Here is a 56,189-nt window from a genome sequence, read left to right on the forward strand (position 1 = left end):
TTTTGTTTTGGGCGGTCGGAAAATTTGGGCGGTCGAATTTCAAGCATCTTCAATGCTAACGTCCTGCCTTTCTATGCAATGGCCTAATGCATGGCTATCATGCGTGCCTCATTGTGAGGCGAGACCTGCATGCTGACGTTGTTGAAACTTCTAAAAGATGGCCGATTCCACTCCGGGGAGGCGCTCGGTGCTGCCTTGGGTGTCAGTCGCAGTGCTGTATGGAAGCAGCTTCAGCATCTCGAGGCGGAATTGGGTCTACCTATCCATAAAGTGCGCGGCAGGGGGTATCAGTTGGCTGCGCCCCTGATACTGTTAAGTGCCGATGAAATAGCTCGGCATGTACCTGTTCCTGCATGGCCTGTTCATATCTCTGACTCCATTGACTCTACCAATGCCGAGGCATTGCGGCTGATTGAATCGGGTCGCACTGCGCCATTTCTTGTGCTTTCAGAACAGCAAACTGCAGGCAGGGGAAGGCGCGGACGAAAGTGGGTCAGTCCTTTCGCTCAAAACGTCTACTACAGCCTTGTGATGCGGATCGAAGGCGGCATGCGTCAGTTGGAAGGGCTAAGCCTGGTGGTCGGACTTGCAGTTATGCAGGCGCTGCGCGACGCGGGTGTTCGTGGTGCAGGGTTGAAGTGGCCAAATGACGTTTTGGTCGGGCAGAAAAAGATCGCCGGAATTCTCCTGGAACTGGTCGGGGATCCCGCTGACGTCTGTCACGTCGTTATTGGTATCGGCATCAACGTGAACATGCAGAAGGCGGAAGAGGTCGATCAGCAATGGAGCTCCGTACAGTTGGAGAGCGGCAGTGCTGTTGATCGCAACTACCTGGTAGCGCGTCTTGGAGTGCAGCTGCAGGCTTATCTTGAGCGTCACCAGGCATCTGGCTTTTCGGCAATCCAGGGTGAGTGGGAGCAAAGCCATTTATGGCAGGGCCGGCCTGTATCGCTCATCGCGGGCGTGAACCGGATTGACGGCGTGGTGCTGGGGGTCGATGGGCAAGGTGCATTGCGGTTGAGCGTGGATGGTGTTGAGAAAGTATATAGCGGTGGTGAGCTAAGCCTGAGGTTGCGTGATGATTCTTGAGCTCGACTGTGGGAATAGCTTTATCAAATGGCGGGTACTTGAGTCGGATAAGGCTCGTATCTTTGCCGAAGGTGTCGTTGGGTCGGATGCCTCGCTGATCGACAGCCTGTTCGCGCTCACGGGGCTCGCGTTAAAAGACTGCCGGCTGGTGAGTGTTCGCGCTTCGGATGAGACGAGTCAACTGGTCGCTACCCTGGTCGAGGCATTTGGCGTCAAGGTGCTGTGTGCTGCTTCGGCGAGACAGATGGGTGGGGTGCGGAACGGGTACGAAGATTTCGAGCGCCTGGGACTGGATCGTTGGCTCGCGATGCTGGGTGGGTTTCAGCTGGCGTCGGGCGCGTGCCTGGTGCTCGATTTTGGCACCGCCGCAACAGCAGACTTCATTTCCGCAGACGGTGAGCATCTCGGCGGTTTCATTTGTCCGGGGATGCCGCTGATGCGTAATCAGCTTCGAACACATACCCGCAAAATACGCTATGACGATATCGCCGCTGAACGGGCTCTTGAGGCGCTGTCTCCAGGGCGCACAACTGTGGAGGCGGTAGAGCGCGGCTGTACGCTCATGCTGAGGGGTTTTGTGTTGACCCAGCTGGAGTTGGCTCGAAGCTATTGGGGGAGCGATTTTACCGTCTTCCTTACCGGTGGGGACGCTGAGCTCGTGGCTGACGCTGTGCCTCACGGTAGGCTTGTCCCTGATCTGGTTTTTGTTGGCTTGGCGATGGCGTGCCCTTTGTCCTGAGGTTTTTATGCGTTGGCTGTTTCTGCTTTTGCTGGTCCTCAATGTCTTCTATTACATCTGGCATCAGCAGGAGGCCCCTCTGCGCGCTAAAGATGTCACGCCTTTGGCTCTCTATCGTGGTTCTCAGCAAGATATCCGCCTGTTGAGCGAATCGGCTGATGCGATGGTTCGGCGAGACAGGGCAAAAGCGCCTGATGCGCAGGCGACGTGCTTGTATATCGGCGGTTTGCCTGATCAGAAAGAGGCTCAGTCCGTTGAGCAGCGCCTCACCAGCCTGGATATCAAGGTCAGGCTGCTGTCTCTGAACCTGCCTGATGCGTCGGGATACTGGCTGCGAGTGGCCCCTGAAAGCAGGCGTCTGGCCGATGATCTGCCCTTTGAAAACCTTGCTAATGAATTCAATGAGTTAAAACATAAAATAATGCCGTGCGAAGGCATTGCAACCTTCGAATAGTTTGCATAGAATGGCGCCCGCTTCGCAGTGAAGACCTTCTAGGTCGACAGGGTGAAGCGAAGGTCAATGCAGCTAACCTCATATTTTTTAATGAGAAAATGCTTGACAGAAGGCTGGCATGATGTAGAATGCCGGCTCGCTTAGGAGGGGTTCCCGAGCGGCCAAAGGGATCAGACTGTAAATCTGACGTCTACGACTTCGAAGGTTCGAATCCTTCCCCCTCCACCATTTTAGCGTGAGCTGCAAGCTCCGCGGGTATAGTTTAGTGGTAGAACCTCAGCCTTCCAAGCTGATGATGCGGGTTCGATTCCCGCTACCCGCTCCAAGTTTGCAGGTTGTGCAAGTTGTTTCGCTCTTGTAGCTCAGTTGGTAGAGCACACCCTTGGTAAGGGTGAGGTCAGCGGTTCAAATCCGCTCAAGAGCTCCATATAACAAGGCAGATATGAAAATATCTGCCTTTGTTTTAACAGCTACCTCCGGTTGAATATGCCCTCTCTCGCTGTTTTGTTTGGGTGGGTTTCAGGTCTGCAGGGGTTTGTTGTTGTAAAGTCTTTTTCAGATCGGCATAATTGTCGGCCTGATTTTGTTTTAGGTCAGTAGCTCAATTGGCAGAGCGACGGTCTCCAAAACCGTAGGTTGGGGGTTCGATTCCCTCCTGACCTGCCAGATTCACTTGGTGTGTCTGGCTTTCTTTTCACAGGATCTTCATAGATGACTCCTAAGGCTGAAGCTCAAGGCTCTCGCTTCGATCTGCTCAAGTGGCTTGTAGTAGTCGCTGTTGTGGTTGTAGGCGTTGTTGGCAACCAGTACTACTCTGGGTCGCCAATCCTGTACCGTGTCCTCGCATTGCTCGCCCTTGCTGCTGTTGCTGCCTTTGTTGGCCTGCAGACTGCAAAAGGCAAGTCGTTTGCGGTCCTGGTGAAGGAAGCTCGTACCGAGATCCGTAAAGTCGTTTGGCCGACTCGCCAAGAAACCACGCAGACCACGTTGATCGTGGTAGCTGTTGTTCTGGTTATGGCGTTGCTGTTGTGGGGGCTTGATTCCCTGCTCGGCTGGCTTGTTTCCTTGATTGTTGGCTAAGGGTGTCCCGTGGCTAAGCGTTGGTACGTTGTGCATGCTTACTCGGGTTACGAGAAGCATGTCATGCGCTCTTTGCTAGAGCGCGTAAAGCTGGCAGGCATGGAAGATGGCTTCGGCGAAATTCTGGTTCCCACTGAAGAAGTGGTTGAAATGCGTAATGGCCAGAAACGCAAAAGCGAACGTAAGTTCTTCCCTGGCTACGTGCTGGTTCAAATGGACATGAATGAGGGTACTTGGCACTTGGTCAAGGACACTCCTCGCGTCATGGGTTTCATCGGCGGTACCGCTGATAAGCCTGCTCCGATCACTGACAAAGAAGCAGAAGCAATTCTGCGTCGCGTTGCTGATGGTAGCGACAAGCCCAAGCCGAAGACGTTGTTCGAGCCGGGTGAGGTTGTTCGTGTCACAGATGGTCCGTTCGCTGATTTTAACGGCACCGTCGAAGAAGTTAACTACGAAAAGAGCCGGATCCAAGTGGCAGTGCTCATTTTCGGTCGCTCTACTCCGGTAGAGCTAGAGTTCAGCCAGGTCGAAAAAGTCTAGCTGAGCAAGCATCCCAACCCCGCAGCCTTAGGCTGTGGGGTTTTGTCGTCACTGGGATAAACGCGCAAGTAACCGGGGAGCCTTTCGAGGCGTTCGAACCCGTAATTGGAGTGCCTCATGGCCAAGAAGATTACCGCTTACATCAAGCTGCAAGTGAAGGCCGCTCAGGCCAACCCAAGCCCACCTGTTGGTCCAGCTCTGGGTCAGCACGGCGTGAACATCATGGAATTCTGCAAGGCCTTCAACGCCCGTACTCAGGGTATTGAGCCAGGTCTGCCGACTCCAGTGATCATCACTGTATACAGCGACCGTAGCTTCACCTTCGAAACCAAGTCGACCCCGGCTTCGGTTCTGTTGAAGAAAGCTGCTGGTCTGACTAGCGGTTCCGCTCGTCCTAACACCGTTAAGGTTGGCACCGTGACCCGTGCTCAGCTGGAAGAAATCGCGAAAACCAAAAACGCGGATCTGACTGCAGCTGATATGGATGCAGCCGTGCGTACCATCGCCGGTTCTGCTCGTAGCATGGGCCTTAACGTGGAGGGTGTGTAATGGCTAAGCTGACCAAGCGCCAAAAGGCTATCGCCGGCAAAATCGAAGCGGGCAAGTCCTACAATTTTGTAGACGCTGCTGCTCTGCTGACCGAGCTGTCGACTGTCAAGTTCAGCGAGTCTGTTGACGTTGCTGTAAACCTGGGCGTTGACCCACGTAAATCCGACCAGGTCGTTCGTAGCGCTACTGTGCTGCCACACGGTACTGGCAAGACTGTACGTGTAGCTGTCTTCACCCAAGGCCCAGCAGCTGAAGCTGCTCTGGCCGCCGGCGCCGATCGCGTTGGCATGGACGACCTGGCTGCCGAAATGAAAGGCGGCGACCTGAACTATGACGTCGTAATTGCTTCCCCGGATGCAATGCGCGTTGTAGGTCAGTTGGGTCAGATCCTCGGTCCACGTGGCCTGATGCCTAACCCTAAAGTCGGCACCGTGACTCCAGACGTAGCTACCGCGGTTAAAAACGCCAAGGCTGGTCAGGTTCGTTATCGCACCGACAAAAACGGCATCATTCACACCTCCGTTGGCAAAGTCGGCTTTGATGCCGTCAAGCTGAAGGAAAACGTTGAAGCCCTGATCGCTGACCTGAAGCGTATCAAGCCAGCTTCCTCGAAAGGTATCTACGTCAAGCGCGTTACCCTGAGCACCACTATGGGCCCAGGTCTGGTCATCGACCAAGGCTCGCTGGACGTATAAGACACAAATTGGCGCAAGTAATTGCGCCAATTGAAAGATTGGGGTCCCTGCCTGGCGGGGGCTATCCAAGACCGTAGGCGACGCAAGTCTTAAACCACAAGCCTACGCAGATGGTGCTCCCGGTTCCTTACCGAATCAGACACCAAAACGACATCCGGCCCAGGCCAGATGAAACGGTAACAAGCAGGAGTTAAACCCGTGGCAATTAATCTCGAAGACAAGAAGGCCATCGTCGCTGAAGTCAACGAGGCTGCCAAAGCTGCTCTGTCCGCTGTCGTGGCTGATGCCCGTGGTGTGACAGTAAGCGCTATGACCGGACTCCGTAAAGAGGCTCGTGAAGCTGGCGTATACGTACGTGTTGTACGTAACACCCTGCTCAAGCGCGCTGTTGCTGACACTGAATACAGTGTCCTCAACGACGTGTTCACCGGCCCGACCCTGATTGCGTTCTCCAAGGAACATCCTGGCGCTGCTGCCCGTTTGTTCAAGGAATTCGCCAAGGGTCAGGATAAGTTCGAGATCAAGGCAGCTGCGTTCGAGGGCAAGTTCCTCGCAGCTAACCAAATCGACGTACTGGCAACACTGCCGACCCGTAACGAAGCTATTTCTCAGCTGATGAGCGTGATTCAAGGCGCTACCAGCAAGTTGGCTCGTACTCTGGCCGCAGTTCGCGAGCAAAAAGAAGCTGCCGCAGCCTAAGGCTGAGCATCTCCTCTCGCGTATTTTTGTTTATTTCGATGGCCGCGTAGGCCGTCCCCCAATTCAGGAATTACAGCAATGTCTATCTCCCAAGACGATATCCTCAACGCCGTAGCTGAAATGTCGGTTCTGCAGGTTGTTGAGCTGATCAAAGCTTTCGAAGAAAAATTCGGTGTTTCCGCTGCCGCTGCTTCGGCTGGCCCAGCTGTTGCCGCTGTTGCTGCTGAAGAGCAAACCGAATTCAACGTCATGCTGCTGGAAGCTGGCGAGAAGAAAGTAAACGTGATCAAGGCAGTACGTGAACTGACCGGTCTGGGCCTGAAAGAAGCCAAGGCAGTAGTTGACGGCGCCCCTGCCCAGGTTCTGGAAGCAGTGTCGAAAGACGCAGCTGACAAAGCTAAAGCAGTGCTGGAAGAAGCAGGCGCTAAAGTCGAGCTGAAGTAAGCATCGACCTTGCGTCTCCAGCCCAAGCGTTAAGCTGAAGGCTGATGGCTGGTGGCTCTTGCCACCGGCCTTTTTCCGTTATTGGCAATCGACTCGGTCGTCGCCTATAACGCGCTGTAACCACCCGATGCGGTGGCGCAAACCATGGGGTTTGCAAGATTTTCTGGCTGCTCCCGTCGGGAGGGGCCAAACAAGCAGGTGACCAAGCTGGGGAACGCTGATGGCTTACTCATATACTGAGAAAAAACGTATCCGCAAGGACTTTAGCAAGTTGCCGGACGTCATGGATGTCCCGTACCTTCTGGCTATCCAGCTGGATTCGTATCGTGAATTCTTGCAGGCGGGAGCGACCAAAGATCAGTTCCGCGACGTGGGCCTGCATGCGGCCTTCAAATCCGTTTTCCCGATCATCAGCTACTCCGGCAATGCTGCGCTGGAGTACGTCGGTTATCGCCTGGGCGAACCGGCATTTGATGTCAAAGAATGCGTGTTGCGCGGTGTTACGTACGCCGTACCTTTGCGGGTAAAAGTCCGTCTGATCATCTTCGACAAAGAGTCGTCGAACAAAGCGATCAAGGACATCAAAGAGCAAGAAGTCTACATGGGTGAAATCCCCCTGATGACTGAGAACGGTACCTTCGTTATCAACGGTACCGAGCGCGTTATCGTTTCCCAGCTGCACCGTTCCCCGGGCGTGTTCTTTGACCACGACCGCGGCAAGACGCACAGCTCCGGCAAGCTCCTGTACTCCGCGCGGATCATTCCGTACCGCGGTTCGTGGTTGGACTTCGAGTTCGACCCGAAAGACTGCGTGTTCGTGCGTATCGACCGTCGTCGCAAGCTGCCGGCCTCGGTACTGCTGCGCGCGCTCGGCTATACCACTGAGCAAGTGCTGGACGCTTTCTACACCACTAACGTATTCCACCTGAGCGGCGAAACCCTCAGCCTGGAACTGGTGCCTCAGCGCCTGCGTGGTGAGATTGCCGTTCTGGACATCCAGGACGAAAAAGGCAAGGTCATCGTTGAAGCCGGCCGCCGTATTACCGCGCGCCACATCAACCAGATCGAAAAAGCCGGTATCAAGACGCTGGAAGTGCCTCTGGACTACGTCCTGGGTCGCACCACCGCCAAGGTCATCGTGCACCCGGCCACCGGCGAAATCCTGGCTGAATGCAACACCGAGCTGAACACCGAGATCCTGGCGAAAATCGCCAAGTCCCAGGTTGTTCGCATCGAGACCCTGTACACCAACGACATCGACTGCGGCCCGTTCGTCTCCGACACCCTGAAGATCGACTCCACCAGCAACCAATTGGAAGCGCTGGTCGAGATCTATCGCATGATGCGTCCTGGCGAGCCACCAACCAAAGACGCTGCCGAGACCCTGTTCAACAACCTGTTCTTCAGCCCTGAGCGCTATGACCTGTCTGCGGTCGGCCGGATGAAGTTCAACCGTCGTATCGGTCGTACCGAGATCGAAGGTTCGGGCGTGCTGTGCAAGGAAGACATCGTCGCGGTACTGAAGACCCTGGTCGACATCCGTAACGGCAAAGGCATCGTCGATGACATCGACCACCTGGGTAACCGTCGTGTTCGCTGCGTAGGCGAAATGGCCGAGAACCAGTTCCGCGTTGGCCTGGTACGTGTTGAGCGTGCGGTCAAAGAGCGTCTGTCGATGGCCGAAAGCGAAGGCCTGATGCCGCAAGACCTGATCAACGCCAAGCCAGTGGCTGCGGCGGTGAAAGAGTTCTTCGGTTCCAGCCAGCTCTCGCAGTTCATGGACCAGAACAACCCGCTCTCCGAGATCACCCACAAGCGCCGTGTTTCCGCACTGGGCCCGGGCGGTCTGACTCGTGAGCGTGCAGGCTTTGAAGTCCGTGACGTACACCCGACTCACTACGGTCGTGTATGCCCGATTGAAACGCCGGAAGGTCCGAACATCGGCCTGATCAACTCCCTGGCTGCCTATGCGCGCACCAACCAGTACGGCTTCCTCGAGAGCCCGTACCGCGTGGTGAAAGACGCACTGGTCACCGACGAGATCGTGTTCCTGTCCGCCATCGAAGAAGCTGATCACGTGATCGCTCAGGCTTCGGCCACGATGAACGACAAGAAAATGCTGATCGACGAGCTGGTAGCTGTTCGTCACTTGAACGAGTTCACCGTCAAGGCGCCGGAAGACGTCACCTTGATGGACGTATCGCCGAAGCAGGTAGTTTCGGTTGCAGCGTCGCTGATCCCGTTCCTGGAACACGATGACGCCAACCGTGCGTTGATGGGTTCCAACATGCAGCGTCAAGCTGTACCGACCCTGCGCGCTGACAAGCCGCTGGTAGGTACCGGCATGGAGCGTAACGTAGCCCGTGACTCCGGCGTTTGCGTCGTGGCTCGTCGTGGCGGCGTGATCGACTCCGTTGATGCCAGCCGTATCGTGGTTCGTGTTGCCGATGACGAAGTTGAAACTGGCGAAGCCGGTGTCGACATCTACAACTTGACCAAATACACCCGCTCCAACCAGAACACCTGCATCAACCAGCGTCCGCTGGTCAGCAAGGGTGATCGGGTTCAGCGCAGCGACATCATGGCAGACGGTCCGTCCACCGATATGGGTGAGCTGGCACTGGGTCAGAACATGCGCATCGCGTTCATGGCCTGGAACGGTTACAACTTCGAAGACTCCATCTGCCTGTCCGAGCGTGTGGTTCAGGAAGATCGCTTCACCACGATCCACATTCAGGAACTGACCTGTGTGGCGCGTGACACCAAGCTTGGGCCAGAGGAAATCACTGCAGACATCCCGAACGTGGGTGAAGCTGCACTGAACAAGCTGGACGAAGCCGGTATCGTTTACGTAGGTGCTGAAGTTGGCGCAGGCGACATTCTGGTAGGCAAGGTCACTCCGAAAGGCGAGACCCAACTGACTCCGGAAGAGAAGCTGTTGCGTGCCATCTTCGGTGAAAAAGCCAGCGACGTTAAAGACACTTCCCTGCGTGTACCTACCGGTACCAAGGGCACTGTCATCGACGTACAGGTCTTCACCCGTGACGGCGTTGAGCGTGATGCTCGTGCGCTGTCCATCGAGAAGACCCAACTCGACGAGATCCGCAAGGATCTGAACGAAGAGTTCCGTATCGTTGAAGGCGCGACCTTCGAACGTCTGCGTTCCGCCCTGGTAGGCCACAAGGCTGAAGGCGGCGCAGGTCTGAAGAAAGGTCAGGACATCACCGACGAAGTACTCGACGGTCTTGAGCACGGGCAGTGGTTCAAACTGCGCATGGCTGAAGATGCTCTGAACGAGCAGCTCGAGAAGGCCCAGGCCTACATCGTCGATCGTCGCCGTCTGCTGGACGACAAGTTCGAAGACAAGAAGCGCAAACTGCAGCAGGGCGATGACCTGGCTCCAGGCGTGCTGAAAATCGTCAAGGTTTACCTGGCAATCCGTCGCCGCATCCAGCCGGGCGACAAGATGGCCGGTCGTCACGGTAACAAAGGTGTGGTCTCCGTGATCATGCCGGTTGAAGACATGCCGCACGATGCCAATGGCACCCCGGTCGATGTCGTCCTCAACCCGTTGGGCGTACCTTCGCGTATGAACGTTGGTCAGATCCTTGAAACCCACCTGGGCCTCGCGGCCAAAGGTCTGGGCGAGAAGATCAACCGTATGATCGAAGAGCAGCGCAAGGTCGCAGACCTGCGCAAGTTCCTGCACGAGATCTACAACGAGATCGGCGGTCGCAACGAAGAGCTGGACACCTTCTCCGACCAGGAAATCCTGGATCTGGCGAAGAACCTGCGCGGCGGCGTTCCAATGGCTACCCCGGTGTTCGACGGTGCCAAGGAAAGCGAAATCAAGGCCATGCTGAAACTGGCAGACCTGCCAGAAAGCGGCCAGATGCAGCTGTTCGACGGCCGTACCGGCAACAAGTTTGAGCGCCCGGTTACTGTTGGCTACATGTACATGCTGAAGCTGAACCACTTGGTAGACGACAAGATGCACGCTCGTTCTACCGGTTCGTACAGCCTGGTTACCCAGCAGCCGCTGGGTGGTAAGGCTCAGTTCGGTGGTCAGCGTTTCGGGGAGATGGAGGTCTGGGCACTGGAAGCATACGGTGCTGCTTACACTCTGCAAGAAATGCTCACAGTGAAGTCGGACGATGTGAACGGTCGGACCAAGATGTACAAAAACATCGTGGACGGCGATCACCGTATGGAGCCGGGCATGCCCGAGTCTTTCAACGTGTTGATCAAAGAAATTCGTTCCCTCGGCATCGATATCGATCTGGAAACCGAATAACACGTGACGCGAATCGAGAGCGGGGCTGTTTAGCCCGCTCTCTGCTCCGCCAGGAGGAAAGGCCTTGAAAGACCTACTGAATTTGCTGAAAAACCAGGGTCAAGTCGAAGAGTTCGACGCCATCCGTATTGGGTTGGCATCGCCTGAGATGATCCGTTCGTGGTCGTTCGGTGAAGTTAAAAAGCCGGAAACCATCAACTACCGTACGTTCAAACCAGAGCGTGACGGCCTGTTCTGCGCCAAGATCTTTGGCCCGGTAAAGGATTACGAGTGCCTGTGCGGTAAGTACAAGCGCTTGAAGCACCGTGGTGTGATCTGCGAGAAGTGCGGCGTTGAAGTTGCACTGGCCAAGGTTCGTCGTGAGCGCATGGCGCACATCGAGCTGGCTTCGCCGGTTGCCCACATCTGGTTCCTGAAATCACTGCCGTCCCGTATCGGCTTGCTGATGGACATGACCCTGCGTGATATCGAGCGCGTTCTCTACTTCGAGAGCTATGTCGTTATCGATCCAGGCATGACCACCCTTGAAAAGGGTCAGCTGCTGAACGACGAGCAGTACTTCGAAGCGCTGGAAGAGTTCGGCGACGATTTCGATGCCCGCATGGGTGCCGAAGCTGTCCGCGAACTGCTGCACGCCATCGACCTGGAACACGAGATTGGCCGTCTGCGTGAAGAAATTCCGCAAACCAACTCCGAAACCAAGATCAAGAAACTGTCCAAGCGTCTGAAGTTGATGGAAGCCTTCCAGGGTTCCGGCAACTTGCCAGAGTGGATGGTGCTGACCGTTCTGCCGGTTCTGCCGCCAGACCTGCGTCCGCTGGTGCCGTTGGATGGTGGTCGCTTCGCGACTTCCGACCTCAACGACCTGTACCGTCGCGTGATCAACCGTAACAACCGCTTGAAGCGTCTGCTCGACCTGTCCGCTCCGGACATCATCGTGCGCAACGAAAAGCGTATGTTGCAGGAAGCTGTCGATGCCCTGCTCGACAACGGTCGTCGTGGCCGCGCTATCACCGGTTCGAACAAGCGTCCTCTGAAATCCCTGGCTGACATGATCAAGGGTAAGCAGGGTCGTTTCCGTCAGAACTTGCTCGGTAAGCGTGTTGACTACTCCGGTCGTTCGGTAATTACCGTAGGCCCGACCCTGCGTCTGCACCAGTGCGGTCTGCCGAAGAAGATGGCTCTCGAGCTGTTCAAGCCGTTCATTTTCGGCAAGCTGGAAATGCGTGGTCTCGCGACCACCATCAAAGCTGCCAAGAAAATGGTCGAGCGCGAGCTGCCAGAGGTTTGGGACGTTCTCGCTGAAGTGATCCGTGAACACCCGGTTCTCCTCAACCGTGCACCGACCCTTCACCGTCTGGGTATCCAGGCGTTTGAACCAGTACTGATCGAAGGTAAGGCTATCCAGCTGCACCCGCTGGTCTGTGCTGCGTACAACGCCGACTTCGACGGCGACCAAATGGCCGTGCACGTACCGCTGACGCTGGAAGCCCAGCTGGAAGCGCGTGCGTTGATGATGTCGACCAACAACATTCTGTCGCCAGCCAACGGTGAGCCAATCATCGTTCCGTCGCAGGACGTTGTATTGGGTCTGTACTACATGACTCGTGAAGCGATCAACGCCAAGGGCGAAGGTCGTGTGTTCGCGGATCTGCAGGAAGTTGACCGTGTGTTCCGTGCCGGCGAAGCCGCACTGCACGCCAAGGTTAAAGTCCGCATCCACGAAACTATCAACGATCGTGACGGTGGCAGCGTCAAGAACACCCGTATCGTCGACACCACTGTCGGCCGTGCGCTGCTGTTCCAGGTTGTTCCACCTGGCCTGTCGTACGACGTGGTCAACCAGCCAATGAAGAAAAAGGCGATCTCCAAGCTGATCAACCAGTGCTACCGCGTGGTTGGTTTGAAAGAGACCGTTATCTTCGCTGACCAGTTGATGTACACCGGTTTTGCTTATTCGACCATTTCCGGCGTTTCCATCGGTGTTAACGACTTCGTTATCCCGGACGAGAAAGCCGCCATCATCGGTGCTGCCACCGATGAAGTGAAAGAGATCGAAAGCCAGTACGCCTCCGGCCTGGTAACCCAGGGCGAGAAGTACAACAAAGTGATCGACCTTTGGTCCAAGGCCAACGACGAAGTGTCGAAGGCGATGATGTCGAACCTCTCGAAAGAGCGTGTTATCGACCGTCATGGCGTGGAAGTCGATCAAGAGTCGTTCAACTCGATGTACATGATGGCCGACTCGGGCGCACGGGGTTCTGCTGCGCAGATCCGTCAGCTCGCCGGTATGCGTGGCCTGATGGCCAAGCCGGACGGTTCCATCATCGAAACGCCGATTACTGCGAACTTCCGTGAAGGTTTGAGCGTACTTCAGTACTTCATCTCGACTCACGGTGCTCGTAAAGGTCTGGCGGATACCGCGTTGAAAACCGCTAACTCCGGTTACCTGACTCGTCGTCTGGTAGACGTTGCGCAAGACTTGGTTGTGACTGAAGTTGACTGCGGCACCGAACACGGTCTGCTGATGACTCCGCACATCGAAGGCGGCGACGTTGTAGAACCGTTGGGTGAGCGCGTACTGGGTCGAGTAATCGCCCGTGACGTATTCAAGCCAGGTACCGAGGAAGTCATCGTTCCTGCCGGCACCCTGGTAGACGAGAAGTGGGTCGAGTTCATCGAACTCAACAGCATCGACGAAGTGATTGTTCGCTCGCCGATCAGCTGCGAAACCCGCTACGGCATTTGCGCCAAGTGCTACGGCCGTGACTTGGCTCGTGGTCACCAGGTGAACATCGGTGAAGCGGTCGGCGTTATCGCTGCCCAGTCCATCGGTGAGCCGGGTACCCAGCTGACCATGCGTACGTTCCACATCGGTGGTGCGGCAAGCCGGACCTCCGCCGCCGACAGCGTTCAGGTGAAGAATGGCGGTACCGTCCGTCTGCACAACCTGAAGCACGTTGAGCGAGTGGATGGCCACCTGGTTGCTGTGTCCCGTTCCGGTGAGCTGGCAATCGCTGATGACTACGGTCGTGAGCGCGAGCGTTACAAGCTGCCGTACGGTGCTGTGATTTCGGTTAAAGAAGGTGACAAGGTCGACGCTGGCGCAATCGTGGCCAAGTGGGATCCGCACACTCACCCAATCGTTACCGAAATGAAAGGTACCGTGACCTACGTGGGCATGGAAGAAGGCATCACGATCAAGCGTCAGACTGACGAATTGACCGGTATGACCAACATTGAAGTACTCGACGCCAAAGACCGTCCAGCTGCAGGCAAAGATATCCGTCCTGCCGTGAAGATGGTTGATGACAACGGCAAGGATCTGTTGCTGCCAGGCACTGACGTTATCGCTCAGTACTTCCTGCCAGCCAACGCCCTGGTCGGTGTTGCGGATGGTGCGAAGATCGCGATCGGTGATGTTATCGCTCGTATCCCGCAAGAAACTTCGAAGACCCGTGACATCACCGGTGGTCTGCCGCGTGTTGCCGACTTGTTCGAAGCTCGTCGTCCGAAAGAAGCGTCGATTCTGGCTGAAGTCAGCGGCACCATCGCGTTCGGTAAAGAGACCAAGGGCAAGCGCCGCCTGGTTATCACCCCGAACGACGGTAGCGATCCGTACGAAGAGCTGATTCCGAAGTGGCGTCACCTGAACGTCTTCGAAGGCGAACAGGTAAACCGCGGCGAAGTTATCTCCGACGGCCCGAGCGATCCACACGACATCCTGCGTCTGCTGGGTGTGAGTGCGCTGGCCAAGTACATCGTTAACGAGATCCAGGACGTTTACCGTCTGCAAGGCGTGAAGATCAACGATAAGCACATCGAGACCATCCTGCGTCAGATGCTGCGTAAAGTTGAAATCGCTGAATCCGGCGATTCGAGTTTCATCAAGGGCGACCAGATGGAACTGACTCACGTACTGGTAGAGAACGAGCGCCTGGCGAACGACGAGAAATTCGTTTCCAAGTTCACTCGTGTGTTGCTGGGTATCACCAAGGCGTCGTTGTCCACTGAGTCGTTCATCTCGGCGGCCTCCTTCCAGGAGACCACTCGCGTACTGACCGAAGCAGCGGTAACCGGCAAGCGCGATTACCTGCGCGGCCTGAAAGAAAACGTGGTTGTGGGTCGTCTGATCCCGGCCGGTACCGGTTTGGCCTACCACAGCGAGCGTAAGCGTCGCCGTGAACTCGACAAGCCGTTGCGCGTAAGCGCCAGTGAAGTGGAAGCTGCACTGACCGAAGCGCTGAACTCAAGCGGTAACTGAGTTCTGCGGTAAATAAGACCGGGCCCTGGCAGCCCCGTTCGTCGGATCGAGACAGATTTGTCCCGGTTCGATGGAAGGGGAGGTCGGGGCCTTGCCTTGACTGGGGACAAGATCCTCTTTAGACTCTTGTACCCCTAAATTTGGCGGGAATTCGTTCCTGCCATTTTGCTTTTCTTGCAAGACAATAGCGTCGCAAGACAACAGTGGAGCTAGTAGATGGCAACTATCAACCAGCTGGTACGTCAGCCGCGTAAGCGTATCGTCGAGAAATCCGACGTGCCTGCGCTGCAGAACTGCCCGCAACGTCGTGGCGTATGCACTCGCGTGTATACCACTACGCCGAAAAAACCTAACTCGGCACTGCGTAAAGTATGCCGTGTGCGCCTGACCAACGGTTTCGAGGTTTCCTCGTACATCGGCGGTGAAGGTCACAACCTGCAAGAGCACAGCGTGGTACTGATCCGCGGCGGTCGTGTAAAAGACTTGCCAGGTGTTCGTTACCACACCGTACGCGGCTCCTTGGATACTTCCGGCGTTAAAGGTCGTAACCAGGGTCGTTCGAAGTACGGTACCAAGAAGCCTAAGTAGTAGCGGCTTTTTGTAAAACTGAATCATCTTATTTTCTGAGTCGATAAGAGTAAGGTCGGAGGCGTCCCGAAAGGGCACCGATTCCGAGCGAACCTGAAGACCGTTTGAGGGCTTATCCATGCCAAGAAGACGCGTAGCAGCCAAGCGCGAAGTGCTTGACGATCCAAAATACGGAAGCCAAATCCTGGCCAAGTTCATGAACCACGTAATGGAAAGCGGCAAGAAAGCCGTTGCCGAGCGTATCGTTTATGGCGCGCTGGAAAAGGTTAAAGAACGCAAGAACAGCGACCCCCTGGAAATCTTCGAGAAAGCTCTCGACGCCATCGCTCCGCTGGTCGAAGTGAAGTCGCGCCGTGTAGGCGGTGCTACTTACCAGGTTCCGGTTGAAGTTCGCCCGTCCCGTCGTAACGCTTTGGCAATGCGCTGGTTGGTAGACTTCGCCCGTAAGCGCGGCGAGAAGTCTATGGCCCTGCGTTTGGCTGGCGAACTGTTGGACGCTGCTGAAGGTAAAGGTGCTGCTGTTAAGAAGCGTGAAGACGTGCACCGTATGGCTGAAGCCAACAAAGCTTTCTCGCACTACCGCTTCTAATTCTAGCTTCACTAATTTTGCGAGGGCTTTATGGCTCGTACTACTCCGATTAGCCGCTACCGTAACATCGGTATCGTTGCTCACGTGGATGCTGGTAAAACCACCACCACCGAGCGCGTACTGTTTTACACCGGCAAAAGTCACAAAATGGGCGAGGTGCATGACGGCGCCGCGACCACAGACTGGATGGTTCAGGAGCAGGAGCGTGGTATTACCATTACTTCTGCTGCTATTACCGCCTTCTGGAAAGGTTCCGAGAAGCAGTACAAGGACGAGCACCGCTTCAACGTAATCGATACCCCGGGCCACGTAGACTTCACCATTGAAGTTGAGCGTTCCCTGCGCGTACTCGACGGCGCTGTCGTTGTGTTCTGCGGTACTTCGGGTGTTGAGCCTCAGTCGGAAACCGTATGGCGTCAGGCCAACAAGTACGGCGTTCCACGTCTTGTTTACGTAAACAAGATGGACCGTGCTGGTGCCAACTTCCTGCGCGTGATCGGTCAGATCAAACAGCGTCTGGGTCACACTCCGGTGCCAATCCAGTTGGCTATCGGTTCCGAAGACAACTTCCAGGGTCAGATCGATCTGATCAACATGGAAGCTGTTTACTGGAATGACGCTGACAAAGGCATGGTTCCTGTTCGTAAGCCTATCCCTGCAGAACTGCAGGAGCTGGCTGACGAGTGGCGTAACAACATGGTTGAGGCTGCTGCTGAAGCCAGCGAAGAGCTGATGAACAAGTACCTCGAAGGTGAAGAACTCACCAACGTGGAAATCAAGGCCGCTCTGCGTCAGCGTACTATCGCTGGTGAGATCGTTCTGGCTGTTTGCGGTTCTTCCTTCAAGAACAAGGGTGTTCCCCTGGTTCTCGACGCCGTTATCGACTACCTGCCTGCTCCAACCGACATTCCTGCTATCAAGGGTACCAACCCTGATAACGAGGAAGAAGAGATGGAGCGTCACGCCGATGACAGCGAGCCGTTCTCGGCTCTGGCGTTCAAGATCGCTACTGACCCATTCGTGGGTACTTTGACCTTCGTCCGCGTTTACTCGGGCGTGTTGGCCTCCGGCGACGGCGTGATCAACTCGGTTAAAGGCAAGAAAGAGCGTGTGGGTCGTATGGTGCAAATGCACGCAAACGCCCGTGAAGAGATCAAGGAAGTACGCGCTGGTGACATCGCGGCCCTGATCGGCATGAAGGACGTCACCACTGGTGAGACCTTGTGCGACGCTGCCAAGCCAATCATCCTGGTTCGCATGGACTTCCCGGAGCCGGTTATTTCGGTTGCCGTTGAGCCTAAGACCAAGGATGACCAGGAAAAAATGGGTATCGCTCTGGGCAAGCTTGCTCAGGAAGATCCATCTTTCCGCGTCAAGACTGATGAAGAGACTGGTCAAACGATCATCTCCGGCATGGGCGAGCTTCACCTGGACATCCTGGTTGACCGGATGCGCCGTGAGTTCAACGTCGAAGCCAACATCGGTAAGCCTCAGGTTTCCTATCGTGAGCGCATCACGAAGAACTGCGAAATCGAAGGCAAATTCGTTCGTCAGTCCGGCGGTCGTGGCCAGTTCGGCCATTGCTGGATCCGTTTTGCTCCTGCTGATGAAGGTCAGGAAGGTCTGCAATTCGTGAACGAAGTAGTGGGCGGTGTTGTTCCTAAGGAATACATCCCGGCTATCCAGAAGGGTATCGAAGAGCAGATGAAGAACGGTGTTGTTGCCGGCTATCCGCTCATCGGCCTGAAGGCGACCGTTTTTGACGGTTCTTACCACGACGTCGACTCCAACGAGATGGCGTTTAAGGTGGCTGCTTCCATGGCTACCAAGCAACTGGCCCAGAAGGGCGGTGGTGAGTTGCTTGAGCCAATCATGGCAGTAGAAGTCGTTACGCCTGAAGACTACATGGGTGACGTGATGGGCGACCTTAACCGTCGTCGCGGCATGATCTTGGGTATGGAAGATACGGTTTCCGGCAAAGTGATTCGTGCCGAGGTTCCGTTGGGCGAGATGTTCGGTTATGCGACCGACGTTCGTTCCATGTCTCAGGGTCGCGCAAGCTACTCTATGGAATTCAAAAAATACAACACAGCTCCGGCGCACATCGCTGAAACTGTATCCAAAAAACAAGGCTGATTCAGTCCTTTAGGCAAGGAGTTAATTGTCGTGGCTAAAGAAAAATTTGATCGTTCCCTACCGCACGTAAACGTTGGCACTATCGGCCACGTTGACCACGGTAAAACCACTCTGACCGCTGCTCTGACTCGCGTCTGCTCCGAAGTTTTCGGTTCGGCTCGTGTTGACTTCGACAAGATCGACAGCGCACCAGAAGAAAAAGCTCGTGGTATCACCATCAACACCGCGCACGTTGAATACAACTCGCTGATCCGTCACTACGCTCACGTTGACTGCCCAGGTCACGCTGACTATGTGAAGAACATGATCACCGGTGCTGCCCAGATGGACGGCGCGATCCTGGTTTGCTCGGCCGCTGATGGTCCGATGCCACAAACCCGTGAGCACATCCTGCTGTCCCGTCAGGTAGGCGTTCCGTACATCGTGGTTTTCCTGAACAAGGCTGACCTGGTAGACGACGCTGAGCTGCTGGAACTGGTTGAGATGGAAGTGCGCGATCTGCTGAGCACTTACGACTTCCCAGGCGACGACACTCCGATCATCATCGGTTCTGCTCGTATGGCTCTGGACGGTCTTGACGACAACGAAATGGGCACCACTGCCGTTCGTAAACTGGTTGAGACTCTGGACAGCTACATCCCAGATCCAGTTCGTGTTATCGACAAGCCGTTCCTGATGCCAATCGAAGACGTATTCTCGATCTCCGGTCGTGGTACTGTTGTGACTGGTCGTATCGAGCGCGGTATCGTTAAGGTTCAAGATCCACTGGAAATCGTTGGTCTGCGTGACACTACTGTCACCACCTGCACCGGTGTTGAAATGTTCCGTAAACTGCTCGACGAAGGTCGTGCAGGCGAGAACTGCGGCGTTCTGCTGCGTGGTACCAAGCGTGACGACGTTGAGCGTGGCCAGGTTCTGGTCAAGCCAGGTTCGGTTAAGCCGCACACTACCTTCGAAGCTGAAGTGTACGTGTTGAGCAAAGAAGAAGGCGGTCGTCACACTCCGTTCTTCAAAGGCTACCGTCCACAGTTCTACTTCCGGACCACTGACGTGACCGGTAACTGCGAACTGCCGGAAGGCGTTGAAATGGTAATGCCAGGCGACAACATCAAAATGGTTGTCACCCTGATCAAAACCATCGCAATGGAAGATGGTCTGCGTTTCGCTATCCGTGAAGGCGGTCGTACCGTCGGCGCTGGCGTCGTAGCCAAAATCATCGCTTAATAAGTGATGACTTGAAAAAGCCCCCGCTCAGCGGGGGCTTTTTTATTGAGTTGACACCCATATGGGGCGTCTATAGAATTGCGCCTCCTTTTAACGGGCGTGTTGCGCTCGCTGGGAATAGCAGCCGGAGTCTGAAATCCAATGGCAAATCAGCAAATTCGTATCAGGTTGAAGGCTTTTGACCACAAACTGATCGACCAATCCACCCAGGAAATCGTGGAAACCGCGAAACGTACTGGTGCTCAAGTGCGTGGTCCAATTCCACTGCCTACCCGTAAAGAGCGGTTCACCGTTCTGGTCTCCCCGCACGTCAACAAAGACGCGCGTGACCAGTACGAGATCCGTACTCATAAGCGCGTGCTGGACATCGTCCTGCCAACGGATAAAACCGTTGATGCACTTATGAAGCTTGATCTGGCGGCCGGTGTGGAAGTACAGATCAGCCTCGGCTAAGACTTGGGTCTTAGTCGTGTAACGCTCTGAAATGGGCGGCCATAGCGGGTGAAAGCCCCGTACACTCATGAGGTTTACAACATGACTATTGGTGTAGTCGGTCGTAAATGCGGTATGACCCGTATTTTCACCGAAGAAGGTGTCTCCATTCCGGTCACGGTCATTGAGATCGAACCGAATCGCGTCACCCAGTTTAAAACTGAAGAAACCGATGGCTATCGTGCAGTGCAAGTCACTGTCGGCGAGCGTCGTGCTTCGCGTGTGACTGCTGCTCAAGCAGGTCACTTCGCTAAAGCAAACGTTGCAGCTGGTCGTACTGTCATGGAGTTCCGTCTTGAAGACGGCGACTACCAGGCTGGCGATCTGATCAACGCTGAAATCTTCGCCGCTGGTCAACTGGTTGATGTAACCGGTCAGTCCAAGGGTAAAGGCTTCCAGGGTACGATCAAGCGTTGGAATTTCCGTGGCCAAGACAACACTCACGGTAACTCCGTTTCCCACCGCGTCCCGGGCTCTATTGGCCAGTGCCAGACTCCTGGTCGTGTATTCAAGGGCAAAAAAATGTCCGGTCATATGGGCGCTGAGCGCGTGACCGTGCAGTCCCTCGAAGTAGTGCGCGTCGACGCTGAACGCAATCTGTTGTTGGTCAAGGGTGCTGTTCCTGGCGCTACTGGCGGCAACCTGGTTGTACGTCCAGCGGCCAAGGCTCGCGGTTAAGGGGAAGCTGACATGCAATTAAACGTAAATGACGCTCAAGCGATCGAAGTTTCCGAACTGACATTTGGCGGCGAATTCAACGAGACGCTGGTTCACCAAGCAGTCGTGGCCTACATGGCCGGCGGCCGTCAAGGTAGCAAGCAGCAAAAGACCCGTTCCGACGTTCGTGGTGGCGGTAAGCGCCCTTGGCGTCAGAAAGGTACTGGCCGCGCTCGTGCCGGTACTATCCGTAGCCCAATCTGGCGTGGCGGCGGTACCACTTTCGCAGCACGTCCACAGGATCACACCCAGAAGCTCAACAAGAAGATGTATCGCGCAGCACTGCGCTCCATCCTTGCTGAACTCGTGCGTACTGATCGTCTGGTCGTGGTTCAGGACTTCGCTGTTGAAGCGCCGAAAACCAAAGATCTGCTGAACAAGCTGAACGGCATGGGCCTGACTGACGTCCTGATCGTGTCTGAAGCTGTTGATCAGAACCTGTACCTGGCTGCTCGCAACCTGCCACACGTTGATGTACGTGACGTGCAAGGTTCCGATCCAGTTAGTCTGATCGCATACGACAAGGTGTTGATCACCGTGTCGGCCGTGAAGAAATTCGAGGAGCTGCTGGGATGAACCAGGAACGCGTATTTAAAGTTCTGCTTGGCCCGCACGTTTCCGAAAAGGCTACGGTTCTGGCTGACAAGAAAGGCCAGTTCGTTTTCAAGGTTGCAACTGACGCAACCAAGCTGGAAATCAAGAAGGCCGTCGAAAGCCTGTTCAGCGTGAAAGTAGAGCGTGTTACTACCCTGAATGTTCTGGGTAAGAGCAAGCGCACTGCTCGCGGTCTGGGCAAGCGTAATGACTGGAAGAAGGCAGTTATCTCCCTTCAGCCAGGCCAAGATCTCGATTTCAGCAGCAGTGCTGAGTAAGGAAGGGGTGCATCATGGCAATCGTTAAATGCAAACCGACTTCCCCTGGCCGCCGTTTTGTGGTCAAGGTGGTCAACCAGGAGCTGCATAAAGGCGCTCCTCACGCACCGCTGCTCGAGAAGAAATCGAAGACTGGTGGTCGTAACAACAATGGTCGTATTACCACTCGTCACATCGGTGGTGGCCATAAGCAGCATTATCGTCTGGTCGACTTCCGTCGCAACGACAAAGATGGCATCGCTGCCACTGTCGAGCGTATCGAATACGATCCAAACCGTACTGCTCACATCGCTCTGCTGCTGTACGCAGATGGCGAGCGTCGCTACATCATCGCCCCTAAAGGCGTGAGTGCTGGTGACCAGCTGATCGCAGGTGCTTTGGCACCGATCAAGCCGGGCAACGCTCTGCAACTGCGCAACATTCCAGTTGGTAGCACCGTACACGGCATCGAATTGAAGCCGGGTAAAGGCGCGCAAATCGCTCGTTCCGCTGGTGCTTCGGCTCAGCTGATCGCTCGTGAAGGTGTCTACGTGACCCTGCGTCTGCGCTCTGGTGAAATGCGTAAAGTATTGGCTGAATGCCGTGCGACCCTGGGCGAAGTCTCGAACTCCGAGCACAGCCTGCGTTCGCTGGGTAAAGCTGGTGCCAAACGCTGGCGTGGCGTTCGCCCAACCGTTCGTGGTGTTGCCATGAACCCGGTTGACCACCCACACGGTGGTGGTGAAGGTCGTACCTCTGGTGGTCGTCATCCGGTATCGCCATGGGGCTTCCCGACTAAGGGCGCGAAGACTCGTGGTAATAAGCGTACCGACAAAATGATCGTCCGTCGTCGCAAGTAAATAGAGGGATACGACAGTGCCACGTTCTCTGAAAAAAGGTCCTTTTATTGATCTTCACCTACTGAAGAAGATCGAAGTGGCGGCGGAAAAGAACGATCGCAAACCGGTGAAAACCTGGTCGCGTCGTTCGATGATCCTGCCACAAATGGTCGGTCTGACCATCGCAGTGCATAACGGTCGTCAACATGTTCCAGTTCTCGTGAACGAAGACATGGTCGGCCACAAACTAGGCGAGTTTGCCGGTACCCGCACATATCGTGGGCACGTGGCAGACAAGAAAGCCAAGCGTTAAGGGGTAAGGAACGATGGAAGTAGCCGCTAAGTTGTCGGGCGCTCGAATCTCCGCCCAGAAAGCCCGCTTGGTCGCCGACCAGATCCGCGGGAAGAAGGTGGGCGAAGCGCTCAACCTGTTGGCTTTCAGCAGTAAGAAAGCCGCCGAGATCATCAAGAAAGTGCTGGAGTCGGCCGTAGCCAACGCCGAGCACAACGAAGGCGCAGACGTTGATGACCTGAAGGTCAGCACCGTTTTCGTCAACGAAGGGCGTTCGCTGAAGCGCATCATGCCTCGTGCCAAAGGCCGAGCTGATCGCATCGTCAAGCGGTCTTGCCATATCACTGTCAAGGTTGCTGACAAGTAACGGAGTCGAAGAGATGGGTCAGAAAGTACATCCCATTGGCATTCGCCTGGGAATCGTCAAGGAGCACACCTCCGTCTGGTACGCAGACGGTCGGACTTATGCGGACTACTTGTTCGCTGATCTGAAGGTGCGTGAGTATCTCCAAGACAAACTAAAAAGCGCGTCCGTGAGCCGTATCGATATCCATCGTCCTGCTCAAACTGCACGTATCACCATCCACACCGCTCGTCCAGGTATCGTTATCGGGAAGAAAGGTGAAGATGTTGAGAAACTGCGTCAGGACCTGACCAAGCAAATGGGTGTGCCTGTGCACATCAATATCGAAGAGATCCGCAAGCCGGAGCTCGACGGTATGCTGGTTGCGCAGAGCGTAGCTCAGCAGCTGGAGCGTCGCGTTATGTTCCGTCGCGCTATGAAGCGCGCAGTACAGAACGCCATGCGCATTGGTGCCAAAGGCATCAAAATCCAAGTGAGCGGTCGTCTCGGCGGTGCTGAAATCGCACGTACTGAATGGTATCGCGAAGGTCGTGTGCCACTGCACACCCTGCGTGCCGACATCGACTATGCCAACTACGAAGCTCACACCACCTACGGTGTGATCGGTGTAAAGGTTTGGATCTTCAAAGGCGAAGTAATTGGTGGTCGCCAAGAAGAACTGAAACCACAAGCACCAGCGCCTCGTAAAAAAGCTGCTAAGTAAGGGGTACGCCAAATGTTGCAACCAAAGCGTACGAAGTTCCGCAAGCAGATGACAGGCCACAACCGTGGTCTGGCTCAGCGCGGTAGCAAAGTCAGCTTCGGCGAATATGCGCTGAAGTCTGTAGCTCGTGGTCGTCTCACCGCTCGTCAGATCGAGTCAGCGCGTCGTGCACTGACCCGTCACGTTAAACGTGGCGGCAAGATCTGGATCCGTGTATTCCCGGACAAGCCTATCTCCAAAAAGCCCCTCGAAGTTCGGATGGGTAAAGGTAAGGGTAACGTGGAATATTGGGTTGCCCAGATTCAGCCAGGCAAAGTCCTGTATGAAATCGAGGGTGTTACTGAAGAGCTGGCGCGTGAGGCTTTCGCCCTGGCTGCTGCAAAGCTGCCGCTCGCCACCTCCTTTGTTAAACGGACGGTGATGTGATGAAAGCGAATGAACTTCGTGAAAAATCCGCACAGCAGCTGAACGAGCAACTGCTCGGCCTGCTGCGCGACCAGTTCAATCTGCGTATGCAGAAAGCAACTGGCCAGTTGGGGCAGTCTCATCTGCTCTCGCAAGTTAAGCGTGACATTGCTCGCGTGAAGACTGTGCTCAACCAGCAGGCAGGTAAGTGATCATGGCTGAAGCCGAAAAGACTGTCCGTACGCTGACTGGCCGTGTTGTCAGCGACAAGATGGACAAAACCATCACCGTTTTGATCGAGCGTCGCGTTAAGCACCCAATCTACGGTAAATACGTTAAGCGTTCGACTAAGCTGCACGCGCACGACGAAACCAACCAGTGCCACATCGGCGACAAAGTCACTATTCGTGAAACTCGTCCGTTGGCCAAGACCAAGTCTTGGGCCCTGGTTGATGTTCTCGAACGCGCTGTGGAAGTCTAAGGACTAGGGGTCGGAGAAATTATATGATTCAGACTCAATCCATGCTCGATGTGGCCGATAACAGCGGCGCACGCCGCGTTATGTGCATCAAGGTGCTGGGTGGCTCCCATCGTCGTTACGCTGGTATCGGTGACATCATCAAAGTTACCGTGAAGGAAGCAATTCCTCGCGGTAAAGTGAAAAAAGGCCAAGTGATGACTGCTGTTGTAGTCCGCACTCGTCACGGCGTACGCCGTGCAGATGGCTCCATTATCCGCTTTGATGGCAACGCTGCTGTTCTTCTGAACAACAAGCAAGAGCCGATCGGCACCCGTATCTTTGGGCCAGTGACCCGTGAACTTCGTACTGAGAAGTTCATGAAGATCGTCTCGCTCGCCCCAGAAGTGCTGTAAGGAGATCCGACATGCAAAAGATTCGTCGTGACGACGAGATCATCGTGATCGCCGGCAAAGACAAAGGTAAGCGCGGTAAGGTGCTGAAGGTTCTTGCTGATGACCGTCTGGTCGTTGGTGGTCTGAACCTGGTCAAGCGTCATACCAAGCCTAACCCGATGTCGGGCGTACAAGGCGGTATCGTCGAGAAAGAAGCGCCACTGCACGCTTCTAACGTCGCCATCTTCAACGGCGAAACCAACAAGGCTGACCGCGTTGGTTTCAAAGTAGAAGACGGTAAGAAAATTCGTGTCTTCAAGTCGACCCAAAAAGCGGTTGATGCTTGAACACTGCTAGGTAGAAGACCATGGCACGACTAAAAGAGATTTACCGGAAGGAAATCGCACCGAAACTTAAGGAAGAACTTAAGCTTTCGAACGTGATGGAAGTTCCGCGCGTTACCAAAATCACCCTGAACATGGGTCTGGGCGAAGCGATCGGCGACAAAAAAGTCATCGAGCACGCTGTTGCTGACCTGGAAAAGATCACCGGCCAAAAAGTCGTTGTGACCTACGCTCGTAAATCCATCGCTGGCTTTAAAGTCCGTGAAGGATGGCCGATCGGCGTCAAAGTGACTCTGCGCCGTGAGCGTATGTACGAATTCCTGGATCGTCTGCTGTCGATCTCCCTGCCTCGGGTCCGCGACTTCCGCGGCCTGAATGCCAAGTCCTTCGATGGTCGTGGTAACTACAGCATGGGCGTTAAAGAGCAGATCATCTTCCCGGAAATCGACTACGACAAGATCGATGCTCTCCGCGGTCTGGACATCACCCTGACCACCACTGCCAAGAACGATGATGAAGGCCGCGCTCTGCTGCGTGCGTTCAAATTCCCGTTCCGCAACTGATTGGAGTAGGACCATGGCCAAGATGAGCATGAAAAACCGCGAGCTGAAGCGTCAGCTCACGGTTGCCAAGTACGCCAAGAAGCGTGCAGCACTGAAAGCAATCATCGTTGATCTGAACGCAAGTCCAGAAGCGCGTTGGGAAGCTACAGTTGCTCTGCAGAAGCAGCCACGTGACGCAAGCGCTTCGCGCATGCGTAACCGCTGCCGCCTGACCGGTCGTCCACACGGCGTTTACCGCAAGTTCGGCCTCGGCCGTAACAAACTGCGTGAAGCGGCAATGCGTGGTGACGTACCAGGTCTGGTTAAAGCCAGCTGGTAAGTACGTTCGAAGTCTCGGTGGCCAGGATCGCAAGATACTGACCACCGGTGGCCTAGAATCTGGAACAAGCCCCTTTTGGGGCTTGTTTCATTTCCGGAGTGTGTCTAAAATACGCGGCTCGCCTGAGCCCGTGTGTTTTGTGCTCGGAGATTCTCGGCGACACGTAATGGCCGCAAGGCTAATTTTTTTGTATTAGGAGCGTCTAGCCATGAGTATGCAGGACCCGTTAGCGGACATGCTAACTCGTATCCGTAATGCCCAGATGGCTGAAAAGTCCGTCGTAAGCATGCCATCTTCCACGTTGAAGGTTGCTGTTGCCAAAGTCCTGAAAGACGAAGGCTACATTGCGGGTTATCAGATCAGCAGCGAAATCAAACCACTGCTGTCCATCGAGCTGAAGTACTTCGAAGGCCGTCCGGTCATCGAAGAAGTGAAGCGCGTTAGCCGTCCAGGCCTGCGTCAGTACAAGTCCGTTGATGATCTGCCAAAAGTTCGTGGCGGTCTCGGTGTGTCTATCGTCTCCACCAACAAAGGTGTGATGACGGATCGTGCTGCGCGCGCTGCCGGTGTCGGCGGCGAAGTTCTTTGCACTGTGTTCTAAGGGGGGATAAGCATGTCACGCGTCGCTAAGAACCCCGTTAAGCTGCCAGCCGGTGTCGAAGTAAAATTCGCAGGCCAACAGCTTTCGGTGAAGGGTGCCAAGGGCACTCTGGAACTGAACATCCATTCGTCCGTTGAGATCGTTGAAGAAGCTGGTGAGCTGCGTTTCGCTGCTCGCAATGGCGATCAACAAACTCGCGCAATGGCCGGTACCACTCGTGCGTTGGTAAACAACATGGTCCAAGGCGTAAGCCAAGGCTTCGAGCGCAAGCTCCAGCTGGTCGGTGTTGGTTACAAAGCGCAAGCAAAAGGCACGGTTCTGAACCTGGCCCTTGGCTTCTCGCACCCAGTGGATTACGAACTGCCGGAAGGCATCACCGCTGAGACCCCTAGCCAAACCGATATCCTGATCAAGGGTATTGATAAGCAGCTGGTAGGTCAGGTGGCCGCTGAGATCCGCGACTTCCGTCCACCAGAGCCGTACAAAGGCAAAGGTGTGCGCTACGCGGACGAAGTCGTCCGTCGTAAAGAAGCCAAGAAGAAGTAGGGCATAGCAAATGACCGACAAAAAAGTTACTCGACTGCGTCGCGCTCGCAAAGCACGCCTGAAAATGCACGAACTCGAAGTCGTGCGTCTCTGCGTGTTCCGCTCGTCGCAGCACATCTACGCCCAGGTCATCTCGGCCGACGGCAACAAAGTCCTGGCAAGCGCCTCGACTTTGGATAAAGAACTGCGTGATGGTGCCACTGGCAACATCGACGCGGCCACTAAGGTTGGCCAGCTGGTCGCTACGCGTGCTAAGGCCGCCGGCGTCTCGCAAGTGGCTTTCGACCGCTCTGGCTTCAAGTACCACGGCCGCGTGAAAGCGCTGGCTGATGCTGCTCGTGAAGCTGGGCTGGAGTTCTAAGTTATGTCAAATAACGACCAAAAGCGCGACGAAGGCTACATTGAGAAGCTGGTTCAAGTTAACCGCGTAGCCAAAACCGTTAAAGGCGGCCGTATCTTCACTTTCACCGCGTTGACCGTGGTAGGTGATGGTAAAGGGCGCGTTGGCTTCGGCCGTGGCAAGTCACGTGAAGTGCCTGCTGCGATCCAGAAGGCAATGGAAGCTGCTCGTCGCAACATGATCCAAGTTGATCTGAACGGCACCACTCTGCAGTACGCAATGAAGTCCGCTCACGGCGCTTCGAAGGTGTACATGCAGCCTGCCTCTGAAGGTACCGGTATCATCGCTGGCGGCGCTATGCGTGCTGTCCTCGAAGTTGCTGGCGTTCAGAACGTTCTGGCCAAGTGCTACGGCTCGACTAACCCGGTAAACGTGGTTCACGCCACTTTCAAGGGTTTGAAAGCAATGCAGTCTCCTGAATCCATTGCCGCCAAGCGTGGCAAAAGCGTCAAGGAGATCTTCTGATCATGGCTACCGTTAAAGTAACGCTGATCAAAAGCATGACCGGCCGCATCCCTAACCACAAATTGTGCGTTAAGGGTTTGGGTCTGCGTCGCATCGGTCACACTGTAGAAGTACTTGATACTCCCGAGAATCGCGGGATGATCAACAAGGCTTACTACATGCTGCGTGTCGAGGGTTAATTCGATGAAACTCAATGATCTGAGTCCAGCGCCGGGTTCCCGTCGCGAAAAGCATCGTCCGGGCCGTGGTATCGGTAGTGGTTTGGGCAAGACCGGTGGCCGTGGCCACAAAGGTCAGTCCTCCCGCTCCGGTGGCACCATCGCTCCAGGCTTTGAAGGCGGTCAACAGCCGCTGCATCGTCGCCTGCCGAAGTTCGGTTTCGTTTCCCTGAAAGCCATGGACCGCGCAGAAGTGCGTCTGTCCGAGCTGGCCAAAGTGGAAGGCGACATCGTTACCGTGCAGACCCTGAAAGATGCCAACGTGATCAACGTCAACGTACAGCGTGTGAAAATCATGCTGTCCGGTGAAGTGACTCGCGCTGTCACTATCGGCAAGGGAATCGGCGCCACCAAAGGTGCGCGTTCGGCTATCGAAGCAGCTGGCGGCAAGTTCGAGGAATAAATGGCTAAGCAAGGTGCTCTCTCAGCGCTCGGCAAAGGCGGTATGTCTGAACTTTGGGCTCGTCTGCGTTTTCTGTTCCTGGCGATTATCGTCTACCGAATAGGCGCACACATCCCGGTTCCAGGTATCAACCCGGACCGACTCGCAGACCTGTTTCGACAGAATGAGGGGACCATTCTTAGCTTGTTCAACATGTTTTCCGGCGGCGCGCTGGAACGGATGAGCATCTTTGCACTGGGGATCATGCCGTACATCTCGGCATCGATCATCATGCAACTGATGACCGCCGTCAGTCCGCAGTTGGAGCAGTTGAAGAAGGAAGGTGAAGCTGGCCGTCGCAAGATAAGCCAGTACACCCGCTACGGCACTGTCATCCTCGCCCTGGTCCAGGCTATCGGCATGTCCGTTGGCCTGGCCGGGCAGGGTGTTGCGTTCACTGGTGACTTTGGCTTCCATTTCGTCGCGGTATCCACATTTGTGGCTGGTGCGATGTTCATGATGTGGCTGGGTGAGCAGATTACTGAGCGTGGTGTTGGTAACGGTATCTCGATGTTGATTTTCGCAGGTATCGTTGCCGGTCTTCCGAGAGCGATTGGGCAGTCTTTCGAGTCTGCACGTCAGGGTGATATCAATATCTTCGCCCTGGTTGCCATCGGTTTGTTGGCAGTAGCGATTATCGGTTTTGTGGTGTTCATTGAGCGTGGCCAGCGTCGTATTGCTGTTCACTACGCCAAGCGTCAGCAGGGCCGCAAGGTCTTTGCCGCGCAGACCAGCCACCTGCCGCTGAAAGTGAACATGGCCGGGGTTATTCCTGCCATTTTCGCGAGCAGCATTTTGCTGTTTCCGGCTTCGTTGGGTGCCTGGTTCGGTCAGTCTGAAGGTATGGGCTGGTTGCAGGACATCTCGCAGTCGATCGCTCCTGGTCAGCCGTTGAATATTCTGCTGTTTAGTGCAGGGATTATTTTCTTCTGCTTCTTCTATACGGCGTTGATGTTCAATCCGAAAGACGTAGCGGAAAACCTGAAGAAGTCCGGTGCCTTTATTCCGGGTATTCGTCCAGGTGAGCAGTCTGCGCGCTACATTGATGGCGTTCTGACTCGCTTGACCATGTTCGGTGCTCTATATATGACGGCCGTCTGCCTGTTGCCCCAGTTCCTGGTGGTTGCAGCAAACGTTCCGTTCTACCTTGGCGGGACCTCGTTGCTGATCGTCGTCGTGGTTGTGATGGACTTCATGTCCCAAGTACAATCGCACCTCGTTTCGCACCAGTACGAATCCCTGATGAAGAAAGCCAACCTGAAGGGTTACGGCAGCGGCATGTTGCGCTGAGTACCCATAAGGTTCGAGGAGTTGGTGATGAAAGTTCGTGCATCGGTGAAAAAGCTGTGCCGTAACTGCAAGATTATTCGCCGCGAAGGTGTTGTTCGAGTAATTTGCAGCGCGGAACCGCGTCACAAACAGCGCCAAGGCTGAGTGTGATCCGCTTGAAGCCCGGCAGCTAGTGCGCTGCCGGGTTGATTATTTGTTATTACAGCGATATTATCTCGCGCCCTATTTCTTGGCTTCCGGGGCGTAGGTAGCTGTCAATTGGAGTCCCACTGAATGGCCCGTATTGCAGGCGTTAACATTCCAGATAACAAGCACACTGTTATCTCGCTGACCTACATCTATGGTGTTGGTCGCACTACTGCGCAGAAAATTTGCGCAGATACTGGGGTAAACCCAGCCGCAAAGATCAAGGATCTGAGCGACGAGCAGATTGAGCTGTTGCGTGGCGAAGTGGCGAAGTTCACCACTGAAGGTGACCTGCGTCGCGAAATCAACATGAAAATCAAGCGTTTGATGGACCTCGGTTGCTACCGTGGTCTGCGTCATCGTCGTGGTCTTCCAGTACGCGGTCAGCGTACCAAGACTAACGCGCGTACCCGTAAAGGTCCGCGTAAGCCGATCCGCAAGTAATCGCCCACGCGAATCGACAGGAAATTAATCATGGCAAAACCTGCTGCTCGTCCTCGTAAAAAAGTTAAAAAGACAGTGGTTGATGGCATCGCCCACATCCATGCATCTTTTAACAACACAATCGTGACCATCACCGACCGTCAAGGTAACGCGCTTTCTTGGGCTACCTCCGGTGGTTCGGGTTTCCGCGGTTCCCGCAAGTCCACCCCGTTTGCTGCTCAAGTAGCTGCTGAACGTGCTGGTCAAGCTGCGCTGGAATATGGCCTGAAAAACCTCGACGTCAACGTCAAAGGTCCAGGTCCAGGTCGTGAGTCTGCTGTCCGTGCATTGAACGGCTGTGGCTATAAGATCGCCAGCATCACCGACGTGACGCCAATCCCGCACAACGGGTGCCGTCCGCCGAAGAAGCGCCGCGTGTAATCCAGGAGATTGTAAAGAATGGCTCGTTACATTGGTCCAAAATGCAAACTCGCTCGTCGTGAAGGCACCGATCTCTTTCTGAAGAGCGGCGTGCGCGCGATCGAATCGAAGTGCAACATTGAAGCAGCACCTGGTATCCACGGCCAACGCCGCGGTCGCCAGTCCGACTACGGCACCCAACTGCGTGAAAAGCAGAAGGTCCGTCGTATCTACGGCGTTCTCGAGCGTCAGTTCAGCGGCTACTACAAAGAAGCTGCTGGCAAGAAAGGTGCAACCGGTGAAAACCTGCTGCAACTGCTCGAATGCCGTCTGGACAACGTTGTATACCGTATGGGCTTTGGTTCGACTCGTGCCGAATCCCGTCAGCTGGTATCGCACAAATCCGTCAGCGTAAACGGCCAAACCGTTAACGTCCCGTCGTACCAGGTTCGTGCTGGTGACGTGGTCGCGATTCGCGAGAAAGCAAAAAATCAACTTCGCATTGTCCAAGCTCTCGATCTGTGTGCCCAACGTGGCCGCGTAGAATGGGTAGAAGTAGACACTGAGAAGAAGTCGGGCGTTTTCAAGAACGTTCCTGCTCGCAGTGATCTGTCCGCCGACATCAACGAAAGCCTGATTGTCGAGCTCTACTCCAAGTAAGGGCTAGAAAATAGGTGCATCCATGCAGATTTCGGTAAATGAGTTCCTGACACCCCGTCACATTGATGTGCAGGTTGTCAGTCCAACCCGCGCCAAGATCACTCTCGAGCCTCTCGAGCGTGGTTTTGGCCACACCCTGGGCAACGCGCTGCGCCGCATCCTGTTGTCCTCAATGCCCGGCTGTGCAGTAGTCGAGGCCGAGATTGACGGTGTGCTCCACGAGTACAGCGCCATCGAAGGTGTACAGGAAGACGTAATTGAAATCCTGTTGAACCTTAAAGGTCTGGCTATCAAGCTGCACGGCCGTGACGAAGTTACGCTGACCTTGTCGAAGAAGGGTTCGGGGGTGGTTACCGCTGCCGATATTCAGCTGGATCATGATGTCGAGATCGTTAATCCCGATCACGTAATCGCTAACCTGGCGTCTAACGGCGCCCTGAACATGAAGCTCACCGTAGCTCGTGGTCGTGGTTATGAACCGGCCGACTCGCGTCAGAGCGATGAAGACGAAAGCCGCAGCATTGGTCGCTTGCAGCTCGACTCTTCGTTCAGCCCGGTTCGCCGTATCGCATACGTGGTGGAAAACGCCCGTGTCGAACAGCGTACTAACCTGGACAAGCTGGTTATTGATCTGGAAACCAACGGTACTCTGGATCCTGAAGAGGCTATCCGCCGCGCTGCAACCATTCTGCAACAGCAGTTGGCTGCGTTCGTCGACCTCAAGGGTGACAGCGAACCAGTGGTAATCGAGCAGGAAGACGAGATCGATCCGATCCTGCTTCGCCCGGTTGACGATCTGGAACTGACTGTACGTTCGGCTAACTGCCTTAAGGCGGAAAACATTTACTACATCGGTGATCTGATTCAGCGCACCGAAGTAGAACTGTTGAAGACTCCGAACCTGGGCAAGAAATCCTTGACTGAAATCAAGGACGTTCTGGCCTCCCGCGGTCTGTCCCTCGGCATGCGCCTCGACAACTGGCCGCCTGCAAGTCTTAAGAAGGACGACAAGGCGACTGCCTGATCGTCGTAATCACCGAACGTGAGTTTGGTAAGGAATGAACCATGCGTCATCGTAAAAGTGGTCGTCACCTGAGCCGTACCAGCTCGCACCGTAAGGCTATGTTCCAGAACATGGCGGTGTCGCTGTTCGAGCACGAGCTGATCAAAACTACACTGCCGAAAGCTAAAGAACTGCGTCGCGTTGCTGAGCCGCTGATTACTTTGGCCAAGACAGACAGCCTGGCTAACCGCCGTCTGGCTTTCGACCGTACTCGTTCGAAAGCTATCGTTGGTAAGCTCTTCAACGACCTGGGCAAGCGTTACGCTACCCGTGAGGGTGGCTACCTGCGCATCCTCAAGTGCGGTTTCCGCGCTGGTGACAACGCGCCTATGGCGTACGTTGAGCTGATCGATCGTCCAGTTGGCGGTGAAGCTGTATCCGCTGAGTGAGACGTCAGTCTGTAACGAAGAACCGGGCCTAGTGCCCGGTTTTTTGTGCGCGTTGGAAAACTGGAATTACCTCGAGCGAATACACGTTCAGCCCGTGCAGCAACTTTTGATATCCGTTCGGATGGATCGTTAGTTAATTTCTATCGGTGGGTATGATTTAATAAATTTGATGGTGTCATCTTCCTGATCAATAATCGCTCCAAGCCGATTAGCCGGCAGTTCCAAGACTGACCTGAGGAAGATTGAGCATGAGCCAGAATAAAACCCTTACTACCGCCAGCGGCGCACCTGTCGCGGATAACCAGAATTCCCGTTCCGCCGGTCCACGCGGCCCGCTGCTGCTCGACGACTTTCACCTGATCGAGAAGCTCGCTCACTTCAACCGTGAAAACATTCCTGAGCGTCGTGTACACGCCAAAGGCTCGGGCGCTTACGGTACCTTCACCGTCACTCAAGACATCACGCAGTACACCAGCGCCAAGCTGTTCGATTCTGTGGGCAAGCAAACTCCGACTTTCCTGCGCTTCTCCACGGTGGGTGGCGAGCGTGGTTCGGCTGATACTGAGCGCGACCCGCGTGGTTTCGCGTTGAAGTTCTACACCGAAGAAGGCAACTGGGACATCGTTGGTAACAACACCCCGGTGTTCTTCATCCGCGACCCGCTGAAGTTTCCTGACTTTATCCACACCCAAAAGCGCCTGCCGCAAAGCAACCTGAAAAGTGCACAGATGATGTGGGACTTCTGGTCGCACTCCCCTGAGGCGCTGCACCAGGTCACCATCCTGTTTTCGGACCGTGGCATCCCGGACGGCTACCGTCACATGCACGGCTTCGGCAGTCACACCTACAGCTTGATTAACGCCAAAGGTGAGCGCCACTGGGTGAAGTGGCACTACAAGACCAAGCAAGGTATCAAGAACCTGGCGCCGGCTGACGCTGCACGCCTGGCCGGTACCGACCCTGATTACGCTCAGCGCGATCTGTTCGGTGCTATTGAGCGTGGTGACTTCCCGAAATGGCGCGTGTGCATTCAGATCATGACTGAGGCCCAGGCCAACGCTCACTACGAAAACCCGTTCGACGTGACCAAGACCTGGTCGCAGAAAGAGTTCCCGCTGATCGAAGTGGGTGAGCTGGAACTGAACCGCAACCCGCTGAACTACTTTGCTGAAGTTGAACAGGCGGCTTTCGGTCCAAGCAACATGGTCCCGGGTGTTGGCCTGTCGCCAGACCGCATGCTGCAAGGGCGCGTGTTCGCTTACGCCGATGCCCATCGCTACCGCGTAGGTACCAATCACCAGCAACTGCCGGTGAATGCGCCACGCAGCCCGGTCAACAGCTACCAGCGTGATGGTTCGATGGCATTCGGCTCCAATGGTGGTGCGGCCCCCAATTACGAGCCAAACAGCTACGCCGATGCGCCGAAGCAGGCTCCTCAGTATGCCGAGCCAGCCTTGGCCCTGAGCGGTGCGGCTGATCGTTACGATCACCGCGAAGATACCGACTACTACAGCCATGCCGGTGCGCTGTTCCGCCTGATGAACGATGAGCAGAAAGCCCTGCTGATCAACAATATCGCCGGCGCAATGGCGGGTGTTTCCAGCGACGTGGTGCAGCGCCAGTTGCAGTACTTCTTCAAGGCCGACCCGGCTTATGGAGAAGGGATCGCATCTGCACTGGGTGTATCGCTTAACTGACTCTAAACGATAAGCAGAACCGCCCTCATTTGGGCGGTTTTTGCGTTATTTAAGCTACTTTTCACCGGAAATCTTCACTTTTCTGCCGTTGGTCCCGTGACCTCCGGGTCATCATGGTTCAAACTACAGACTTTCAAGCAGGGAGATGTAGGGCGATGCAAGGTCACCCCGACGTAATCGATTACCTCAACACGTTGCTGACGGGCGAACTGGCAGCTCGTGACCAATATTTCATTCACTCGCGGATGTACGAAGACTGGGGCTTTACCGAGCTCTACGAGCGTATCAACCATGAAATGGAAGAAGAGGCACAGCACGCCGACGCACTGATGCGCCGTATCCTGATGCTCGAAGGCACGCCCCGTATGCGTCCCGACGACCTGGATACCGGCACCACGGTGCCTGAGATGCTCGCCAGCGACTTGCGCCTTGAGTACAAGGTCCGTGCCGCGCTCTGCAAGGGCATTGAGCTCTGCGAGCAGCACAACGACTACGTCACGCGGGAAATCCTGCGGGTGCAGTTGAATGACACCGAAGAGGATCACACCTACTGGCTGGAAAAGCAGTTGGGCCTGATCAAGCTGATTGGCCTGGAGAATTACCTGCAATCGCAGTTCTGATTCCTCCAGCTACTAAAAAGCCCCTGTCACTTATACGGTGACAGGGGCTTTTTCGTGGGGCTGAACAATCAGTCCTTGTCGCGAGCCAGCAGAGGCTTGAGGTAGAAGCCGGTGTGAGACTGCTTCATCTCCGAGACTTGCTCCGGTGTGCCGACCGCAATGATCTGCCCACCTTTGGAACCGCCTTCCGGCCCCAGGTCCACCAGCCAGTCGGCGGTCTTGATCACATCCAGATTGTGCTCGATCACTACCACCGTATTGCCGTGGTCACGCAGGCGATGCAGCACATCCAGCAATTGCTGAATATCCGCGAAGTGCAGGCCTGTGGTCGGCTCGTCGAGGATGTACAGCGTCTTGCCGGTATCACGCTTGGACAGCTCGCGAGACAGCTTGACCCGCTGGGCCTCGCCACCCGACAGCGTCGTCGCCGACTGACCCAGCTTGATATACGACAGGCCAACATCCATCAGTGTCTGCAGCTTGCGCGCCAGGGCCGGTACCGCGTCGAAGAACACCCGCGCTTCCTCGATCGTCATCTCGAGGGTTTCGTGAATGCTCTTGCCCTTGTACTTGATCTCCAGAGTTTCGCGGTTGTAGCGCTTGCTCTTGCACACGTCGCACGGCACGTAGATGTCCGGCAGGAAGTGCATCTCCACCTTGATCAAGCCATCGCCCTGGCACGCTTCGCAGCGGCCGCCCTTGACGTTGAACGAGAACCGGCCAGGCCCGTAGCCACGGGAGCGCGATTCCGGCACGCCGGCGAACAGCTCGCGAATCGGCGTGAACAGCCCGGTGTAGGTAGCCGGGTTGGAGCGCGGTGTTCGGCCAATCGGGCTTTGGTCGATATCGACCACCTTGTCCAGGTGTTCCAGGCCCTTGATGCTGTCGTGAGCGGCGGCTTCCAGGGTGGTCGCGCCGTTCAGCGCAGTGGCACTCAACGGGAACAGCGTGTTGTTGATCAGCGTTGATTTGCCCGAACCGGATACACCGGTCACACAGGTCAGCAGGCCCAGCGGGATCTCCAGGTCGACATTGCGCAGGTTGTTGCCACGCGCGCCCTTGAGGTGCAGTGCCATCTTCTTGTTGCGCGGCGTGCGTTTGGCCGGCACGGCGATCTTCACGCGACCCGACAGGTACTTACCGGTCAGCGAGTCAGGATGCGCCATCACTTCAGCCGGCGTGCCCTCGGCGACAATATGCCCACCGTGAACACCCGCTCCCGGGCCGATATCGACCACATAATCGGCCAGGCGAATCGCGTCTTCATCGTGCTCGACCACGATCACCGTATTGCCGATGTCCCGCAGGTGCTTCAGCGTGCCCAGCAAGCGGTCGTTGTCCCGTTGATGCAATCCAATCGACGGTTCATCGAGGATGTACAACACGCCCACCAGGCCGGCACCGATCTGGCTGGCCAAGCGAATCCGCTGGGCTTCACCGCCGGAAAGCGTGTCGGCACTGCGGTCCAGCGACAGGTAGTCCAGGCCCACGTTGACCAGGAACTGCAGCCGTTCACGAATCTCCTTGAGGATCTTGTCGGCAATTTCCCCGCGGCGGCCCGTCAGTTTCAGCGTGCCGAAGTATTCGCAGGCATCGCCAATCGGCAGGTTGGTCACTGCCGGCAGGGTCTTCTCGCCAACCCACACATGCCGCGCCTCACGGCGCAGGCGTGTGCCACGGCAATCCGGGCAAGGCTGGGTGCTGAGGAACTTGGCCAGTTCCTCGCGCACGCTGGCGGACTCCGTCTCGCGGTAGCGCCGCTCCAGGTTCGGCACGATGCCTTCGAACGGGTGCGAGCGTTTGACGATATCGCCACGGTCGTTCAAATACTTGAAGTCGACGTTCTGTGAACCGCTGCCGTGCAGGATGAATTTCTGCTGTTCGGCGGGCAGTTCGTTGAACGGCACTTCCAGGCTGAACTTGTAGTGCGAAGCCAACGAACCCAGCATCTGGAAGTAATAGACGTTACGCCTGTCCCAGCCACGTATCGCACCCTCCGCCAGTGTGAGGTCACCGTTGACCAGGCGCTTGATGTCGAAGAATTGCTTAACCCCCAGGCCATCACAGGTCGGGCAAGCGCCGGCCGGGTTGTTGAAGGAAAACAGCTTCGGTTCCAGCTCGCTGATGGCATGACCGCAGATCGGGCAGGCGAAGCGCGCGGAGAAGATGATTTCTTCCCCGGGTTCATCGTCCATCGGCGCCACCAGGGCAATGCCGTCTGCCAGCTTCAGCGCGGTCTCGAAAGACTCCGCCAGGCGCTGCTGCAAGTCGGCACGCACCTTGAAGCGGTCGACGACCACATCAATCGAGTGCTTTTTCTGTTTATCCAGCTTCGGCGCTTCGTCCAGCTCGTAGAGCTTGCCGTTGATGCGGGCACGCACGAAACCCTGGGCACGCAGTTCTTCAAAGACCGAAAGGTGTTCACCCTTGCGCTCGCGAATCACCGGTGCCAGCAGCATCAGCTTGGCGCCCTCCGGCTGGGCCAGCACCAGGTCGACCATCTGGCTGACGGTCTGGGCTTCCAGGGGAATGTCGTGGTCCGGGCAGCGGGGAATACCCACGCGGGCATACAGCAGGCGCAGGTAGTCGTAGATCTCGGTGATGGTGCCCACGGTGGAACGCGGGTTGTGGGAGGTGGATTTCTGTTCGATGGAAATCGCAGGCGACAGGCCTTCAATGGTGTCGACGTCGGGCTTTTCCATCATCGACAGGAATTGGCGGGCATAGGCCGACAGGGATTCCACGTAGCGGCGCTGGCCTTCGGCGTACAGCGTGTCAAACGCCAGGGACGACTTGCCGGACCCGGACAAGCCGGTGATGACGATCAGTTTGTCCCGTGGCAGGGTCAGGTCGATGTTCTTCAGGTTGTGGGTTCGAGCCCCACGAATCAGGATCTTGTCCAAGATGGCCTCGCACGGCGGGCGTAAATAATGCAGGAGTATACGGCTAAAGACTGGATGAATATACACTGTCAAAGTGCCGGGTGCAGCCTTACATGAAAGCTGCGCGGCAAAGCGCCGCATATACCCTCTCAATCGATGGGACTGGTAGAATCGCCGCCGGTTCACACGAGGTTTATCCATGCACGATCCCCACAGCGAACGCATGAGTGGCAGCGAGACCCGCGCAGCAAGCGGTCTGGCCCTGGTGTTCGCATTCCGTATGCTTGGCATGTTTATGGTGTTGCCGGTGCTGGCAACCTATGGAATGGATCTCGCAGGAGCGACCCCGGCCCTGATCGGCCTGGCGATTGGCGCCTATGGCCTGACCCAGGCGCTGTTTCAGATTCCGTTCGGCGTCATTTCCGACCGCATCGGCCGCCGGCCGGTGATCTACCTCGGCCTGATCGTCTTCGCCCTGGGCAGTGTGCTTGCGGCCAATGCCGACTCTATCTGGGGCGTGATCGCCGGACGCGTCCTGCAAGGCGCCGGCGCGATTTCCGCCGCCGTCATGGCACTGCTCTCCGACCTGACCCGCGAACAACACCGTACCAAGGCCATGGCGATGATCGGCATGACCATCGGTCTTTCGTTCGCCGTGGCGATGGTAGTCGGCCCGCTGCTGACCCGCGCGTTCGGCTTGCACGGTCTGTTCCTGGCCACCGGTGGCATGGCGCTGTTCGGCATCGTGATTGTCGCCTTCATGGTTCCGCATTCCACGGGGCCGTTGCAGCACCGTGAGTCGGGCGTCGCCAAGCAGGCATTGCTGCCGACACTCAAGCACCCGGACCTGTTGCGCCTGGATTTGGGTATCTTCGTATTACACGCAATGCTGATGTGCAGCTTCGTCGCCTTGCCCCTGGCCCTGGTACAAAAAGCCGGGCTGCCCAAGGAGCAGCACTGGTGGGTGTACCTGACCGCGCTGCTGATTTCGTTCTTCGCCATGATCCCGTTCATCATCTACGGCGAGAAGAAACGCAAAATGAAACGAGTTCTGCTGGGCGCCGTCGCGACATTGATGCTCACTGAGCTATTCTTCTGGCAGTTCGGCGACAGCCTGCGGGCGCTGGTGATCGGCACGGTGGTGTTCTTCACCGCGTTCAACCTGCTGGAGGCTTCACTGCCTTCGCTGATCAGTAAGGTTTCACCGGCCGGCGGCAAAGGCACGGCGATGGGCGTGTATTCCACCAGCCAGTTCCTCGGTTCTGCACTGGGCGGGATCATGGGCGGCTGGATGTTCCAGCATGGCGGTTTGTCGGTTGTGTTCCTGGGATGCGCAGGTCTGGCTGCCCTCTGGCTAGCCTTTGCTGTTACCATGCGCGAACCTCCCTATGTGACGAGCCTGCGCTTGCCGTTATCGCCCGAAGCGATCCGCGAAGCCGGTCTGGTCGAGCGCCTTAAGGCCGTTGTTGGGGTTACGGATGCTGTGGTTGTTACTGAAGAAGCCGCCATCTACATCAAATTGGACACCGAATTATTGGATCGCGCGACGCTCGAGCAACTGGTCAACCCAGTGCCGACAGCGCGCCCAGCCTAGGAGAACGTTATGGCCCGTGGGGTTAACAAAGTCATATTGGTCGGTACATGCGGCCAGGATCCCGAAGTTCGCTACTTGCCGAACGGTAACGCCGTGACCAACCTGAGTCTGGCGACCAGCGAGCAGTGGACCGACAAGCAAACCGGCCAGAAGGTCGAGAAAACCGAATGGCACCGTGTGTCGATGTTCGGCAAGGTTGCAGAGATCGCCGGTGAATACCTGCGCAAAGGTTCGCAGGTCTACATCGAAGGCAAGCTGCAAACCCGCGAGTGGGAAAAAGACGGCATCAAGCGTTACACCACTGAAATCGTGGTCGACATGCAAGGCACCATGCAACTGCTGGGCGGCCGTCCACAGGGCGACCAACAGGGCCAGGGCGGCATGTCCAACTCGGCACCGCGTCCACAGCAGCAGTCCCGTCCGCAGCCAACCCAGCAGCCACAGCGTGAGTCGCGTCCAGCGCCACAGCAGGCCGCTCCTCAGCCGGCAGCCGACTTCGACAGCTTTGATGACGATATTCCGTTCTAAGGTCGCTTGAGACCCAGAACTGTCGCGTAACACCAGAAAACCCCCGGTGGCCTTGGCCCCGGGGGTTTTTCATTGCGGACACGGCAATCCGCTAAACGTCAGTAGAAGCGGCGCTCACCACCAACTCCCGAAACCTCTCCAATACCGACGACGTATCACCTACCCGGGTAGCCAGGTGCAACGGCGCCACCAGGCTCCGGCACTCCGAAAGCTCGCGATAAACAATCCCGTCGCCCCGCAACCGTTGCATTGAGGCAGGCACAATCGAAACCCCAAGCCCCGCAGCCACCAGGCTCAACGTCGCCGTCATGCGCGGCGCCTCTTGCACAACCTGCGGGCTGAAACCCGCTTCTCGACACGCCACCAGAATCGCGTCATACAACCCAAGCCCCACCCGGCGGCGATACAGCACAAACGCCTCGGTGGCCAATGCCGCCAATGGCAGCGGCGTCGACGGGTTGATAGCCAGTGGATGATCGGTAGGCAGCGCCAGCAACATTGGCTCTACCAGAATTGGCTGGTCCTGCAACGCCTGCGTCCCGCTCAGCGGCGAGCGAATGAACGCCGCGTCGAGCTTTTCGTGCAGCAACGCGTCCAGCAGTTCACCGGTACCGGCTTCTTCCAGTACCACTGAAACGCCGACAAAGGTTTCCCGAAACAGGCGCAGTACGCTGGGCACAAACGGATGCAAGGCGGCAGAGCTGGTGAAACCAATCGCCAGGCGTCCGCGTTCACCTCGGGCAGCGCGGCGCACAATGTCGGCCACACCATCGACGCTGGCCAAGATATGCCGCGCCTCCTCCAGCAAGGCCAGCCCCGCAGTGGTCGGGCGCACGCCTCGTGGCAGGCGCTCCATCAGCACCACACCCAACTCGGCTTCAAGACTTTGCAACAGGCGGGTCAGCGGCGGTTGCTGCATGCCCAGTCGTTCTGCCGCGCGGGTGATATAGCCTTCTTCGGCAATCGCGACGAGGGCCCTGAGCTGCCTGAGTTCCAGCATAGGAATACTTTTCAGGTATGGGAGATGATCAATCCTGGCATTTGTTCTCATGGATCACAAGATTTAGGCTGTCCTCACTCCTCACAGAAGAAGGAATGCCGCAATGACCTGGTCAGCCAAGCAATACTCGATGTTCGAACAACAGCGCACTCGTCCCGTCCGGGATCTGGTAGCGGCCATCCCTGAGGGTGATGTGCGCACCGCCGTCGACCTGGGTTGCGGCCCGGGCAATTCGACTGAAGTCCTGGCTGAGCGCTTTCCGCAGGCAGTGGTCACCGGCATGGACAGTTCCGATGACATGCTGGTCGACGCCCGCAAGCGCCTGCCCGCGTTGAACTTCGAATTGGCTGATATTGGCGCCTGGAACCCGGCGCAGAAATTCGACGTCATCCTCGCCAATGCATCGCTGCAATGGCTGCCTGATCACGCCACGCTGTATCCGCATTTAGTCAATCAACTGACTCCCGGCGGCACCCTGGCGGTGCAGACGCCCGACAATCTTGACGAGCCGGCCCACAAGCTGGCGCGGGAAGTCGCGGCGGACGGCCCGTGGGCCGCAAAAATCGGCAGCGTCAAACACAATGAACGCCATACCGCGAGCTACTACTTTGAGTTGCTGAGCCAACACTGTTCCACCGTGGATGTATGGCGCACCACTTACCACCATCCGCTGGCAGGTTCTGCCGCGGTGGTGGAGTGGTTCAAGGGGTCGGCATTGCGTCCGTTCCTGGCGCCCCTGACCGAGTCAGAAAAGGGCGCCTTCCTCGACGAGTACCTGGCGCGGATCACCAAGGCTTATCCAGCGCTGGCCGATGGCACTGTGTTGCTGCCGTTTCCGCGCCTGTTCATCATCGCTACCCGGTAAGCGCGGAGAAGGTCAATCGGCGGACAAGAACTGTTCCGCCGATACCACGCTCGCATAAGCAAACCCCAGCGACGACATAAACGCCGCATGCACCTGGGCTGCCGGCACGACGCTGCCATTGAATTCCAGGTCCCGCGTGGCGCAGGCATCGTGGATCACCGTCACGGTGTAGCCCAGGTCCGACGCCGCGCGCACCACGCCGTCGATGCACATATGGCTCATGCTGCCCACCACCACCAGTTCGGTGATGCTGCGTTGTTCCAGCAGGGCCCGCAGGTTGGTTTCGCGGAACGCATTGACGAAATGCTTGAGCACCACCGGCTCGTCGGCCTGGTTCAGCACCTTGGGGTGCAGGTGTGCACCTTCCGAGCCCGGGGTGAAGAAGGGGGCATCGTCGGAGGTGAATTCGTGGCGTACGTGAATCACCGTATCGCCTGCCTGGCGAAATGCCTGTAGCACTTGCTGCGCCTTGTCTGCCGCCGCGTCCACTCCGTCTAGCGGCCACTTGCCCTGGGGGAAGTAGTCGTTCTGGATATCGATTAGGATGAGCGCTTGCTTGGCCATGTTGGTTTCCTTGTGAGGGTTGATGCGTCCAGTATCCTGGCTGGCGTGACGCCTGGGGATTGGCCGCACCGACAATAACAGAGGGAAAACTGACAATGGCGATCGTCGAGCTCGGCGTGCTGATCTACAGCGGTGCGCAAATGGCCGCCGTGCATGGCTTGACCGACCTGTTCGCGGTCGCCAACCGGATTGCGACCGAGCATCAGTCCGAGCAACTGCCGTCCCTGCGCATCAGCCATTGGCAGGCTGAAACAGGCGGTGCGCCGACCCGTGTATTCGATAGCGAGCCCGGTAGCGGGGATAGGTTGACGGCCTTGCTTATTCCACCCTCCATTGCCGGCTTTTCCGAGGGCCAGGCGTCCGCCGAATTGCTGGATTGGCTGCGCCAGCAACATCGCTCCGGGACCATTCTGGGCGGGGTGTGCGTAGGTTCGATCCTGATGGCGGAAAGCGGCCTGTTGGACGGTCGCAGCGCCACCACGCACTGGACGTCGGCGAAAACCTTCGCCGCCCGTTATCCGGCGATTCGCCTGGAAGCCGACAAACCCATCGTCGACGACGGCGACTTGATCACCACCGCCGGCCTCATGGCCTGGTCCGAATTGGGCCTGCGCCTGGTGGACCGTTTGCTCGGCCCGAGCATCGCTGCCAGCACCGCGCGTTTCCTGGTGATCGAACACAGTGACAGCGCCAGTGAGTGCGGCAGTAACTTTGCGCCGATCCTTGCCCATGGCGACGCTGCGATTCTCAAGGTGCAACATTGGCTGCAGGCCAGCGGTGCGGTGGATGTTTCGTTGGCTGCCATGGCGCAGGAGGCGGGACTTGAGGAACGCACCTTCCTGCGACGGTTCCGCGCCGCCACCGGTTTGAAACCCACCGAATATTGCCAGCACCTGCGTGTCGGCAAGGCGCGCCAGATGCTCGAGTTCACCAACGGCACGATTGATCACATCGCCTGGACCGTGGGGTATCAGGACCCCGGCGCCTTCCGCGCCACCTTCAAGAAAATCACCGGGCTGGCGCCAAGTGATTACCGCAGCCGTTTCGGCGTGACGCCCTCTAAGGCGCAAGCCTGAATCGTGCAGAACGCCGCGACACCTTGAGCATTTCGTGCAGAATAAAACAGGCCAAGTGCTATCGCTTTTTCCGCAACTGATTGATTCCCCGCGCGTTTGGATAAATGCCGCCTTGGCTTGATCCCTGCAACCGTCTCCCTACACACATGGCAGAACAGCCAAGGGGGACGCATGACCCCGACAAATCGCAAAAAAATCGTGGTGGCGCATTCAATCCGTCCGCAAGCGCCACTGCACGAAGTGGAGACCAACCGCGCCCTGGCCCGTTGGCTGGCGCACGTCCTCGGGCTCAAATATGGCGGCAGCTATAACCCTGAGCAGCACAGTGGGCGCGACCTCTATCTATTGCCCACTCAGACGCTGGTTGGCGCGGCACAGGCGCGGCAATTCGGCGTCAAAGGCCCTGAGGATCTGTGGGGCGGCTACGTCGATCACGATTTCATCTGCACCAAGGCCATCAGCCACGGTTTGCTGAATAAAAACGCGGTTGCGCCCGAAGGCTGGTCGCCGCTGTTTTCCGAGCGCATCCGCAATGTGGTGCTGGATGGGTTGAGTGTGCACGCCCTGGCAGATGCGCGGCCGGCGGCGACCCATTTGCTGTACACCGGGCCGATCCGTCTCAAGCCCGTGCATGCCTGCGCCGGTCGCGGCCAGGAAGTGATCCGCAGCCTCGACGAGTTCGACGCCATCCTCGCGCGCCCTGATGCGGCGCAATTGTTCAGCGACGGCGTGGTGCTGGAGCAGGACCTGAGTGACGTGGTCACCCACAGTGTCGGCCAGAGCTTTATCGGCGATCACGTCATCAGCTACTGCGGCGATCAATACCTGACCCGGGACGGGCAGGGCGAAGAGGTCTATGGTGGTTCCAACCTGTTGGTGGTCCAGGGCTACTACGAAGACCTGCTCAAGCTCGACCTGCCCGCTGACGTGCGCCTGGCCATCCAGCAAGCGCAGGTCTTCGATAACGCGGCGGATGAGGCCTATCCCGGGTTCTACGCCTCGCGGCGCAATTACGACATCGCCCAGGGCCTGGACAGCGACGGCCAACGCCGCAGCGGCGTGCTCGAGCAGTCCTGGCGCATGGGCGGGGCCAGCAGCGCGGAAGTCGCGGCGCTGCAAAGCTTCGTCAACAACCCCGGGCTGCGGGCGATTTATGTCTCGTCGGTAGAAACCTACGTCGATCAGCCGCTGCCGGCTGACGCGATCGAGGTGTACCGGGGCCCGGCAGAAAACAGCGACTTTCTTCTCAAGTACGTGACGGTCAAATCCTATGACGGCTAGAAGCGAAACCATTGCCATTGATATCGACGACGAACAGATGAGCGGGACCTTCCTCAGTCCCAAATCGAAAGTACCGGGGGTGTTGTTTGTGCACGGCTGGGGCGGGAGCCAGGAGCGTGACCTGGAACGCGCCAAGGGTATCGCCGGGCTCGGTTGTGTATGCCTTACATTCGACCTGCGCGGCCATGCCGGCAACGGCATTCCGTTGTCCCGCGTCACCCGCGAAGACAACCTGCGCGACCTGCTCGCGGCCTACGACCGCTTGCTGTCACACCCGGCCATCGACACCTCGGCGGTGGCGGTGGTAGGCACCAGCTACGGCGGTTACCTGGCCGCCATCCTCACTTCGCTGCGCCCGGTGCGCTGGCTGGCTTTGCGGGTGCCGGCGCTGTACCGCGACCAGGAATGGCTCAAGCCCAAGCGCGATCTGGACAAGGCCGACCTGATGGATTATCGCGGCACTTTTGTGCACGCTGAAACCAATCGCGCCCTGCATGCTTGCGCGGCGTTTACCGGTGATGTGTTGATCGTGGAGTCAGAGACCGACGACCACGTGCCCCACGCCACCATCATGAGCTACCGCGCCGCCTGCCAGCAGACGCATTCGCTGACTCACCGGATTATCGACGGTGCGGATCATTCCCTGAGTGATCCGGTTTCCCAGCAGGCCTACACCTCGATCCTGGTGGACTGGATTACCGAGATGGTGGTGGGCGAGCGCTTGAGCATCATCCAGTCGTAGGCGTTTTCTTCACGCGCAATGCCTTGGCCTTGGCTTCGACCGCGAGGTACATCACCAGGGCCACCAGCAGCGGCAGGATGAAGTAGATTGCGCGGTAGGCGATCAGCCCCGCGAGCAGACTGCCGCGGGACGCTTCGTGCTGCAGCAAGGCAATGAACACTGCCTCCAGCACACCCAGCCCTGCCGGGATATGCGTGACCACCCCGGCAATGCTGCTGATCAACAACACCCCGAGCACCACGGGGTAATCCAGCTGCTTGGGCAGCAGGGTAAAAATCACTGCTGCCATCAGCGACCAGTTCAGCGCGCCGAGCGCCAACTGCAACACTGCCATGCGCAGCGACGGCAGGCTGATTTCAATCCCGCGTATCGACCATGCACGCTTTTTCGACAAGCGACAGGCCAGCAAGTAACCCAGGCTCGCCAGTACCAACAGCACGCCGACGCCTTGCAACGCACCGCTGCTGAGCTTCCACCCCGGCGGCAATGTCACCAGCCCGCTGCTGAATACCGCGCCGGCAATCGCCATGTAGCCGAACCAGTTGGTGGCCAGGCTCAAGCCGAGGATCTTCGCGATGTTCCCGCTGCTCACCCCGAGTCGGGAATACAACCGATAGCGCATGGCGATGCCCCCAACCCACGCGCTCAGGTTGAGGTTGAACGCATAGCTGATGATGCCCACCGGCAAAATCTGCTTCCAGCCCAACGGCTGGCGGATGTAGGTGCGGCCGATCAGGTCGAAGCACGAATACACCAGGAAACTGCACAGGGTCAGCGCACCCGCGATGAGCAGCGTGCGCAGCTTGAAGTCGCCCAGGGTGTCGAGCACTTCGCTCCAGTCGATACGCCGGGCGAGCAGGGTGAACAACACGATCAGCACCAGGAAAAACACCACCGTCAGCGGTTTTTTCCAGCGTTTCAAGAAGCCGGGGCGAGCGCTTTCTTCAGCGATGCGAGCTTGGGTCATGATTCGCACGCTCCTCAAGAACGAAGGGTTTCAACCTCGGCTTGTGGGCCGGCAACCAGCCGGTCCACGACGGAAAATGCCGCAGCACATGGAACACCACGAAACCCACGGTCACCCTCCAGAACCAGCCGCGAGGCGCGCGGTTTTCCGGCATGGTCTTGCAGTGGTTCTGGCTCAGATATTCCAGGCGCTCGAACAACTGCTGGTTGAAGGCACGATCACGAACCAGCACATTCGCCTCCAGGTTCAGCGACAGGCTCAGCGGGTCGAGATTGCTCGAACCCACCGTGCTCCACTCTTCATCCACCAGCGCCACCTTGCCGTGCAACGGACGCTGGCAGTACTCGTGGATCACCACGCCTTCCTTGAGCAAATAGTCATAGAGCATGCGTGCCGCCAGCTTGGCCAGCAGCACATCCGGCTGGCCCTGCATGATCAACTGCACGTGCACGCCGCGCCGCGCGGCATTACGAATTTCCCGCAGCAGGCGGTAGCCGGGAAAGAAATAGGCGTTGGCGATCACCACCCGCCGCTCGGCCTTGCGCAGGGCGTGCAGGTAGGCCTCTTCGATATCGGTACGGTGTTGCAGATTGTCCCGGTAGATCAGCCGTACCAGGCCATCGCCTTCGCCGGCAGTCCATGGCGACGGGCGTTGCTCGCGCCGCCAGCCGCGCCGCTTGCGCACACGCCGGCCACTTTGTGCGAGGGCGAAATGATGCAGGTCGGCGACTGCCGGGCCCTGCACCTGCACGGCATAATCCTGCTTGGCCTCGGGGCCGAAATCCCCCAGGTGATCCGCCGAGAAATTGATCCCGCCGATAAACGCCACACTGGCATCCACCACCACAATCTTGCGGTGCAAGCGGCGAAACCAGTTGGTGCGAAAACCCAATGTCTTGCTCGCCGGGTCGAACATCTGCACGGTCACGCCGGCCTGGCTCAATTCGCTGAGAAACCCCGGTGTCAGCTCACCACAACCAAAGCCATCGAGGCTGGCGACGACCTTGACGCCACGCTGCGCCGCCTCGATCAAAATGCCTTTGAGCTCGTGGCCGACCTTGTCTTCGAAAAGGATAAAGGTCTCCAGCAAGATCTCCCGCTGGGCCTGGCGCATCGCCTCGAACACTTTGGGAAAGTAGGCCTCGCCGTTCTCCAGCAACTCGATCTGGTTACCGCTTTGCCAGCCGTAATCCAGGTCCCGGGCCACGGCATCGTCCGGCGGTTGGTCGGTCGCGATGTGTTCCACCGCGACCTTTTCCAGTGGTGCGCTGTTCATAACTCGATCTCCACCGACAGCGGCGCATGGTCCGACAAGTGTGACCACGGGCGGCTGGTCAGGACTTGGGGCTGATGCACCTTGAGGTTGCGCACATAGATGCGGTCCAGCGGCAGCAGCGGCAGGCGCGCCGGGAAGGTGCGGGCCGGCTTGCCGTGGGTTTCGATAAACACTTCCCGCAGCCCGCAGTGGGCGAGATCGGCGCGCTGGCGCCAGTCATTGAAATCACCGGCGACAATCACCGGCGCGTCGGCGGGAATCTCGGCGACCCGCTGCGCGATCAGGCGCAGTTGCTGCTGGCGATGGACTTCCCGCAGCCCCAGGTGCACGCAGATGGCATGCACGTCCTGCACGTTGCCCGGCAAGCGCAGCACGCAATGCAGCAGCCCGCGACTTTCGTGGCCGCTCTGGGAGATGTCGAGATTGTCGTAGCGGATGATCTGGAATTTCGACAGCAACGCATTACCGTGGTCGCCATGGGGATACACCGCGTTGCGACCGTAGGCGTATTGCGGCCAGATACTGTCGGCGAGGAACTCGTATTGCGGCATGCTCGGCCAGTTACTGTAGCGCTTGGGGTGGCGTTCATGGGTGCCGTGGATTTCCTGAAGGAACACCACGTCGGCGGCCACACTGCGAATCGCCTCCCGCAACTCGGGCAATATGAAGCGCCGGTTGAGCGCGGTGAAGCCCTTGTGGGTATTGACCGTCAGCACCCTGAAGCGGGTGATGGTTTCGGTGGGCGTGGTTGGCATCAGCTCCGGATGGGTCATGGCAACACCCCCGTGTCCGGCAACTTGCCGGGTTCGGTGGCCAGTGCCTGGTCCAGGCCAAAACGCTGCAGTAATTGGCGCGCATCGAAGGGCGCGCGCACCTTGATGTCGTTATCGAAATAGCAAAACACCTCGCGTTGCTTGCGGGCGCGGGGTTTGTGCTTCGGGTCGATCAACTGTGCATCGGCGGGTTGTTTGCCGTGGCTCCAGCGTTCGATGCGATCGCCCCAGCGCTTGAGCGCTTCGGACGTATAGCCGCTGGCATACAGCGCTTTGTCCCCATGCAGGCGCAGGTACACAAAGTTGGCCGTGACGTCTTCCAGGTAGGGCCACTTGCCGGCTGTGTCCGCCACCACCAGGGCCACGCCGTGCTTGTCGAGCATCTCGACAAATTCCGGCACGGCGAAACTCTTGTGGCGAATCTCCACCGCATGGCGCAGCGGCTTTTTACCGTGGGCTTGCAGGCTCGCCTTGCCGTTCAGGCGCGGCTCATGCTCGCGGGCGAGGGCGGCGGCCTGCTGGGTAGTAGTGGGTAATTCGGCGAGAAAGGCTTCAAACAACGGCGGGTCGAATTTGAAACTGGGCGGGAACTGCCAGAGGATCGGCCCGAGCTTTTCCTTGAGTTCCAGCACCCCGGAGGCGAAGAAATTCGCCATCGGCTTGTGCACCTCCCGCAGCCGCAGGATATGCGTGATATAGCGTGGCGCCTTGACGCTGAACACAAACCCTTCAGGCGTGTCGCCATACCATTCGGCATAGCGCTTGGGTGTTTGCAGCGCGTAGAACGAGCCGTTGATCTCGATGCTGTTGACCGCCCGTGAGGCAAACTGCAGCTCGCGCTTCTGGGTCAGGCCCTCGGGGTAGAAATCCCCCCGCCAGGGCGTGTAGCGCCAGCCGGAAATGCCGATATGAATCGCGGCCATGATGACTCCCGTGGGTTAACTGTGTGGTGACCTCCGTTTTAGGGTGACTATGATGATCGGGAGAAAGTTTCGACGGTCCTACAGACGGCACCTCTCAAAATGTGGGAGCGGGCTTGCTCGCGAAGACGGTGGGTCAGTCGATATCTCTGTTGACTGACACACCGCTTTCGCGAGCAAGCCCGCTCCCACATTGGGTTCTTTATCGCTGCGGGATCAGTGCCCGCCAACCACCCGGGTCGAGCTCTCGGCATACACCGGCCCCAGCCGGTCAAGGCGCCCGCTCCAGGCCGTCAGCGCCAAGGCCACCAACACCACCGAACCGCCAATCCACGCCGTGTGGATCAAGCCCATGTGGGCGACGATCAGGCCGCCGGTCCACGCGCCACCGGCAATCCCCAAGTTGAACGCCGCGATGTTCAGGCCCGAGGCCACGTCCACCGCATTCGGCGTGTGATGTTCCGCCTGGCGCACCACATACACCTGCAAGCCCGGCACGTTGCCGAAAGCGACCGCGCCCCACACCAGCACAGTGGCCAGGGCCAGCCATGGATTACCCGCGGTGAAGGTCAGTACGAACAACACAGCGGCGAGCAGGGCAAAGATGATTTTCAGGGCGCTGATCGGGCCGCGTTTGTCGGCCAGCTTGCCGCCCCAGATATTACCGATGGCCACCGAGATGCCATACACCAGCAACACCAGGCTGACGGTGCCGGCGCTGAACCCGGAGATGTCCTGAAGGATTGGCGCCAGGTAGGTGAACGCGATGAACGAGCCGCCGTAACCCACCGCCGTCATGGCGTACACCAGCAGCAGCCGTGGTTGTTTTAATACTTGCAGTTGTTGCAACAGTGACGCGGGTTTGCTGTGGGCGATGTTTTTCGGTACGTAGAGCAGGCTGCCGATAAACGCGATCAAGCCCAGGGCCGAGACGGCGAGGAAGGTTTCGCGCCAGCCGAAGTGCTGGCCGATAAACGTCCCCAGTGGCACACCCGTCACCAACGCGACGGTCAGGCCGGTAAACATGATGGCAATCGCGCTGGCGGCTTTTTCCTTGGGCACCAGGCTTGTGGCGATGGTGGAGCCAATCGAGAAGAACACCCCGTGGGCCAGGCCGGTGACGATCCGTGCCAGTACCAGGGACTCATAACTCGGCGCTTGCCAGGCCAGCAGGTTGCCGAGGGTGAACAGCACCATCAGCGACAACAACAGCAGTTTGCGTGGCACTTTGCCGGTGAGGGCGGTGAGTACCGGCGCGCCGATGGCCACGCCCAGGGCGTAGAGGCTGACCAGCAGGCCGGCGGACGGCAAGTCGACACCCAGGTCGGCGCCGATGGTGGGTAACAGGCCAACGATGACGAACTCGGTCGTCCCGATGGCAAAAGCGCTGAGGGTCAGCGCGAGCAAGGCAATGGGCATGGCTGCAACTCCGGTGGGTTTCAATCAGGAGCGCAGTCTCGGGGTTCGGCTTGTGCGGAAAAAGACAGGTATTGGCATTTGATATTTGCCTGGGGCGCACGGATCGAAGTCTACGGGGAACGATCAGGCGTCAAACCCGTCAGTTCCTTACAGACCCTTCTGAAGGAGCCCGGTGTTTTGTTGAATTTAAAGACTGTGCTACTGCTCGGCACGCTGCTGTTCTGCGGCAGCGGCGCGCTGCAAGCGGCCACCGCCCCCGCGGCTCCAGCGCCTGCCGCCCCGGCCCAGCCGGAACTGTTGGTAGAAGGCGGCCTGCTCGGCGCCATCAGCTCCAGCATCGATGATGTGCAGGACAAACTCGACCTCAACCAGAACCTGGTCGACGCCTGGCGGCTGCGGGCCGACCGGGCGGCGGATGAGGTGGACAAGCTGGTCAACCAGCCGTCCGAACGTTCCTCGTGGAGCGTAGCCGGGGATTTCCTGTTGTTGTCCGGGGTGTGGATCGGCGCGTTCGCCGCGCTGACCCTGCTGGGGCGCTTTATCGTCAAGCGCCTGAGCCTGCAGCGGCATATCGCACCGCGCCAGCGCCTCCAGGCGTTGCTGGGTTACCTGATTCCCTACACGATACCGGCGCTTATCTGCCTGCCATTGACGCTCTACGTCAGCCACTTCCTGCCCACCTCGGTGGGCCGTGCGCTGGCGCTGTGTTTTGCCTACGCCACCAGCAGCGGCATTTTCTCCACCTCGATCCTGTTGTGCGTGATCGTCATGTTCAACGTCGGCCACAAGCGCCCGGCGGTGAAGATTATTCGGGACTACTGCCCCAAGCCGCTGTTCCTGATCGGCTTCCTTGCCGCCCTCAGCGATGCGCTGACCAGCCCACAGATCGCCCGCCAACTGGGGGGCAATATCACCGCCAGCGTCGCGATCTTCACCGGGCTGTTTGCCTCGGTGATCTTCGGCATGCTGGTGATTCGCCTGCGCCGTCCGGTGGCGCATTTAATCCGCAATCGGCCCCTGGCCCAGCGCCTGAAACACCCGGCGGTGCAGCAATCCCTGCGGGTGTTTTCCGGCCTGTGGTATTGGCCGATCCTGCTGATGGTGCTGGTGTCGGCGATCAACCTGATCGGCGCCGGCGACGACAGCCAGAAAGCCCTGCGCTGTGCGCTGTTCACCACGATCCTGCTGATCGGCACGGTGTTCCTCAGCACGGTGTTGCAACACCTGTTCCAGTCCCGCAGCACGGTGGCGGTGCAGCGCAGCAGTGCCTACAAGGAACGTTTCCTCAGCCTGCTGCACGCGCTGTTGCGCATCGTGATGGCCATCGCCTTTATCGAAATCCTCGGGCGTATCTGGGGCGTTTCGCTGTTTGAGTTTGCCCAGCGCAACTCCGTGGGCCGGGCCATCAGTGATTCCCTGAGCAGCATCGGTTTGATCCTGCTGGTGACCTGGCTGTTCTGGGTGGTGCTCGACACGGCGATTCAGGAAGCATTGAAACCCCCGGTCAACAAACGCTCCAGCCGCCAGCCCAGCACGCGGGTGAAAACCATCCTGCCGCTGCTGCGCAACGCGGTGAAAATCATCCTGGTGGTGATCTGCGCGATCACCACCATGGCCAACCTGGGGATCAACGTCGCACCGCTGCTGGCGGGTGCCGGGGTGGTGGGCCTGGCCATTGGTTTTGGCTCCCAGCAACTGGTGCAGGATGTAATCACCGGGCTGTTCATCATCATCGAAGACACCCTGTCGATTGGCGATTGGGTGGTGCTCGACTCCGGCCACGCCGGTACCGTCGAGGGGCTGACCATCCGCACCCTGCGCCTGCGGGACGGCAAGGGCTTTGTGCATTCGGTGCCGTTCGGGCAGATCAAGGCCGTCACCAACCAATCGCGGCAATTCGCCTATGCGTTCTTCTCGGTGCAGTTCACCTACGACACCGATGTCGACAAGGCCGTGGAGCTGATTCGCGAGGCGGGACAGTCGATCCGCGACGACGTGTTCCTCAAGTACAACCTGCAAGGGCCGCTGGAGGTATTTGGCGTCGACAAGATGGACCTCAACGGCGTGGTGCTGACGGCGCAGTTCCGCACGGTGTCGGGTGGGCAATATGCGGTGAGCCGCGCGTTTAACCAGCGCTTGAAAAAGCTTGTGGATAACTGTGCCTTTGTTCACTTCGCGCAAACTTATCCACAGCAGGTGATGCTGCCGCAGCGGGTCGGGCAGCAGGTGGATGAGCCGGAGGAAGAAGTGCCTTCGTCGGTGGTGCTCACTGAGCAGCCAAGAACCCAATAGTTTTGTGTTGAGGCCGCCGGCCTCTTCGCGAGCAAGCCCGCTCCCACATTCGATCGCATTCCAAGGGCGGAACCGGATCGAATGTGGGAGCGGGCTTGCTCGCGAAGGCGTCATTACGGGCACTGCACAAGTCAGTGTCTGATCAGTTTTTCCCGCACCAACCCGGCCTCCTGCTGATCCAACTCCAGCAACACCTGCTGCTTGCCGGCAATCTCCACCGCCGCCGGCAAACCATCCCGGTACACCAACCGATTGCCGCTCAACGCCGGCACCTTGCTACCCGGCAGCAGCGTACCGACGAGGTTCAGCGGATCCGCCCCACACACGGCAATCAAGCTTCCATCGTGGGGCCGCCGCCGAACTTCCCGCAGCAGCGGAATCGCTTCCGGCAACGCAAACTGTTCCCCCGCCAAACCACTCACAAACCGCCCGCCACGAATCTCGCCCCGGGCCTCCAGCCGGTGGAACGTACGCAGCAATTCGCGCCAACTGGGCAGCCAGTCCGCCTCGCGCTCCAGGAGGCGCCAGAACACCACCCCGTAGCGGCGCAGCAAGGTCATCGCGACATGCTCCAGCGTCTCGGCCGAGTGAGCCCCCGGACGTGTGCCGTCCGCCACCGGCGCCCGCCGTACCAGGGCCCAACGCCCGGCATCGTCCATTCCGCCGACAAACGCGCCACGCCCGCGCCGACTGCTGCGGGCCTGACGTTTGCTCGCCGGCGTGGTCAGGGCGCGCAGGCCGGCAAAACTGTCGGCGTTCGCCAGCCCCGCGCCCACCAGTTCCTGCAACGCGGTTTCCAGTTCGCTGCGCAGCAGATGGGCTTCGTGGATCAATTCATCGAAAAACAGCGCGCCGTTTTCCCGCAGCGCCTGATGAACTTTCTGTGCCTTGGGCGACAGCTCGGTGCTGTCCGGCGCTTCGGTCAGTCCACTCCACAATGGCACCTGGCTGCGGGGCAGCAGCACCACTGGCGTGCTGCGCAGGGCCGTCGCGCCGGCCTTGTTGCTCAGGCGCGTCCACACCACTTTGCCGTTGCGGCACAAATCGTCCAGCCAGTGGGGCGCGTAATCCTTGATTCGTGCGCTGAGCAAATCGCTGTCCCAGGCCGAAGTGGCTGCGGCGTACCCTTCCAACTGCGCGACGATCTGCGGCAACACCGCGCTGCCCTGGCCCCGGGTGCCGTTCGACAAGTGCTGCCAATCGAACAGAAAACGCATGAAATCCTGCAACGCCACCGGCTCGATTTCCCGGCGCAGGCGCTTGACCGTGTAGCGGTGAATTCGCGCCAGCAGGTGGCGTTCGCACCATTGTTCGGCGCTGGCGCCGGGGCTGAAACGGCCGCGCAGCACGTAGCCTTCGCTCTCCAGCCGCGCGAGTGCCTGTGATACGTCGGCCACCGGCAAGGCCAGGGGCGCGGCGATCTCGATCAGCGTCAATGGGCCATAACCGCTCAGGCGCGCCCGCAGCACTTCCACCAAGGCTTCATCGAAGGTCCAGGGCTCATCGAAACCTGGCAACAGCGGCAGGTCATTCGGGTAGATCGCCGTTAAACAGCTCAAGCGCTCCAGGGCGACCCAAACGGCCTGGCCGGTACCGATCTGCAATCGGCTGGCGCGCCCACCGTCGGCCAGGGCTTGCAGCCATTCGGCCCACTGCGCCGTGACCTCCGATTCGGCAATGCACGCCAAACTCATCAGCGCTTCATGCATCTCGTCCAGGCCATTGGGCGCCGGCCAGGCTTCCTCGCACACACCGGCAATCGCTTCGGCATCCAGCGCGCCAAGGTCATCGGTGCTTTGCGGGTCGCTCCAGCGCCGGTTGAGCACGGCCTGGGTGCGGCGCTCCTCCAGCGGAGCGTCGTCGAGAAAGGTGTAGGGGCGGGCGCTGAGAATCTCTGCTGCCAGTGGCGACGGCGCCGGCAGATCACGGCTGATCAGGCGGATTTCGCCGCGCTCCATGCGCCGCAACAGGGCCAGCCAGCCTTCGCTGTCCATGGCTTCGTGCAGGCAGTCGTCGAGGGTTTGCTCCACCAGCGGATGCTCGGGCACTTCGCGCTCGCCGGCGAGGTTTTCCAGGCAGGCGATCTGGTCGGGGAACACACTGGCGATCAGGTCTTCACTCTTCATGCGCTGGATCTGCGGCGCCACCTTGCGCCCACCGGTGTAGCGCGGCAATGCCAGGGCCACCCCGGCATTCCAGCGCCAGCGCACGCCGAACAGCGGTGCATCCAGTACCGCCTGGATCAGGATGTGCTCGGCCGTGTTGCTGTTCAGGTAGCGCCACACTTCGTCCAGCTCAAAGCTGTGACTGGTGGACAGCGACAACACGATCGCATCCTCGCTGGCGGCGGCTTGCAGTTCGAAGTTAAAGGTGCGGCAAAACCGCTTGCGCAGCGCCAGGCCCCAGGCGCGGTTGATGCGACTGCCGAACGGCGTGTGGATGATCAATTGGGTGCCACCGGA

At 57.8% G+C, this 56,189-nt stretch carries 61 protein-coding genes and 4 tRNA genes (1 of these 65 running past the window's edge); 56 read left to right on the forward strand and 9 right to left on the reverse strand.

Annotated features, from left to right (window positions below; genetic code table 11):
- The first annotated feature begins 129 nt into the window (after positions 1-129).
- The 49 genes from birA (at position 130) to bfr (ending at position 35,548) form a co-directional block, all read left to right on the forward strand.
- Positions 130-1,089 (forward strand): bifunctional biotin--[acetyl-CoA-carboxylase] ligase/biotin operon repressor BirA, encoded by a 960-nt coding sequence (gene birA, locus HX801_RS01730; RefSeq protein WP_177021467.1) that lies wholly within the window; start codon positions 130-132, stop codon positions 1,087-1,089.
- Entirely contained in the window at positions 1,079-1,828 is a 750-nt protein-coding gene (locus tag HX801_RS01735; protein ID WP_087692333.1) for a pantothenate kinase, read from the forward strand. Before birA ends, HX801_RS01735 begins: the two co-directional genes overlap by 11 nt.
- 7 nt (positions 1,829-1,835) lie before the next feature.
- A complete protein-coding gene (locus HX801_RS01740) occupies positions 1,836-2,282 on the forward strand; it encodes a hypothetical protein (RefSeq protein WP_102370007.1) in 447 nt (148 codons plus the stop codon).
- A gap of 143 nt (positions 2,283-2,425) precedes the next feature.
- Positions 2,426-2,510: transfer RNA gene (locus tag HX801_RS01745), tRNA-Tyr, on the forward strand.
- A gap of 23 nt (positions 2,511-2,533) precedes the next feature.
- Positions 2,534-2,607, forward strand: a tRNA-Gly gene (locus HX801_RS01750).
- Positions 2,608-2,633: 26 nt separating this feature from the next.
- Positions 2,634-2,709: transfer RNA gene (locus tag HX801_RS01755), tRNA-Thr, on the forward strand.
- Positions 2,710-2,872: 163 nt separating this feature from the next.
- A tRNA-Trp gene (locus tag HX801_RS01760) sits at positions 2,873-2,948 on the forward strand.
- 45 nt (positions 2,949-2,993) lie between these two features.
- On the forward strand, positions 2,994-3,362 hold the full coding sequence (secE, locus tag HX801_RS01765) for a preprotein translocase subunit SecE (protein WP_003210099.1): 369 nt from the start codon (positions 2,994-2,996) through the stop codon (positions 3,360-3,362).
- 9 nt (positions 3,363-3,371) lie between these two features.
- Positions 3,372-3,905 (forward strand): transcription termination/antitermination protein NusG, encoded by a 534-nt coding sequence (gene nusG, locus HX801_RS01770; RefSeq protein WP_003176436.1) that lies wholly within the window; start codon positions 3,372-3,374, stop codon positions 3,903-3,905.
- A gap of 117 nt (positions 3,906-4,022) precedes the next feature.
- Positions 4,023-4,454 carry a 50S ribosomal protein L11 gene (rplK, locus tag HX801_RS01775; protein ID WP_003210097.1) on the forward strand — a complete coding sequence of 144 codons (432 nt, stop codon included), beginning with the start codon at positions 4,023-4,025 and terminating at the stop codon, positions 4,452-4,454.
- Positions 4,454-5,149 carry a 50S ribosomal protein L1 gene (gene rplA / locus HX801_RS01780; protein ID WP_003176434.1) on the forward strand — a complete coding sequence of 232 codons (696 nt, stop codon included), beginning with the start codon at positions 4,454-4,456 and terminating at the stop codon, positions 5,147-5,149. The genes rplK and rplA overlap by 1 nt, the downstream gene beginning before the upstream one ends.
- 198 nt (positions 5,150-5,347) lie before the next feature.
- The gene (gene rplJ, locus HX801_RS01785) at positions 5,348-5,848 is read left to right on the forward strand and encodes a 50S ribosomal protein L10 (protein ID WP_003210095.1); all 501 of its coding nucleotides are present in this window, start codon (positions 5,348-5,350) and stop codon (positions 5,846-5,848) included.
- 78 nt (positions 5,849-5,926) lie between these two features.
- Positions 5,927-6,292 (forward strand): 50S ribosomal protein L7/L12, encoded by a 366-nt coding sequence (gene rplL / locus HX801_RS01790; RefSeq protein ID WP_003210093.1) that lies wholly within the window; start codon positions 5,927-5,929, stop codon positions 6,290-6,292.
- Positions 6,293-6,512: 220 nt separating this feature from the next.
- On the forward strand, positions 6,513-10,586 hold the full coding sequence (gene rpoB, locus HX801_RS01795; RefSeq protein ID WP_017476319.1) for a DNA-directed RNA polymerase subunit beta: 4,074 nt from the start codon (positions 6,513-6,515) through the stop codon (positions 10,584-10,586).
- Between the two features lie 64 nt (positions 10,587-10,650).
- Positions 10,651-14,850 carry a DNA-directed RNA polymerase subunit beta' gene (gene rpoC, locus HX801_RS01800; protein WP_003210090.1) on the forward strand — a complete coding sequence of 1,400 codons (4,200 nt, stop codon included), beginning with the start codon at positions 10,651-10,653 and terminating at the stop codon, positions 14,848-14,850.
- A 216-nt stretch (positions 14,851-15,066) separates the two neighbouring features.
- Positions 15,067-15,438: a 30S ribosomal protein S12 gene (gene rpsL / locus HX801_RS01805; protein ID WP_002555494.1), complete on the forward strand. Its 372-nt coding sequence runs from the start codon at positions 15,067-15,069 to the stop codon at positions 15,436-15,438.
- A 118-nt stretch (positions 15,439-15,556) separates the two neighbouring features.
- Entirely contained in the window at positions 15,557-16,027 is a 471-nt protein-coding gene (rpsG, locus tag HX801_RS01810; protein WP_002555493.1) for a 30S ribosomal protein S7, read from the forward strand.
- 30 nt (positions 16,028-16,057) lie between these two features.
- The gene (gene fusA / locus HX801_RS01815; protein ID WP_003210087.1) at positions 16,058-18,163 is read left to right on the forward strand and encodes an elongation factor G; all 2,106 of its coding nucleotides are present in this window, start codon (positions 16,058-16,060) and stop codon (positions 18,161-18,163) included.
- A gap of 30 nt (positions 18,164-18,193) precedes the next feature.
- A complete protein-coding gene (gene tuf, locus HX801_RS01820; protein ID WP_003210085.1) occupies positions 18,194-19,387 on the forward strand; it encodes an elongation factor Tu in 1,194 nt (397 codons plus the stop codon).
- A gap of 141 nt (positions 19,388-19,528) precedes the next feature.
- A complete protein-coding gene (rpsJ, locus tag HX801_RS01825) occupies positions 19,529-19,840 on the forward strand; it encodes a 30S ribosomal protein S10 (RefSeq protein WP_003210084.1) in 312 nt (103 codons plus the stop codon).
- 81 nt (positions 19,841-19,921) lie between these two features.
- A complete protein-coding gene (gene rplC / locus HX801_RS01830; RefSeq protein ID WP_003194649.1) occupies positions 19,922-20,557 on the forward strand; it encodes a 50S ribosomal protein L3 in 636 nt (211 codons plus the stop codon).
- 12 nt (positions 20,558-20,569) lie between these two features.
- A complete protein-coding gene (gene rplD / locus HX801_RS01835; RefSeq protein ID WP_003210082.1) occupies positions 20,570-21,172 on the forward strand; it encodes a 50S ribosomal protein L4 in 603 nt (200 codons plus the stop codon).
- Positions 21,169-21,468 carry a 50S ribosomal protein L23 gene (gene rplW, locus HX801_RS01840; protein ID WP_002555488.1) on the forward strand — a complete coding sequence of 100 codons (300 nt, stop codon included), beginning with the start codon at positions 21,169-21,171 and terminating at the stop codon, positions 21,466-21,468. The genes rplD and rplW overlap by 4 nt, the downstream gene beginning before the upstream one ends.
- Before the next feature lie 14 nt (positions 21,469-21,482).
- Positions 21,483-22,307, forward strand: coding sequence for a 50S ribosomal protein L2 (gene rplB, locus HX801_RS01845; RefSeq protein ID WP_003210080.1), 825 nt, complete (start codon positions 21,483-21,485; stop codon positions 22,305-22,307).
- A 16-nt stretch (positions 22,308-22,323) separates the two neighbouring features.
- Positions 22,324-22,599, forward strand: a complete 276-nt coding sequence (rpsS, locus tag HX801_RS01850) for a 30S ribosomal protein S19 (RefSeq protein ID WP_002555486.1) — start codon at positions 22,324-22,326, stop codon at positions 22,597-22,599.
- A 13-nt stretch (positions 22,600-22,612) separates the two neighbouring features.
- Positions 22,613-22,945: a 50S ribosomal protein L22 gene (rplV, locus tag HX801_RS01855; RefSeq protein ID WP_003210077.1), complete on the forward strand. Its 333-nt coding sequence runs from the start codon at positions 22,613-22,615 to the stop codon at positions 22,943-22,945.
- Between the two features lie 13 nt (positions 22,946-22,958).
- Entirely contained in the window at positions 22,959-23,645 is a 687-nt protein-coding gene (gene rpsC, locus HX801_RS01860; RefSeq protein WP_003176422.1) for a 30S ribosomal protein S3, read from the forward strand.
- Between the two features lie 12 nt (positions 23,646-23,657).
- Entirely contained in the window at positions 23,658-24,071 is a 414-nt protein-coding gene (rplP, locus tag HX801_RS01865; protein ID WP_003210075.1) for a 50S ribosomal protein L16, read from the forward strand.
- Positions 24,071-24,262: a 50S ribosomal protein L29 gene (gene rpmC / locus HX801_RS01870; protein ID WP_002555481.1), complete on the forward strand. Its 192-nt coding sequence runs from the start codon at positions 24,071-24,073 to the stop codon at positions 24,260-24,262. Before rplP ends, rpmC begins: the two co-directional genes overlap by 1 nt.
- Positions 24,263-24,264: 2 nt before the next feature.
- Positions 24,265-24,531, forward strand: a complete 267-nt coding sequence (rpsQ, locus tag HX801_RS01875) for a 30S ribosomal protein S17 (protein WP_003176419.1) — start codon at positions 24,265-24,267, stop codon at positions 24,529-24,531.
- 23 nt (positions 24,532-24,554) lie between these two features.
- Complete coding sequence (rplN, locus tag HX801_RS01880; protein ID WP_002555479.1) at positions 24,555-24,923, forward strand: 50S ribosomal protein L14; 369 nt, start codon at positions 24,555-24,557, stop codon at positions 24,921-24,923.
- 11 nt (positions 24,924-24,934) lie between these two features.
- A complete protein-coding gene (gene rplX / locus HX801_RS01885) occupies positions 24,935-25,249 on the forward strand; it encodes a 50S ribosomal protein L24 (RefSeq protein WP_007896770.1) in 315 nt (104 codons plus the stop codon).
- Between the two features lie 20 nt (positions 25,250-25,269).
- Positions 25,270-25,809 (forward strand): 50S ribosomal protein L5, encoded by a 540-nt coding sequence (gene rplE, locus HX801_RS01890; protein WP_003210069.1) that lies wholly within the window; start codon positions 25,270-25,272, stop codon positions 25,807-25,809.
- A gap of 13 nt (positions 25,810-25,822) precedes the next feature.
- On the forward strand, positions 25,823-26,128 hold the full coding sequence (gene rpsN, locus HX801_RS01895) for a 30S ribosomal protein S14 (RefSeq protein ID WP_003176414.1): 306 nt from the start codon (positions 25,823-25,825) through the stop codon (positions 26,126-26,128).
- Between the two features lie 208 nt (positions 26,129-26,336).
- On the forward strand, positions 26,337-26,729 hold the full coding sequence (gene rpsH, locus HX801_RS01900) for a 30S ribosomal protein S8 (protein WP_003186040.1): 393 nt from the start codon (positions 26,337-26,339) through the stop codon (positions 26,727-26,729).
- A gap of 12 nt (positions 26,730-26,741) precedes the next feature.
- A complete protein-coding gene (gene rplF / locus HX801_RS01905; protein WP_003176412.1) occupies positions 26,742-27,275 on the forward strand; it encodes a 50S ribosomal protein L6 in 534 nt (177 codons plus the stop codon).
- A gap of 10 nt (positions 27,276-27,285) precedes the next feature.
- A complete protein-coding gene (gene rplR / locus HX801_RS01910; RefSeq protein WP_003186037.1) occupies positions 27,286-27,636 on the forward strand; it encodes a 50S ribosomal protein L18 in 351 nt (116 codons plus the stop codon).
- A gap of 3 nt (positions 27,637-27,639) precedes the next feature.
- On the forward strand, positions 27,640-28,140 hold the full coding sequence (gene rpsE, locus HX801_RS01915) for a 30S ribosomal protein S5 (protein ID WP_003186035.1): 501 nt from the start codon (positions 27,640-27,642) through the stop codon (positions 28,138-28,140).
- Between the two features lie 2 nt (positions 28,141-28,142).
- Positions 28,143-28,319, forward strand: a complete 177-nt coding sequence (gene rpmD, locus HX801_RS01920) for a 50S ribosomal protein L30 (RefSeq protein ID WP_003186033.1) — start codon at positions 28,143-28,145, stop codon at positions 28,317-28,319.
- A gap of 4 nt (positions 28,320-28,323) precedes the next feature.
- Entirely contained in the window at positions 28,324-28,761 is a 438-nt protein-coding gene (rplO, locus tag HX801_RS01925) for a 50S ribosomal protein L15 (RefSeq protein ID WP_003210066.1), read from the forward strand.
- A complete protein-coding gene (secY, locus tag HX801_RS01930) occupies positions 28,762-30,090 on the forward strand; it encodes a preprotein translocase subunit SecY (RefSeq protein ID WP_003210064.1) in 1,329 nt (442 codons plus the stop codon).
- 27 nt (positions 30,091-30,117) lie between these two features.
- Positions 30,118-30,234, forward strand: coding sequence for a 50S ribosomal protein L36 (rpmJ, locus tag HX801_RS01935; RefSeq protein ID WP_002555468.1), 117 nt, complete (start codon positions 30,118-30,120; stop codon positions 30,232-30,234).
- A 129-nt stretch (positions 30,235-30,363) separates the two neighbouring features.
- Positions 30,364-30,720 carry a 30S ribosomal protein S13 gene (gene rpsM / locus HX801_RS01940; RefSeq protein ID WP_003210063.1) on the forward strand — a complete coding sequence of 119 codons (357 nt, stop codon included), beginning with the start codon at positions 30,364-30,366 and terminating at the stop codon, positions 30,718-30,720.
- A 30-nt stretch (positions 30,721-30,750) separates the two neighbouring features.
- On the forward strand, positions 30,751-31,140 hold the full coding sequence (gene rpsK, locus HX801_RS01945; RefSeq protein WP_002555466.1) for a 30S ribosomal protein S11: 390 nt from the start codon (positions 30,751-30,753) through the stop codon (positions 31,138-31,140).
- A gap of 18 nt (positions 31,141-31,158) precedes the next feature.
- Positions 31,159-31,779, forward strand: a complete 621-nt coding sequence (gene rpsD, locus HX801_RS01950; RefSeq protein ID WP_003210056.1) for a 30S ribosomal protein S4 — start codon at positions 31,159-31,161, stop codon at positions 31,777-31,779.
- 22 nt (positions 31,780-31,801) lie between these two features.
- Entirely contained in the window at positions 31,802-32,803 is a 1,002-nt protein-coding gene (rpoA, locus tag HX801_RS01955; RefSeq protein WP_003176403.1) for a DNA-directed RNA polymerase subunit alpha, read from the forward strand.
- Positions 32,804-32,844: 41 nt separating this feature from the next.
- On the forward strand, positions 32,845-33,231 hold the full coding sequence (gene rplQ / locus HX801_RS01960) for a 50S ribosomal protein L17 (protein WP_003210053.1): 387 nt from the start codon (positions 32,845-32,847) through the stop codon (positions 33,229-33,231).
- Positions 33,232-33,479: 248 nt separating this feature from the next.
- Positions 33,480-34,928 (forward strand): catalase, encoded by a 1,449-nt coding sequence (locus tag HX801_RS01965; RefSeq protein ID WP_008436430.1) that lies wholly within the window; start codon positions 33,480-33,482, stop codon positions 34,926-34,928.
- A gap of 155 nt (positions 34,929-35,083) precedes the next feature.
- On the forward strand, positions 35,084-35,548 hold the full coding sequence (gene bfr, locus HX801_RS01970) for a bacterioferritin (protein WP_003210048.1): 465 nt from the start codon (positions 35,084-35,086) through the stop codon (positions 35,546-35,548).
- Between the two features lie 68 nt (positions 35,549-35,616).
- Here the strand turns inward: bfr and uvrA are convergent, their stop codons facing one another.
- A complete protein-coding gene (gene uvrA / locus HX801_RS01975; RefSeq protein ID WP_003210046.1) occupies positions 35,617-38,451 on the reverse strand; it encodes an excinuclease ABC subunit UvrA in 2,835 nt (944 codons plus the stop codon).
- Positions 38,452-38,629: 178 nt separating this feature from the next.
- On the opposite strand from uvrA, the gene HX801_RS01980 reads away from it, so the two are divergent.
- On the forward strand, positions 38,630-40,024 hold the full coding sequence (locus HX801_RS01980; RefSeq protein ID WP_003210044.1) for an MFS transporter: 1,395 nt from the start codon (positions 38,630-38,632) through the stop codon (positions 40,022-40,024).
- Positions 40,025-40,033: 9 nt separating this feature from the next.
- Positions 40,034-40,552, forward strand: coding sequence for a single-stranded DNA-binding protein (locus HX801_RS01985; protein ID WP_003210042.1), 519 nt, complete (start codon positions 40,034-40,036; stop codon positions 40,550-40,552).
- 91 nt (positions 40,553-40,643) lie between these two features.
- Here HX801_RS01985 and HX801_RS01990 read toward each other — a convergent pair whose 3' ends face one another.
- Positions 40,644-41,552: a LysR family transcriptional regulator gene (locus HX801_RS01990; protein WP_177021468.1), complete on the reverse strand. Its 909-nt coding sequence runs from the start codon at positions 41,550-41,552 to the stop codon at positions 40,644-40,646.
- Between the two features lie 103 nt (positions 41,553-41,655).
- On the opposite strand from HX801_RS01990, the gene tam reads away from it, so the two are divergent.
- Positions 41,656-42,417, forward strand: coding sequence for a trans-aconitate 2-methyltransferase (gene tam / locus HX801_RS01995; RefSeq protein ID WP_177021469.1), 762 nt, complete (start codon positions 41,656-41,658; stop codon positions 42,415-42,417).
- Between the two features lie 12 nt (positions 42,418-42,429).
- Here tam and HX801_RS02000 read toward each other — a convergent pair whose 3' ends face one another.
- Positions 42,430-42,981 (reverse strand): cysteine hydrolase family protein, encoded by a 552-nt coding sequence (locus HX801_RS02000; RefSeq protein ID WP_008436449.1) that lies wholly within the window; start codon positions 42,979-42,981, stop codon positions 42,430-42,432.
- 95 nt (positions 42,982-43,076) lie between these two features.
- Here HX801_RS02000 and HX801_RS02005 point away from each other — a divergent pair, with 95 nt between their 5' ends.
- The 3 genes from HX801_RS02005 to HX801_RS02015 all read left to right on the forward strand — a co-directional run bounded on the left by HX801_RS02005 (position 43,077) and on the right by HX801_RS02015 (position 46,080).
- Positions 43,077-44,057, forward strand: a complete 981-nt coding sequence (locus tag HX801_RS02005; RefSeq protein ID WP_102605436.1) for a GlxA family transcriptional regulator — start codon at positions 43,077-43,079, stop codon at positions 44,055-44,057.
- Between the two features lie 171 nt (positions 44,058-44,228).
- Positions 44,229-45,338, forward strand: a complete 1,110-nt coding sequence (locus HX801_RS02010; RefSeq protein ID WP_177021470.1) for a DUF3182 family protein — start codon at positions 44,229-44,231, stop codon at positions 45,336-45,338.
- A complete protein-coding gene (locus tag HX801_RS02015; protein WP_003210032.1) occupies positions 45,328-46,080 on the forward strand; it encodes a S9 family peptidase in 753 nt (250 codons plus the stop codon). Before HX801_RS02010 ends, HX801_RS02015 begins: the two co-directional genes overlap by 11 nt.
- Here HX801_RS02015 and HX801_RS02020 read toward each other — a convergent pair.
- The 5 genes from HX801_RS02020 to HX801_RS02040 all read right to left on the reverse strand — a co-directional run bounded on the left by HX801_RS02020 (position 46,067) and on the right by HX801_RS02040 (position 51,435).
- Positions 46,067-47,047, reverse strand: coding sequence for a lysylphosphatidylglycerol synthase domain-containing protein (locus HX801_RS02020; RefSeq protein ID WP_177021471.1), 981 nt, complete (start codon positions 47,045-47,047; stop codon positions 46,067-46,069). The two genes, HX801_RS02015 and HX801_RS02020, sit on opposite strands and share 14 nt — an antisense overlap.
- On the reverse strand, positions 47,025-48,323 hold the full coding sequence (gene clsB / locus HX801_RS02025; protein WP_177021472.1) for a cardiolipin synthase ClsB: 1,299 nt from the start codon (positions 48,321-48,323) through the stop codon (positions 47,025-47,027). The genes HX801_RS02020 and clsB overlap by 23 nt, the downstream gene beginning before the upstream one ends.
- Positions 48,320-49,096: an endonuclease/exonuclease/phosphatase family protein gene (locus HX801_RS02030; protein ID WP_003210026.1), complete on the reverse strand. Its 777-nt coding sequence runs from the start codon at positions 49,094-49,096 to the stop codon at positions 48,320-48,322. Before HX801_RS02030 ends, clsB begins: the two co-directional genes overlap by 4 nt.
- Positions 49,093-50,019 carry a DUF72 domain-containing protein gene (locus tag HX801_RS02035; RefSeq protein ID WP_102605439.1) on the reverse strand — a complete coding sequence of 309 codons (927 nt, stop codon included), beginning with the start codon at positions 50,017-50,019 and terminating at the stop codon, positions 49,093-49,095. Before HX801_RS02035 ends, HX801_RS02030 begins: the two co-directional genes overlap by 4 nt.
- Before the next feature lie 213 nt (positions 50,020-50,232).
- Positions 50,233-51,435, reverse strand: coding sequence for an MFS transporter (locus HX801_RS02040; protein WP_177021473.1), 1,203 nt, complete (start codon positions 51,433-51,435; stop codon positions 50,233-50,235).
- A gap of 177 nt (positions 51,436-51,612) precedes the next feature.
- Between HX801_RS02040 and HX801_RS02045 the strand changes: the two genes are divergently transcribed.
- Positions 51,613-53,727: a mechanosensitive ion channel family protein gene (locus HX801_RS02045; protein WP_087692343.1), complete on the forward strand. Its 2,115-nt coding sequence runs from the start codon at positions 51,613-51,615 to the stop codon at positions 53,725-53,727.
- Positions 53,728-53,858: 131 nt separating this feature from the next.
- Here HX801_RS02045 and HX801_RS02050 read toward each other — a convergent pair whose 3' ends face one another.
- On the reverse strand, positions 53,859-56,189 hold the 3' portion of the coding sequence (locus HX801_RS02050) for a DEAD/DEAH box helicase (protein WP_177021474.1). Its footprint extends 1,950 nt past the window's final position; only the last 2,331 of its 4,281 coding nucleotides appear in the window; its start codon lies off the right edge, out of view; the stop codon is at positions 53,859-53,861.

Source organism: Pseudomonas sp. G1002 (assembly GCF_013385455.1).
Lineage (GTDB): Bacteria > Pseudomonadota > Gammaproteobacteria > Pseudomonadales > Pseudomonadaceae > Aquipseudomonas.

Coding starts and splice junctions, on each gene's coding strand:
- rpsQ (WP_003176419.1), top strand. CDS start 24,265: ATGGCTGAAGCCGAAAAGACTGTCCGTACGCTGACTGGCCGTGTTGTC.
- HX801_RS01740 (WP_102370007.1), top strand. CDS start 1,836: ATGCGTTGGCTGTTTCTGCTTTTGCTGGTCCTCAATGTCTTCTATTAC.
- rplA (WP_003176434.1), top strand. CDS start 4,454: ATGGCTAAGCTGACCAAGCGCCAAAAGGCTATCGCCGGCAAAATCGAA.
- rpoB (WP_017476319.1), top strand. CDS start 6,513: ATGGCTTACTCATATACTGAGAAAAAACGTATCCGCAAGGACTTTAGC.
- rpsC (WP_003176422.1), top strand. CDS start 22,959: ATGGGTCAGAAAGTACATCCCATTGGCATTCGCCTGGGAATCGTCAAG.
- bfr (WP_003210048.1), top strand. CDS start 35,084: ATGCAAGGTCACCCCGACGTAATCGATTACCTCAACACGTTGCTGACG.
- rpsH (WP_003186040.1), top strand. CDS start 26,337: ATGAGTATGCAGGACCCGTTAGCGGACATGCTAACTCGTATCCGTAAT.
- rplN (WP_002555479.1), top strand. CDS start 24,555: ATGATTCAGACTCAATCCATGCTCGATGTGGCCGATAACAGCGGCGCA.
- HX801_RS02005 (WP_102605436.1), top strand. CDS start 43,077: ATGGCGATCGTCGAGCTCGGCGTGCTGATCTACAGCGGTGCGCAAATG.
- secE (WP_003210099.1), top strand. CDS start 2,994: ATGACTCCTAAGGCTGAAGCTCAAGGCTCTCGCTTCGATCTGCTCAAG.
- rplL (WP_003210093.1), top strand. CDS start 5,927: ATGTCTATCTCCCAAGACGATATCCTCAACGCCGTAGCTGAAATGTCG.
- HX801_RS02020 (WP_177021471.1), bottom strand. CDS start 47,047: ATGACCCAAGCTCGCATCGCTGAAGAAAGCGCTCGCCCCGGCTTCTTG.
- rplX (WP_007896770.1), top strand. CDS start 24,935: ATGCAAAAGATTCGTCGTGACGACGAGATCATCGTGATCGCCGGCAAA.
- rplV (WP_003210077.1), top strand. CDS start 22,613: ATGGAAGTAGCCGCTAAGTTGTCGGGCGCTCGAATCTCCGCCCAGAAA.
- rplQ (WP_003210053.1), top strand. CDS start 32,845: ATGCGTCATCGTAAAAGTGGTCGTCACCTGAGCCGTACCAGCTCGCAC.
- HX801_RS02030 (WP_003210026.1), bottom strand. CDS start 49,096: ATGACCCATCCGGAGCTGATGCCAACCACGCCCACCGAAACCATCACC.
- HX801_RS02035 (WP_102605439.1), bottom strand. CDS start 50,019: ATGGCCGCGATTCATATCGGCATTTCCGGCTGGCGCTACACGCCCTGG.
- HX801_RS02040 (WP_177021473.1), bottom strand. CDS start 51,435: ATGCCCATTGCCTTGCTCGCGCTGACCCTCAGCGCTTTTGCCATCGGG.
- rpsN (WP_003176414.1), top strand. CDS start 25,823: ATGGCCAAGATGAGCATGAAAAACCGCGAGCTGAAGCGTCAGCTCACG.
- HX801_RS01735 (WP_087692333.1), top strand. CDS start 1,079: ATGATTCTTGAGCTCGACTGTGGGAATAGCTTTATCAAATGGCGGGTA.
- birA (WP_177021467.1), top strand. CDS start 130: ATGCTGACGTTGTTGAAACTTCTAAAAGATGGCCGATTCCACTCCGGG.
- HX801_RS01980 (WP_003210044.1), top strand. CDS start 38,630: ATGCACGATCCCCACAGCGAACGCATGAGTGGCAGCGAGACCCGCGCA.
- rpsD (WP_003210056.1), top strand. CDS start 31,159: ATGGCTCGTTACATTGGTCCAAAATGCAAACTCGCTCGTCGTGAAGGC.
- HX801_RS01990 (WP_177021468.1), bottom strand. CDS start 41,552: ATGCTGGAACTCAGGCAGCTCAGGGCCCTCGTCGCGATTGCCGAAGAA.
- rplC (WP_003194649.1), top strand. CDS start 19,922: ATGACTATTGGTGTAGTCGGTCGTAAATGCGGTATGACCCGTATTTTC.
- rplB (WP_003210080.1), top strand. CDS start 21,483: ATGGCAATCGTTAAATGCAAACCGACTTCCCCTGGCCGCCGTTTTGTG.
- rplD (WP_003210082.1), top strand. CDS start 20,570: ATGCAATTAAACGTAAATGACGCTCAAGCGATCGAAGTTTCCGAACTG.
- rpmD (WP_003186033.1), top strand. CDS start 28,143: ATGGCTACCGTTAAAGTAACGCTGATCAAAAGCATGACCGGCCGCATC.
- fusA (WP_003210087.1), top strand. CDS start 16,058: ATGGCTCGTACTACTCCGATTAGCCGCTACCGTAACATCGGTATCGTT.
- tam (WP_177021469.1), top strand. CDS start 41,656: ATGACCTGGTCAGCCAAGCAATACTCGATGTTCGAACAACAGCGCACT.
- rpmC (WP_002555481.1), top strand. CDS start 24,071: ATGAAAGCGAATGAACTTCGTGAAAAATCCGCACAGCAGCTGAACGAG.
- HX801_RS01985 (WP_003210042.1), top strand. CDS start 40,034: ATGGCCCGTGGGGTTAACAAAGTCATATTGGTCGGTACATGCGGCCAG.
- rplE (WP_003210069.1), top strand. CDS start 25,270: ATGGCACGACTAAAAGAGATTTACCGGAAGGAAATCGCACCGAAACTT.
- clsB (WP_177021472.1), bottom strand. CDS start 48,323: ATGAACAGCGCACCACTGGAAAAGGTCGCGGTGGAACACATCGCGACC.
- HX801_RS01965 (WP_008436430.1), top strand. CDS start 33,480: ATGAGCCAGAATAAAACCCTTACTACCGCCAGCGGCGCACCTGTCGCG.
- rpoA (WP_003176403.1), top strand. CDS start 31,802: ATGCAGATTTCGGTAAATGAGTTCCTGACACCCCGTCACATTGATGTG.
- secY (WP_003210064.1), top strand. CDS start 28,762: ATGGCTAAGCAAGGTGCTCTCTCAGCGCTCGGCAAAGGCGGTATGTCT.
- rpsK (WP_002555466.1), top strand. CDS start 30,751: ATGGCAAAACCTGCTGCTCGTCCTCGTAAAAAAGTTAAAAAGACAGTG.
- rpsL (WP_002555494.1), top strand. CDS start 15,067: ATGGCAACTATCAACCAGCTGGTACGTCAGCCGCGTAAGCGTATCGTC.
- rplP (WP_003210075.1), top strand. CDS start 23,658: ATGTTGCAACCAAAGCGTACGAAGTTCCGCAAGCAGATGACAGGCCAC.
- rpsM (WP_003210063.1), top strand. CDS start 30,364: ATGGCCCGTATTGCAGGCGTTAACATTCCAGATAACAAGCACACTGTT.
- rpsG (WP_002555493.1), top strand. CDS start 15,557: ATGCCAAGAAGACGCGTAGCAGCCAAGCGCGAAGTGCTTGACGATCCA.
- rplR (WP_003186037.1), top strand. CDS start 27,286: ATGACCGACAAAAAAGTTACTCGACTGCGTCGCGCTCGCAAAGCACGC.
- rplO (WP_003210066.1), top strand. CDS start 28,324: ATGAAACTCAATGATCTGAGTCCAGCGCCGGGTTCCCGTCGCGAAAAG.
- rpsE (WP_003186035.1), top strand. CDS start 27,640: ATGTCAAATAACGACCAAAAGCGCGACGAAGGCTACATTGAGAAGCTG.
- HX801_RS02015 (WP_003210032.1), top strand. CDS start 45,328: ATGACGGCTAGAAGCGAAACCATTGCCATTGATATCGACGACGAACAG.
- rplW (WP_002555488.1), top strand. CDS start 21,169: ATGAACCAGGAACGCGTATTTAAAGTTCTGCTTGGCCCGCACGTTTCC.
- rpsJ (WP_003210084.1), top strand. CDS start 19,529: ATGGCAAATCAGCAAATTCGTATCAGGTTGAAGGCTTTTGACCACAAA.
- HX801_RS02000 (WP_008436449.1), bottom strand. CDS start 42,981: ATGGCCAAGCAAGCGCTCATCCTAATCGATATCCAGAACGACTACTTC.
- rplK (WP_003210097.1), top strand. CDS start 4,023: ATGGCCAAGAAGATTACCGCTTACATCAAGCTGCAAGTGAAGGCCGCT.
- rpmJ (WP_002555468.1), top strand. CDS start 30,118: ATGAAAGTTCGTGCATCGGTGAAAAAGCTGTGCCGTAACTGCAAGATT.
- HX801_RS02010 (WP_177021470.1), top strand. CDS start 44,229: ATGACCCCGACAAATCGCAAAAAAATCGTGGTGGCGCATTCAATCCGT.
- rplF (WP_003176412.1), top strand. CDS start 26,742: ATGTCACGCGTCGCTAAGAACCCCGTTAAGCTGCCAGCCGGTGTCGAA.